The 55,925-nt window shown below is 46.1% G+C and carries 60 protein-coding genes, 2 pseudogenes and 2 riboswitches (1 of these 64 cut by a window edge); of the genes and pseudogenes, 42 read left to right on the top strand and 20 right to left on the bottom strand.

Annotated elements, in window-relative coordinates:
- A pseudogene (locus tag QWY16_RS18725) lies at positions 1-928 on the bottom strand (winged helix DNA-binding domain-containing protein); it reaches 62 nt to the left of the window's first position.
- A gap of 385 nt (positions 929-1,313) precedes the next feature.
- On the opposite strand from QWY16_RS18725, the gene QWY16_RS18720 reads away from it, so the two are divergent.
- The gene (locus QWY16_RS18720; protein ID WP_300990747.1) at positions 1,314-2,183 is read left to right on the top strand and encodes an amidase; all 870 of its coding nucleotides are present in this window, start codon (positions 1,314-1,316) and stop codon (positions 2,181-2,183) included.
- Between the two features lie 98 nt (positions 2,184-2,281).
- On the opposite strand, the gene QWY16_RS18715 is transcribed toward QWY16_RS18720, so the two are convergent.
- Complete coding sequence (locus QWY16_RS18715; RefSeq protein WP_300990746.1) at positions 2,282-2,662, bottom strand: VOC family protein; 381 nt, start codon at positions 2,660-2,662, stop codon at positions 2,282-2,284.
- Between the two features lie 320 nt (positions 2,663-2,982).
- Between QWY16_RS18715 and proB the strand changes: the two genes are divergently transcribed.
- Positions 2,983-4,116 (top strand): glutamate 5-kinase, encoded by a 1,134-nt coding sequence (gene proB, locus QWY16_RS18710; protein WP_300990745.1) that lies wholly within the window; start codon positions 2,983-2,985, stop codon positions 4,114-4,116.
- Positions 4,109-5,377, top strand: coding sequence for a glutamate-5-semialdehyde dehydrogenase (locus QWY16_RS18705; protein WP_300990744.1), 1,269 nt, complete (start codon positions 4,109-4,111; stop codon positions 5,375-5,377). The genes proB and QWY16_RS18705 overlap by 8 nt, the downstream gene beginning before the upstream one ends.
- A 64-nt stretch (positions 5,378-5,441) precedes the next feature.
- On the opposite strand, the gene QWY16_RS18700 is transcribed toward QWY16_RS18705, so the two are convergent.
- The 5 genes from QWY16_RS18700 to mtnW form a co-directional block, all read right to left on the bottom strand.
- Complete coding sequence (locus QWY16_RS18700) at positions 5,442-5,855, bottom strand: DUF4395 domain-containing protein (protein ID WP_300990743.1); 414 nt, start codon at positions 5,853-5,855, stop codon at positions 5,442-5,444.
- A gap of 125 nt (positions 5,856-5,980) precedes the next feature.
- Complete coding sequence (locus QWY16_RS18695; protein ID WP_300990742.1) at positions 5,981-6,517, bottom strand: 1,2-dihydroxy-3-keto-5-methylthiopentene dioxygenase; 537 nt, start codon at positions 6,515-6,517, stop codon at positions 5,981-5,983.
- A gap of 27 nt (positions 6,518-6,544) precedes the next feature.
- On the bottom strand, positions 6,545-7,162 hold the full coding sequence (locus tag QWY16_RS18690) for a methylthioribulose 1-phosphate dehydratase (protein WP_300990741.1): 618 nt from the start codon (positions 7,160-7,162) through the stop codon (positions 6,545-6,547).
- Positions 7,159-7,824: a 2-hydroxy-3-keto-5-methylthiopentenyl-1-phosphate phosphatase gene (locus tag QWY16_RS18685; RefSeq protein ID WP_300990740.1), complete on the bottom strand. Its 666-nt coding sequence runs from the start codon at positions 7,822-7,824 to the stop codon at positions 7,159-7,161. The genes QWY16_RS18690 and QWY16_RS18685 overlap by 4 nt, the downstream gene beginning before the upstream one ends.
- Before the next feature lie 5 nt (positions 7,825-7,829).
- Positions 7,830-9,044, bottom strand: coding sequence for a 2,3-diketo-5-methylthiopentyl-1-phosphate enolase (mtnW, locus tag QWY16_RS18680; RefSeq protein WP_300990739.1), 1,215 nt, complete (start codon positions 9,042-9,044; stop codon positions 7,830-7,832).
- 73 nt (positions 9,045-9,117) lie between these two features.
- Positions 9,118-9,227, bottom strand: a riboswitch (SAM riboswitch).
- Between the two features lie 166 nt (positions 9,228-9,393).
- A riboswitch (SAM riboswitch) is annotated at positions 9,394-9,548 on the top strand.
- Positions 9,549-9,624: 76 nt separating this feature from the next.
- Here mtnW and mtnK point away from each other — a divergent pair.
- The 5 genes from mtnK to QWY16_RS18655 all read left to right on the top strand — a co-directional run bounded on the left by mtnK (position 9,625) and on the right by QWY16_RS18655 (position 15,531).
- Positions 9,625-10,812 carry an S-methyl-5-thioribose kinase gene (mtnK, locus tag QWY16_RS18675; RefSeq protein ID WP_300990738.1) on the top strand — a complete coding sequence of 396 codons (1,188 nt, stop codon included), beginning with the start codon at positions 9,625-9,627 and terminating at the stop codon, positions 10,810-10,812.
- Positions 10,809-11,867 (top strand): S-methyl-5-thioribose-1-phosphate isomerase, encoded by a 1,059-nt coding sequence (mtnA, locus tag QWY16_RS18670; protein WP_300990736.1) that lies wholly within the window; start codon positions 10,809-10,811, stop codon positions 11,865-11,867. Before mtnK ends, mtnA begins: the two co-directional genes overlap by 4 nt.
- Entirely contained in the window at positions 11,867-12,949 is a 1,083-nt protein-coding gene (locus tag QWY16_RS18665; RefSeq protein ID WP_300990735.1) for a sugar ABC transporter substrate-binding protein, read from the top strand. The genes mtnA and QWY16_RS18665 overlap by 1 nt, the downstream gene beginning before the upstream one ends.
- A 64-nt stretch (positions 12,950-13,013) precedes the next feature.
- Positions 13,014-14,570, top strand: coding sequence for a sugar ABC transporter ATP-binding protein (locus QWY16_RS18660; protein WP_300990734.1), 1,557 nt, complete (start codon positions 13,014-13,016; stop codon positions 14,568-14,570).
- Positions 14,494-15,531 carry an ABC transporter permease gene (locus tag QWY16_RS18655; RefSeq protein ID WP_300990733.1) on the top strand — a complete coding sequence of 346 codons (1,038 nt, stop codon included), beginning with the start codon at positions 14,494-14,496 and terminating at the stop codon, positions 15,529-15,531. Before QWY16_RS18660 ends, QWY16_RS18655 begins: the two co-directional genes overlap by 77 nt.
- 563 nt (positions 15,532-16,094) lie before the next feature.
- Here the strand turns inward: QWY16_RS18655 and QWY16_RS18650 are convergent.
- The gene (locus tag QWY16_RS18650; protein WP_300990732.1) at positions 16,095-16,982 is read right to left on the bottom strand and encodes a spermidine synthase family protein; all 888 of its coding nucleotides are present in this window, start codon (positions 16,980-16,982) and stop codon (positions 16,095-16,097) included.
- 208 nt (positions 16,983-17,190) lie between these two features.
- Positions 17,191-17,727 carry a dihydrofolate reductase family protein gene (locus tag QWY16_RS18645; protein WP_300990731.1) on the bottom strand — a complete coding sequence of 179 codons (537 nt, stop codon included), beginning with the start codon at positions 17,725-17,727 and terminating at the stop codon, positions 17,191-17,193.
- Between the two features lie 264 nt (positions 17,728-17,991).
- Here QWY16_RS18645 and QWY16_RS18640 point away from each other — a divergent pair, with 264 nt between their 5' ends.
- The 3 genes from QWY16_RS18640 (at position 17,992) to QWY16_RS18630 (ending at position 20,315) form a co-directional block, all read left to right on the top strand.
- The gene (locus tag QWY16_RS18640; protein ID WP_300990730.1) at positions 17,992-18,480 is read left to right on the top strand and encodes a cbb3-type cytochrome c oxidase subunit I; all 489 of its coding nucleotides are present in this window, start codon (positions 17,992-17,994) and stop codon (positions 18,478-18,480) included.
- A gap of 133 nt (positions 18,481-18,613) precedes the next feature.
- Positions 18,614-19,624 (top strand): EAL domain-containing protein, encoded by a 1,011-nt coding sequence (locus QWY16_RS18635; RefSeq protein WP_300990729.1) that lies wholly within the window; start codon positions 18,614-18,616, stop codon positions 19,622-19,624.
- A gap of 97 nt (positions 19,625-19,721) precedes the next feature.
- Positions 19,722-20,315 (top strand): flavin reductase family protein, encoded by a 594-nt coding sequence (locus QWY16_RS18630; protein ID WP_300990728.1) that lies wholly within the window; start codon positions 19,722-19,724, stop codon positions 20,313-20,315.
- Positions 20,316-20,360: 45 nt separating this feature from the next.
- On the opposite strand, the gene QWY16_RS18625 is transcribed toward QWY16_RS18630, so the two are convergent.
- From QWY16_RS18625 to QWY16_RS18610, 4 genes are all read right to left on the bottom strand, one after another.
- The gene (locus tag QWY16_RS18625; protein WP_300990727.1) at positions 20,361-21,368 is read right to left on the bottom strand and encodes a FecCD family ABC transporter permease; all 1,008 of its coding nucleotides are present in this window, start codon (positions 21,366-21,368) and stop codon (positions 20,361-20,363) included.
- Positions 21,365-22,363, bottom strand: coding sequence for a FecCD family ABC transporter permease (locus tag QWY16_RS18620; RefSeq protein WP_300990726.1), 999 nt, complete (start codon positions 22,361-22,363; stop codon positions 21,365-21,367). Before QWY16_RS18620 ends, QWY16_RS18625 begins: the two co-directional genes overlap by 4 nt.
- 66 nt (positions 22,364-22,429) lie before the next feature.
- The gene (locus QWY16_RS18615; protein ID WP_300993531.1) at positions 22,430-23,350 is read right to left on the bottom strand and encodes an iron-hydroxamate ABC transporter substrate-binding protein; all 921 of its coding nucleotides are present in this window, start codon (positions 23,348-23,350) and stop codon (positions 22,430-22,432) included.
- A 6-nt stretch (positions 23,351-23,356) separates the two neighbouring features.
- Positions 23,357-24,148, bottom strand: a complete 792-nt coding sequence (locus tag QWY16_RS18610; protein WP_300990725.1) for an ABC transporter ATP-binding protein — start codon at positions 24,146-24,148, stop codon at positions 23,357-23,359.
- Between the two features lie 229 nt (positions 24,149-24,377).
- Between QWY16_RS18610 and QWY16_RS18605 the strand changes: the two genes are divergently transcribed.
- Positions 24,378-25,427 carry an NAD(P)/FAD-dependent oxidoreductase gene (locus tag QWY16_RS18605; RefSeq protein WP_300990724.1) on the top strand — a complete coding sequence of 350 codons (1,050 nt, stop codon included), beginning with the start codon at positions 24,378-24,380 and terminating at the stop codon, positions 25,425-25,427.
- A gap of 92 nt (positions 25,428-25,519) precedes the next feature.
- On the opposite strand, the gene QWY16_RS18600 is transcribed toward QWY16_RS18605, so the two are convergent.
- Positions 25,520-26,719: an MFS transporter gene (locus tag QWY16_RS18600; RefSeq protein WP_300990723.1), complete on the bottom strand. Its 1,200-nt coding sequence runs from the start codon at positions 26,717-26,719 to the stop codon at positions 25,520-25,522.
- Positions 26,716-27,114, bottom strand: a complete 399-nt coding sequence (locus tag QWY16_RS18595; protein WP_367281325.1) for a MarR family winged helix-turn-helix transcriptional regulator — start codon at positions 27,112-27,114, stop codon at positions 26,716-26,718. The genes QWY16_RS18600 and QWY16_RS18595 overlap by 4 nt, the downstream gene beginning before the upstream one ends.
- Positions 27,115-27,338: 224 nt before the next feature.
- Between QWY16_RS18595 and QWY16_RS18590 the strand changes: the two genes are divergently transcribed.
- Together QWY16_RS18590 and QWY16_RS18585 are read left to right on the top strand one after the other, a co-directional pair.
- A complete protein-coding gene (locus tag QWY16_RS18590; protein WP_300990722.1) occupies positions 27,339-28,154 on the top strand; it encodes a PP2C family serine/threonine-protein phosphatase in 816 nt (271 codons plus the stop codon).
- 13 nt (positions 28,155-28,167) lie between these two features.
- Positions 28,168-28,737 (top strand): GNAT family N-acetyltransferase, encoded by a 570-nt coding sequence (locus QWY16_RS18585; RefSeq protein WP_300990721.1) that lies wholly within the window; start codon positions 28,168-28,170, stop codon positions 28,735-28,737.
- A gap of 73 nt (positions 28,738-28,810) precedes the next feature.
- Here the strand turns inward: QWY16_RS18585 and bcaP are convergent, their stop codons facing one another.
- On the bottom strand, positions 28,811-30,211 hold the full coding sequence (gene bcaP, locus QWY16_RS18580) for a branched-chain amino acid transporter BcaP (RefSeq protein ID WP_300990720.1): 1,401 nt from the start codon (positions 30,209-30,211) through the stop codon (positions 28,811-28,813).
- A gap of 358 nt (positions 30,212-30,569) precedes the next feature.
- On the opposite strand from bcaP, the gene QWY16_RS18575 reads away from it, so the two are divergent.
- The 16 genes and pseudogenes from QWY16_RS18575 (at position 30,570) to QWY16_RS18500 (ending at position 43,434) form a co-directional block, all read left to right on the top strand.
- Positions 30,570-31,427 (top strand): AraC family transcriptional regulator, encoded by an 858-nt coding sequence (locus QWY16_RS18575; protein WP_300990719.1) that lies wholly within the window; start codon positions 30,570-30,572, stop codon positions 31,425-31,427.
- Positions 31,428-31,583: 156 nt separating this feature from the next.
- Entirely contained in the window at positions 31,584-32,474 is an 891-nt protein-coding gene (gene gnd / locus QWY16_RS18570) for a phosphogluconate dehydrogenase (NAD(+)-dependent, decarboxylating) (protein WP_300990718.1), read from the top strand.
- A 34-nt stretch (positions 32,475-32,508) separates the two neighbouring features.
- Positions 32,509-34,053, top strand: coding sequence for a gluconokinase (gene gntK / locus QWY16_RS18565; protein WP_300990717.1), 1,545 nt, complete (start codon positions 32,509-32,511; stop codon positions 34,051-34,053).
- A 356-nt stretch (positions 34,054-34,409) separates the two neighbouring features.
- A complete protein-coding gene (locus QWY16_RS18560; RefSeq protein WP_300990716.1) occupies positions 34,410-36,068 on the top strand; it encodes an FAD-binding dehydrogenase in 1,659 nt (552 codons plus the stop codon).
- Positions 36,068-36,406 (top strand): hypothetical protein, encoded by a 339-nt coding sequence (locus QWY16_RS18555; protein WP_300990715.1) that lies wholly within the window; start codon positions 36,068-36,070, stop codon positions 36,404-36,406. Before QWY16_RS18560 ends, QWY16_RS18555 begins: the two co-directional genes overlap by 1 nt.
- A 137-nt stretch (positions 36,407-36,543) precedes the next feature.
- The gene (locus tag QWY16_RS18550) at positions 36,544-36,948 is read left to right on the top strand and encodes a GNAT family N-acetyltransferase (RefSeq protein ID WP_300990714.1); all 405 of its coding nucleotides are present in this window, start codon (positions 36,544-36,546) and stop codon (positions 36,946-36,948) included.
- A 194-nt stretch (positions 36,949-37,142) separates the two neighbouring features.
- Positions 37,143-38,057 (top strand): DMT family transporter, encoded by a 915-nt coding sequence (locus QWY16_RS18545; protein ID WP_300990713.1) that lies wholly within the window; start codon positions 37,143-37,145, stop codon positions 38,055-38,057.
- 136 nt (positions 38,058-38,193) lie between these two features.
- Positions 38,194-38,730, top strand: coding sequence for a GNAT family N-acetyltransferase (locus tag QWY16_RS18540; RefSeq protein WP_300990712.1), 537 nt, complete (start codon positions 38,194-38,196; stop codon positions 38,728-38,730).
- A gap of 120 nt (positions 38,731-38,850) precedes the next feature.
- A complete protein-coding gene (locus tag QWY16_RS18535) occupies positions 38,851-39,480 on the top strand; it encodes a nitroreductase family protein (protein WP_300990711.1) in 630 nt (209 codons plus the stop codon).
- A 120-nt stretch (positions 39,481-39,600) separates the two neighbouring features.
- Positions 39,601-40,143: a GNAT family N-acetyltransferase gene (locus QWY16_RS18530; protein WP_300990710.1), complete on the top strand. Its 543-nt coding sequence runs from the start codon at positions 39,601-39,603 to the stop codon at positions 40,141-40,143.
- A 1-nt stretch (position 40,144) separates the two neighbouring features.
- Complete coding sequence (locus QWY16_RS18525) at positions 40,145-40,843, top strand: Type 1 glutamine amidotransferase-like domain-containing protein (RefSeq protein ID WP_300990709.1); 699 nt, start codon at positions 40,145-40,147, stop codon at positions 40,841-40,843.
- Between the two features lie 55 nt (positions 40,844-40,898).
- Positions 40,899-41,459 (top strand): annotated as a pseudogene (locus tag QWY16_RS18520) (nucleotidyltransferase family protein); the annotation flags it as partial.
- A 42-nt stretch (positions 41,460-41,501) separates the two neighbouring features.
- The gene (locus QWY16_RS18515) at positions 41,502-42,023 is read left to right on the top strand and encodes a GNAT family N-acetyltransferase (RefSeq protein ID WP_300993527.1); all 522 of its coding nucleotides are present in this window, start codon (positions 41,502-41,504) and stop codon (positions 42,021-42,023) included.
- A 71-nt stretch (positions 42,024-42,094) separates the two neighbouring features.
- Positions 42,095-42,559, top strand: coding sequence for a nucleoside deaminase (locus tag QWY16_RS18510; RefSeq protein ID WP_300990708.1), 465 nt, complete (start codon positions 42,095-42,097; stop codon positions 42,557-42,559).
- Between the two features lie 43 nt (positions 42,560-42,602).
- Positions 42,603-42,809 carry a hypothetical protein gene (locus tag QWY16_RS18505; RefSeq protein WP_300990707.1) on the top strand — a complete coding sequence of 69 codons (207 nt, stop codon included), beginning with the start codon at positions 42,603-42,605 and terminating at the stop codon, positions 42,807-42,809.
- A 208-nt stretch (positions 42,810-43,017) separates the two neighbouring features.
- Complete coding sequence (locus QWY16_RS18500; protein ID WP_300990706.1) at positions 43,018-43,434, top strand: Na-translocating system protein MpsC family protein; 417 nt, start codon at positions 43,018-43,020, stop codon at positions 43,432-43,434.
- A 354-nt stretch (positions 43,435-43,788) separates the two neighbouring features.
- Here the strand turns inward: QWY16_RS18500 and QWY16_RS18495 are convergent, their stop codons facing one another.
- Positions 43,789-43,983 carry a hypothetical protein gene (locus QWY16_RS18495; protein ID WP_300990705.1) on the bottom strand — a complete coding sequence of 65 codons (195 nt, stop codon included), beginning with the start codon at positions 43,981-43,983 and terminating at the stop codon, positions 43,789-43,791.
- Between the two features lie 482 nt (positions 43,984-44,465).
- On the opposite strand from QWY16_RS18495, the gene panB reads away from it, so the two are divergent.
- A complete protein-coding gene (gene panB / locus QWY16_RS18490) occupies positions 44,466-45,299 on the top strand; it encodes a 3-methyl-2-oxobutanoate hydroxymethyltransferase (RefSeq protein ID WP_300990704.1) in 834 nt (277 codons plus the stop codon).
- A gap of 461 nt (positions 45,300-45,760) precedes the next feature.
- Here the strand turns inward: panB and QWY16_RS18485 are convergent, their stop codons facing one another.
- Both QWY16_RS18485 and QWY16_RS18480 read right to left on the bottom strand, forming a co-directional pair.
- Entirely contained in the window at positions 45,761-47,059 is a 1,299-nt protein-coding gene (locus QWY16_RS18485; RefSeq protein ID WP_436837155.1) for a murein hydrolase activator EnvC family protein, read from the bottom strand.
- A 270-nt stretch (positions 47,060-47,329) separates the two neighbouring features.
- Complete coding sequence (locus QWY16_RS18480) at positions 47,330-47,782, bottom strand: universal stress protein (protein WP_300990703.1); 453 nt, start codon at positions 47,780-47,782, stop codon at positions 47,330-47,332.
- A gap of 268 nt (positions 47,783-48,050) precedes the next feature.
- On the opposite strand from QWY16_RS18480, the gene QWY16_RS18475 reads away from it, so the two are divergent.
- The 11 genes from QWY16_RS18475 (at position 48,051) to QWY16_RS18425 (ending at position 54,936) form a co-directional block, all read left to right on the top strand.
- The gene (locus tag QWY16_RS18475; protein ID WP_436837198.1) at positions 48,051-48,686 is read left to right on the top strand and encodes a Crp/Fnr family transcriptional regulator; all 636 of its coding nucleotides are present in this window, start codon (positions 48,051-48,053) and stop codon (positions 48,684-48,686) included.
- Positions 48,687-48,979: 293 nt separating this feature from the next.
- On the top strand, positions 48,980-49,102 hold the full coding sequence (locus tag QWY16_RS18470) for a cytochrome C oxidase subunit II (RefSeq protein ID WP_300990701.1): 123 nt from the start codon (positions 48,980-48,982) through the stop codon (positions 49,100-49,102).
- A 45-nt stretch (positions 49,103-49,147) separates the two neighbouring features.
- On the top strand, positions 49,148-49,615 hold the full coding sequence (locus QWY16_RS18465; RefSeq protein ID WP_300990700.1) for a cytochrome c oxidase subunit II: 468 nt from the start codon (positions 49,148-49,150) through the stop codon (positions 49,613-49,615).
- A gap of 1 nt (position 49,616) precedes the next feature.
- On the top strand, positions 49,617-51,269 hold the full coding sequence (locus QWY16_RS18460) for a b(o/a)3-type cytochrome-c oxidase subunit 1 (RefSeq protein WP_300990699.1): 1,653 nt from the start codon (positions 49,617-49,619) through the stop codon (positions 51,267-51,269).
- Positions 51,270-51,499: 230 nt separating this feature from the next.
- A complete protein-coding gene (locus QWY16_RS18455; RefSeq protein WP_300990698.1) occupies positions 51,500-51,982 on the top strand; it encodes a GNAT family N-acetyltransferase in 483 nt (160 codons plus the stop codon).
- Entirely contained in the window at positions 51,979-52,497 is a 519-nt protein-coding gene (locus QWY16_RS18450) for a DinB family protein (protein ID WP_300990697.1), read from the top strand. Before QWY16_RS18455 ends, QWY16_RS18450 begins: the two co-directional genes overlap by 4 nt.
- Positions 52,494-53,054 carry a GNAT family N-acetyltransferase gene (locus tag QWY16_RS18445; RefSeq protein ID WP_300990696.1) on the top strand — a complete coding sequence of 187 codons (561 nt, stop codon included), beginning with the start codon at positions 52,494-52,496 and terminating at the stop codon, positions 53,052-53,054. The genes QWY16_RS18450 and QWY16_RS18445 overlap by 4 nt, the downstream gene beginning before the upstream one ends.
- 175 nt (positions 53,055-53,229) lie before the next feature.
- Positions 53,230-53,421, top strand: coding sequence for a DUF3934 domain-containing protein (locus QWY16_RS18440; RefSeq protein ID WP_300990695.1), 192 nt, complete (start codon positions 53,230-53,232; stop codon positions 53,419-53,421).
- 127 nt (positions 53,422-53,548) lie between these two features.
- Complete coding sequence (locus QWY16_RS18435; RefSeq protein WP_300990694.1) at positions 53,549-53,968, top strand: organic hydroperoxide resistance protein; 420 nt, start codon at positions 53,549-53,551, stop codon at positions 53,966-53,968.
- A gap of 22 nt (positions 53,969-53,990) precedes the next feature.
- Positions 53,991-54,428 carry a MarR family winged helix-turn-helix transcriptional regulator gene (locus QWY16_RS18430; protein WP_300990693.1) on the top strand — a complete coding sequence of 146 codons (438 nt, stop codon included), beginning with the start codon at positions 53,991-53,993 and terminating at the stop codon, positions 54,426-54,428.
- Positions 54,429-54,459: 31 nt separating this feature from the next.
- Positions 54,460-54,936 (top strand): glutathione peroxidase, encoded by a 477-nt coding sequence (locus QWY16_RS18425; RefSeq protein WP_300990692.1) that lies wholly within the window; start codon positions 54,460-54,462, stop codon positions 54,934-54,936.
- Positions 54,937-54,991: 55 nt separating this feature from the next.
- Here the strand turns inward: QWY16_RS18425 and QWY16_RS18420 are convergent, their stop codons facing one another.
- Positions 54,992-55,864 carry an alpha/beta fold hydrolase gene (locus tag QWY16_RS18420; RefSeq protein WP_300990691.1) on the bottom strand — a complete coding sequence of 291 codons (873 nt, stop codon included), beginning with the start codon at positions 55,862-55,864 and terminating at the stop codon, positions 54,992-54,994.
- Between the last annotated feature and the right edge of the window lie 61 nt (positions 55,865-55,925).

Raw genomic sequence — 55,925 nt, 5'->3', positions numbered from 1 at the left:
AAGAAGGCGGTAAATCGTACTCCGGAGAAAAAAGGTCGAACTTCAAGACAATGCCGTTTCTTGAGAGTTCTTTTTTCCACGTGCCGACCACTTGTCCATTTTCAACAATTATAGGAAAGAAAACGCCGTTTTTTCCTGGAGCTACTTTGCCGGAGTACTCCATCGGCAAGACGCTGCTGCGGTCTTTATAGCCCAATAGGTATTCATCAAAAGCAGGTAGCAGCTGAATTGCCGGTTCTCTCAAAGAGGAAAAAGAGGAAGCTTCTTCAGAAAACCAGTACTCAGCTTCTAGCCGCTTTTGCGAAACCAAGAAAGGCTTGGCCAATTCCAGTCCAGCTCGTGCTTCTTTCATCGTTAAACCTGACCACCAAGCAAAATCGTGTACCGTTGCAGGGCCATGGCTATTAAAATAGCGTTTCGCGAGTTCAAAGAGGGCTTCTTCTTGTGCCAATTCCTTAGCATGAGGTGCCCATTCTTCAAGCAAGACAAATGTCTGCTGTGTCCCTTCGATTGGACCGAGACAAAGTAAGCCGCATTGGGACCAATGCCATAAGATATGGTAACCACGCTGGCCATGTGTAGGAATTCCCGATGCCTCCAGCAGCTTCAACATGGCAGGACGGGAAAGACGCTTGCCGCCGCTAAGGGAAGCCCGGAAAATTTCCGCTGAACGCTGCAAAATTTCGTCGTCCAACTCCAGTTGCTTCAAGCGTCCTTTGCTCGAAGCCAATATGCGGGGAGCCGTTAAGCTGAGCAGTCATTTGCTGTCTTCAGGAGCGATAAAATGGAGAGTGCCCCGCATTGGCCAGGTACGAATGATTTTCCCTTCTGTGAGAGACTGTTCAACGGCGGCCAGCATACCCGGTTCCATCCGCTGTCCAATTGCCCATAGCGCCTGGGGATAGTTCTGTGCCTGCATGGCGCCCATCCATTTGACCACATCTTCCGCTGCCTGGAATTTCTTTCCCTCAATATACTGGGCAGCCAATCGCCGCCAGCCGATTTCCATATGATCCATAACTTATTGCCTCCACTCTGTTTACTTGCGATAGATAAGGCATGGTGGGATTGAGTTACATTTACCGGCTAAGTCATTTATTCCCTTGGCTTATTAGTTCCAGTATAGCGTTTAAAATTAAAAAGAAAAAACATTAGACAGATTATTTAGATAGTAGTAAACTAGATCGGTTGATGCTAAAATAAGGAAAAAATGTATGAGTAAATATCTGGCCGAATTTTATTTGAAATAAAGGGGATTGAAAAGAGAACGGCAGGTTTTTACAATTTTAATGAATATACTGGGGGTATGGAAAGTGAAGAAAGTATTGATGGGGGTTGCTTTGTTAGTGATGCTGGTATTTTCAAATGGAACGCCGGGTGAAGCTGCAGCAGCAGAAGTCCAGGCAACGTGGCTGTGGAATCCTTGGAACCTTATCAGTGATGAAACGGGAACGCTGGCGTTTCTTGAAAGCAAGAATGTAAACAAAGTCTATGTCCAAATAGACCGGGATATTCCAAAAGCGGTTTATCAAAGCTTTATCGAGAAAGCAGCTGCACAAGGAATGGCAATCTACGCATTGGATGGCGCGCCAAGTTGGGTAGCGAAAAAAGGATTTACTAATCAGGATCAGTTAATGGCATGGATCAAAAACTATCAAGCGGGTGCAAGCGCCGCGCAGAAATTTTCAGGCATCCATCTGGACGTTGAACCTTATTTATACAGTGGCTGGTCAACAAATCAGAGAGCTACCATTCTGGCTTATCAGGATTTGATGAAAAAAGCGAACGTCAGCGCCACGAGCCTTGCGCTACCTTTAGAAGCTGACCTGCCTTTTTGGTTTGATGAAATTTCCTATAAAAATATACATGGAAGCGGAATACTGGCTGAATGGATGATTGCGAATACAAGCAGTGTGACGCTCATGGCCTATCGCGATGCAGCGCCTTTGATCATAGACGTGGTAAAGAATGAAGTGAATTTCGCTGCTAAATACGGGAAAACCATCGTAGTTGGTGTGGAGACCGCTCCAACAGATGAAGGAGACACCATTTCTTTTTATGAAGAAGGAGAAATGTATATGAATGGCCAGCTGGCTGAAGTCCAAGCAAATTATGCAAATGTTCCTGGCTACGGCGGCATTGCGATCCATTACGTGGATAGCTGGAAAACAATGGCCCCTTAATATTTCAAAAGAAAAGGCATCCGTGAATTCACGGATGCCTTTTTTATTGAGCTTTCCCCCTGTGGCAGCAGAGAACTTCCGCTGGGTGAAGTTTCTCTTTACTGTGCTTCAATTTCGCTCATTAACGCGTGTATATTGCCTTGTGTATCGTGAAAGAATGCCATCCATGTTTCAGTGTGGCCCATTTTGGCGACCATATGCGGCTCATCGATAAAAGAAACTCCCTTGCGTTTAAATTCCGCGTAAGCTTCATGGATTTGCTCTACATTAAAATACAGGATTGAACTGGAATGGGCAAACTCCTCTTTTTCAAGAAGGCTTAACAGCAGACGAATGCCGTTGCAGTCGAAAAAAGCCAACGAACCGGTATTGAATAGCAAAGGCAGCTCTAAAACATCTTGATAAAATTGTACAGCTTTCTCCAAATCCTTTACAGGCACCCCAACTTGCCCGATTTGTTGAATAGAATGAACTTCCATCAAAGCTCTCTCCTTTGCCAATTAAATTTTAAATCCTCTACAGAATATTTAAACTATAGCATAATAAATTGACAATTAAAGCACTGAATTGCGGTTTTGCGTTCAAACTTCTAAGCAACTGTAAGCTGTACTTTCCAATAAAGTTTGAAGGCATTTATGAATAACGAATGTTTACAGTTAAGTAGTGAAAGTGACAGCTTTTTTTTATTTTCTTGAATATTTGTGAAAATTGGTTGATTAAAAATTCAATGTATTGCATAATAATGCTATTAAACTTTTTTAAATGGTCTTGGGCGATTAAAAACAGGTGGTGACTGTAAGTGAAGAAGAAAAGGATTGTCGTTAAAATAGGCAGCAGCTCATTAACGAATCTTAACGGTGGGCTCAGCCTTGAGAAATTGCAGGAGCATGTCGCAGCATTGGCCTGCTTAAAAGAAGCGGGGCATGAAGTTATTTTGGTTTCCTCAGGAGCAGTGGCAGCAGGATTCACGGATCTCGGTTATGCCGTCCGTCCAGTCAGCATTGTAGGCAAGCAAGCCGCAGCATCCGTCGGCCAAGGGCAATTACTGCAGGCTTATTCAGAGGAATTCAAGAAACACGGTGTGATATCGGCTCAATTATTGCTGACGCGGCAAAATCTATTGGCAAAAGATTTGTATCAAAATGCCGAGGCTACTTTAAGTGAATTGTTGAAGCGCAATGTCTTGCCTATTATTAACGAAAATGATTCAGTTTCTGTAGAAGGACTGACATTTGGCGACAACGACATGCTGTCAGCATTGGTCAGCGGACTTGTCCAAGCACAGCTTCTCATCATTTTAACGGACATCAATGGAATTTACCGGGAAAACCCGCGCAAAAACCCTAATGCTGAAAAATACGATTTTCTTTCCGAAATCCCGGATGAATTGATCCAGGCAACTTCAAGTGAAGGCTCGGAACTCGGCACCGGCGGGATGAAATCAAAAGTGGAAGCAGCACAAACTGCGTTAGCCCTAGGCGCACAAATATTTATCGGAACGGGTTCCGGCAGTGAAAAACTCCTGGACATTCTTGAAGGAAAAGGAGACGGAACCTATATCGGAGACGATCCTCAGGCAACGGTGAAGAATTCCAAACAATGGCTTGCTTTGCATTCGATACCACTGGGAAAAATCAAAGTCGACGATGGTGCAGCATTGGCTATTTCCGAGCAAGGGAGAAGTTTGCTTCCGGTTGGAGTCATTGATATTGCAGGGAGTTTTACTGCCAATGACGTAGTGGAAGTTATTGACCCATCAGGGGAAGTGGTGGGGCGCGGCCAGGTGAATTATTCTTCTGAAGAGCTTCTGGAGATCAAGGGCCTGTGCAGCGAAGAAGCAAATGTCATCACCAAGACCGGCAAACGGCAAGTAGTCATTCACCGCAATCAATGGTTCAGCCATTCAGGAAAGGGGACAATAACAAATGAGTGAACTTCTTCAAGCAGGGAAAACAAGTGATTTACTTCAAAAAGCCCAACTTGCTAAAACTGCAGCTGCGGTTATGGCTAAGACAACGACTGTCCAAAAAAACGATGCCCTTCGTTTGATTTCCAGCCAGTTGCTGGAAGAGCAGGCGTTTATACTGGCTGAAAACGAAAAAGATATTACCGCAGGAAGAGCGGGCGGAATGAGCGAGTCGCTGGTTGACCGACTCAAATTGGATAAAGAACGGTTAAGCGATATAGCAGCGGCCTTGATTCAATTGACAGAACTGGAGGATCCGGTCGGCGAAGTGCTCGAACAATGGGAACGCCCGAACGGTCTTGCGATGTCCAAAATCCGCGTTCCGCTTGGCGTAATTGGCATGATTTACGAAGCGCGCCCCAATGTGACCGTAGACGCTTCAAGCCTGTGCCTGAAGACAGGCAATGCGGTTGTGCTTCGCGGCAGTTCAACCGCCATCCATTCCAATAAAGCCCTTGTGAAAGTGATTCATCACGCTTTGGAGAAAAGCGAATTGCCGGCAGAAGCGGTTCAGCTGATCGAAGATACAAGCAGAGAAACAGCGGCACAAATGTTCAAGCTGAACTCTCATCTGGATGTGCTGATTCCACGAGGCGGCGCAAAACTGATCCAAACGGTTGTTGAAAATGCCAGCGTACCGGTCCTTGAAACGGGCGCCGGAAATTGCCACGTCTATATCGATGAAACAGCCAATGCTGAAATGGCCATCTCTATTGCTCTCAATGCAAAAATACAGCGTCCGTCCGTCTGCAATGCCTGCGAGACCATCCTGGTACATAAAGAATGGGCAAAGCATCATCTGGCTGAACTCCTTGATGCCTTGCAGCAGCAAGCGGTCCAAATCCACGGTGACGAAGCAACTCAGCAATACGGCGAAGTGATCCCGGCCAGTGAAGAAGACTGGGGCACGGAATACCTGGGGCTGGAAGTAGCCGTCAAAGTAGTGGACTCAGTCGATGAAGTGATTGAACACATCAATTTATACGGCACGAAACATTCGGAAGCGATCATTTCAGAAACTCTCGAAAACGTCGACAAATTCTTTATGGAAGTGGACTCTGCAGCCGTTTACCATAACGCATCTACACGTTTTACCGACGGTTTTGAGTTTGGATTCGGAGCCGAAATCGGCATCAGCACGCAAAAGCTTCACGCGCGCGGTCCAATGGGGCTGCCTGCTTTAACTTCCACAAAGTACTTGATCCAAGGCAATGGGCAAGTGAAATAACCATAAGAAAAGGCCGGAAAGCAATCGCAGTGATTGCTTTCTGGCCTTTTTTGTATGTAAGAGCTTAATTTGCCGCGTTTGCTCTTTTATGCCGCCACATCATATAGCGGTAACGGATCGTGCAGCCGATGCAATAGCCCATCAGCGCAACTCCTGCTGCTGCGACAACCATAATGCTGAAAGCATAACCCACTAGCGTAAAACCGAATAGGAAAGCCAGCAACGATAATCCCAGGCAAATGGTGGCAATCCATTGATTGAAAATCTGCTGGGCGCGGTCTTCCTGAATATAGTGGTTTGCCGGTTTTTTTAAAAATCGTCTCCCGACTAAAATCACCGGGTTCTTGCCGGTTATAAGTGTCAAGACGCCTGCAGCAAATGGCAGGAACAGAATCGCTTTATGGAAAATCAGCGCCAAGATGACGGTAAGGACAATAAATAACTGATTGGATTGAACAAGTGGTTTTGGAATTGTCATGCGGAAGCCTCCTCTGGTCGTTTCCATTATACTAAGTTGCTTACTGTGAATAAAGGAGATGGGCTCCGCTTGCAAAATAAAAAACACCGGCATCAAATAAAATGCCGATGTTTAGTACTGCAAATTCAGTTCTGTACGCTTTCTTCTTCCTGATAAACAGGAACCCATCCTTCAGTCGTAACGAAAATGCGGACTGCGACAACTTTGCGGTCATCTGCCAATGTAAAGTAATGGGTGATGTTTTCAGGCACAGAAATCAAATCTCCAGGAGACAGATGCACTTCAAAAAAGCGCTCGTCTTTTCCTTGGATGATGAAAACGCCGTGCCCGCTGACGATGTAACGCACTTCATCATCTGTGTGAATGTGTTTGCGCTGGAAGTTTTTCAGCAGTTCATCCAATTTCGGATTTGAATCGGACAGCGAGATGATGTCTGCTGCCTGGTAGCCTCGGCGTTCTGAAATGTCGTCGATTTCCGCTTTGAAAGCTGCCAGGATATCCTCTTTTTCTTCATCGCTGAGATTGAATTTCTCGCGCAGGTGCTCCGGCAATTTGTTGATGTCCCAATGCTCGTAAATAACTTCCTGCTGTTCGAGGAATGCTGCTACTTCGTTTTGCGCTTCGATTGTTTCATTTGTTCCTTGAATTTTAATGATTGCCATTATGAATCTTCCTTTCCGTTTTCAGTTTTAATGTGAATGTATTTGATACAAAGCCATCTGATACTGGAAAAGAAACTCACTTGCCTCCAGCAGTTTCTTGGCTTCAAAACCGTTTTTGCCCCACACGGTAATGCCATGGTTGCGGATCAGCACTGCGCCGCTATCGGCAGTCAAGTGTTTTCGGAACTCTTCCGCAAGGTCAGGGATGTGGGCGTGGTTTGGGATGATGGGGATGGTCAACACCGCATCTTCATCCCATAAACCGAATGCTTTGATGAGTTCAAGGCCTTGGAAATCAATTTTTCCACGGTTCCCGTATAGTTCCGAAATGATGTTATTGGCAACGGTATGGATATGGAGGCTGCACCCCGCAGGTGTTTTCGAATAAACTTCACAATGCAGCAAAGTTTCAGCCGACGGCTTCAAATGTGTCTCATCGACTGCCTTGCCGGCTGCATCCACCAGCAAAAAATCTTCTGCCGTGCGTTTGCGCTTATCTTTGCCGCTGGCCGTCACAAGAAATTCAACAGGCGAATCTTGGACTTTAATGGCCAAGTTGCCGCTCGTTCCCATGAACCAGTCCCGGAGCGCCAATTCGTCTTTGACATCTGCAAGTTCCTGCCATCGCTCCTGAAGCGCCGTCATAGCTTCACACCCAGACGAGCGTCGATGATGGAAGTGACATCCCGGAAGTTTTCAAACGGCTCATACGACAAGCCGAGCTCTTCGCATTTCTCGATTAAAAAATCGCGGGCAATGACGAGGTCTGCCCGTTTCGCCGCTTCAAGATCGGTGATGGAGTCTCCGATGACGATGCTTTTCGCGCCGTTTTCAAGCAGCTCGCGGATAATGGACGGCTTGCAGCAGCCGCAGCCTTGGCTCGTGCATTCGTCATCGCATCTGTGCGGAAAATTGATGTTGATCGTTTCTCCTGAAAAATCGGCTTCGTTGCAATAGACGCCGGCGAAAGGGCCGAATGATTCGAGCAGCGGATAGACAAAAAAGTCAATGCCGCCGCTGACGATATAAAGCGCAATATCCTGTTTTTTGGCGTAGGCCACGAATTCAGAAAAGCCGTCACGGATTTGCGCCTGTTCCAGCACATAGCTGATAATGTCGTCTTTTTTCGATGACGGCAACAGCGTGAACATCTTTGCAACGCCATCTTTTATGGAGACCCGTTGGGCCAGGATATCGTCTTTGACCGATTCCCAGCCGGGCGGATTGAATTTTTTCATGATTGCGATGATGTTGTCGTTGTTGGTCACCGTGCCATCAAAATCGCAGAAAATCACTGGTTTGCTCAAAATGCTTACCCCCATATTGCCAATGCTGTTTTTAATTCTTCATGCTGTTCAGAAGCGTCGGCGAGTGTTTTTTTGCTTAAAACGGCATCAACTGCCTGGCGGAAAGCTTTACCGCCTCCGGCTGCACCGTCCGGATGGCCATGTACGCCGCCTCCTGCATTGATGATACTGTCAATTCCGAAATCGTTGATCAATAACGGAACAAGTCCGGGATGGATGCCTGCAGAAGGCACTGGGAAGCTTCGCTTCAACGGACTGTCCTTCACCAATTCCTCACCGAGTGCCCGTGCCTGGGCTTTTTCAAGAGCAACACTGCCGTAAGGGGAGGGGAACAAAGAAAAGTCGGCGCCTGCGTAGCGGACCAGTTTTCCGAGTGCCAGAGAAGTGGCCAGTCCATAAAAGTTGGAAGAAGTGAAAGCGCCGCTGAATGCTGGATGCGCCATGAGCGGCAGCCCGATATCCGGATCTTCTGCTAGTTCCTGCAGCACATCCAGACCATAAGCATGGACATTGAACAGCAAGGCATCCGCTCCAAGTTTGCGTGCTTTTTTTGCCTTGTCACGCAAGCTGGAAGTGCGCCCCGACAAGTTCACCGCATAAAGCGTCCGGTGCCCAGTTTCCTCAAAGACCTGCTGCAGCACGTTTTTCCCTGTCGTGATCCGCTTCTCAAAAGGCGTCAGCGGATTATCAAATAGAATCTCATCATCTTTTACCAAATCCACTCCGCCGAGCGCCTGCTGGCGAAGCTGTGAAGCGAGGAAATCCAAGTCGCGGCCGATGACGCCTTTGAAGATGCTCATGACAAGCGGCCGGCCGGTAACGCCAAGCAATCCCCGGATTCCGTCGATGCCGAATCGTGGTCCCGGAAAATGCGAGAGCAGCTCTTCGTCAAACTCCAAATCAAGCAGCTTAACTTCACCATCCAGCGACAATTTGCCGAAGACGGTGGTTAATATTGCCGGGAAATCCGCTGAGAAGTTGGCACTTGGATACGAAATCTTCACCACAGCCTTGATTTCATCCGGCTTTAACGGATGCGGGGAATCTTCAAATTCCGTTGTCGAAACGACATTTCCTTTATGGTGTTTTAATTGCTGCTGTTCCAATAATGGCAAGTCGGTCCACGATCCGATCGTCAGGCCCAGGGCGATTCCTTCTGCCTTTTTCCCGAATGAACCCGCTTTGCCATACAGCTGGTAAGTCGCTGTTAAACTGCTCATTGCATTCACACTCCTGTTAAAAATCAAAATAAAAAACCTCTTCAAACAAGAAGAGGTTAATAGGCTTAACAACTTCTTATTTCTCAGCCTCATTAAATGGCTGCAAGAATTAGCACCGTGTCCAATAATGGACCGGTTGCCGGGTATCATAGGGCTCGTCCCTCCACCTGCTCTGAATAAGAATGCGTATTCAATTGTTTTAATAAAGAAATTAGTTTTGATTATTTCATGTATGAAACATTCTGTCAATGAATATTCGCAAAATTATTTGTTGTAAAAAAGTTATTGACAGTCAATTCTGAACCGTGATAGGATTCTTTTCAAACAGCATATAGTTACTCAAATAGTACTCTTATCAAGAGCAGGCAGAGGGAAATTGGCCCTATGACGCCCAGCAACCGACCGTAATACCTTCGTGAGAAGGGGCGCTTTCGCGCCGGAATGCAAATTCCGCAAGGCACGGTGCTAATTCCATCAGAAATGACCATTTCTGAAAGATAAGAGGCGTGGAATCTATCATTCTAGGCCTCTTTCTTGCGGAAAGAGGCTTTTTATATTGACCCGGAAAGGTAGATGAATAATGACAATAGCATCCAAACAATACGAAGCATTAACCGAAGAAAAAGCCATTGCACTGGCTCAGAGCCTATACCCATTCCCTGAAGGAGCGGAACTGGTGTGCCGCGAAATCGGAGACGGGAACTTGAATTATGTATTCCAGATCAAAGATCCTAAAAGTGGAAAAGGGTTGATTATCAAACAGGCATTGCCATATGCGAAAGTTGTCGGGGAAAGCTGGCCGCTGACATTGAAACGCGCAACGATTGAAGCGAACGCTCTTCAAAAGCATAGCGAATTTGCACCGGGGCTGGTACCGGCCGTTTATGCCATGGATGAGGAACTGGCGATTACCGTAATGGAAGACTTGTCTCATCTGACGATTGCACGCGAAGGGCTGATCCAAGGGGCAGCTTATCCAAAACTATCGGAAGACATCGGTGAATATTTGGGACGCACGCTGTTCCATACATCTGATTTTGCGCTGCACCCGTTTGAGAAAAAGCGGTTGGTGGCCGACTACTCCAACCCGGAACTGTGCAAAATAACAGAGGACCTTATTTTCACCGACCCGTTTTTCAATAACGACACCAATGATTACGAACCGGAGCTTCAAGCCACGGTCGAAGCTATCTGGAACAACGGTCCATTGAAACTTGAAGCGGCAAAGCTGAAGTTCAGTTTTTTGACGGAAGCGGAAGCGCTATTGCATGGGGACCTTCATACCGGCAGTATTTTTGCCAGTGAATCGGAAACGAAAGTCATCGATCCCGAATTTGCTTTTTACGGTCCTATTGGCTTTGACGTCGGCTTGTTTCTGGCAAACTTAATCGTTCAGTCAATCACCCGGAGCGGCGAAGAACGCCAAGTGATTGTGAATCATATCGAACGTACATGGGAAGTTTTCTCAACCCGCTTTTCAGAACTATGGGACCGGGAAGGCATTGAAGCATACAAAGACACACCAGGCTATAAAGAGTTCATATTGGAAAAGATATTCCGCGACACGCTTGGCTTTGCCGGCTGTGAATTGATTCGACGCACAATCGGACTGGCACATGTTAAAGATTTGGACAGCATTGAAGATAAGAACTTGCGCATTCGTTTAAAGAAACAAGCTTTGCACACCGGCGAAGCGCTGATTTTAAAACGTTCCGGGTTAACAACAATCAGTGCGGTATCTGGTCTGCTTGAGGAGCTGAAGCAATGACCATTCCATTATCAATTGCCTGGACAGACGGGCAGTTGGTCATCTTAGATCAACAGAAATTGCCGCATGAAATTGACTATTTGACACTCGAGACGATTGAAGATGTCTATGAAGCCATCTTTACGCTGAAAGTTCGCGGCGCCCCGGCCATCGGCATCACCGCCGCTTATGGCTTAGCACTGGCAGCCCAGCGGCACGATGCTGAAACAGTGGAAGCGTTCCTGCATGATGTGCGCAAAGATGCGCTTTATCTAGGAGAGTCGCGTCCGACGGCCGTCAACTTAATGTGGGCGCTCGATAGATTGCTTGAAGCCGTTCAAAAAGCTGAATCTGTAGAAAATGGAAAAGTGCTGCTTATCGCAGAAGCGGTGCGCATCCACCAGGAAGATGAAGCTTCCTGCCGGCAGATCGGCGAATATGCCTTGGCGCTTTTGGAAGGGCATAAACGGGTGATGACCATCTGCAATGCCGGATCGATTGCCACTGCGAAATATGGAACAGCCTTGGCGCCATTTCACCTTGGAAGCGAACGCGGCCGGAAATTTGAAGTGTTTGCATGTGAGACCCGCCCGGTATTCCAAGGTGCACGGCTGACCGTCTGGGAGCTTCAGCAGTCAGGAGTGGACGTCACGCTTATCACCGACAGCATGGCGGCCCACACTATTGGGGCGAAAGACATCGAAGCCATTATCGTGGGCGCGGACCGCATCGCGGCGAACGGCGATACCGCCAATAAAATCGGAACACTCAACTTGGCGATTCTCGCTGATGCTTATGGGATTCCATTTTATGTAGCGGCACCCGCATCAACATTTGACGTCACCATTGACAGCGGTGCAGAAATACCAATTGAAGAACGGAAAGCGGAAGAAATTACTCATCTTGGCAGTCAGCCGATAGCGCCTCTGGGCACGAAAGTCTTCAATCCTGCTTTTGATGTGACTCCATCCCGCTTTATTACTGCAATTATCACAGAAAAAGGAATCATCAGACCTGATTACTACCAAAACATTCCCGGAGTTCTTAACCCCTATGCAGAAAAAGGAGAAAAATAATGAAAAAACAATCGCTCTTATTATTAACCATTTTATTGATCATCAGTGCATTTCTGGCTGCCTGCCAGCCAAAAGGCGAAGGCAGTGAAGAAAAGACGCCGGACGCTGCGAAAGCAGAAGCCTCGGATAATCCGTTGGCCGGCAAAAAAGTCGCGCTCATCATGCAGCAAAACTTAGGGACGTTTTCTGCGCAGTATATCGAAGGTGTGGAAGAACAAGTCGGGAAATTCGGCGGCGACGTAACGGTCTTTACATCGGACGGCGATTTGGCAAAAATGGCATCCAACTTGGACGCAGCCATCAACCAAGGATTTGACGGAATTTTGATTGACCACGGCACCAAAGAGGCATTGAACCAAGGCGTTGAAAAAGCAGTGGAAAAAGGAATTCCGGTTGTCGCTTTTGATGCGGGAGTAGATGTTGAAGGCGTGGTTTCTTTAGAACAAGGCGATCAGCAAATGGCTGAAATGACATTGGAAAAATTGGCTAACGACCATGATGGAAAAGCGAATATCGTAAAAATCTGGGTAGCCGGCTTTGCCCCGATGGAACGCCGCCAAGTTGCTTACGAAGAATTCTTGAAAAACAACACAGGCATCAAAGAAGTCACGGCATTCGGTGCAGCGACTCAAAACACGGCTCTTGATACACAGGCGCAAATGGAAGCGGTATTGAAGCAATATCCGAATGAAGGCGAAATCACAGCAGTCTGGGCTGCCTGGGATGAATTTGCAAAAGGTGCAGTACGCGCCATCGAACAATCCGGGCGCACCGACATCAGCGTCTACAGCATCGACATGAGTGATGAAGACTTGCAGATGATCCAGAAAGACGGCAGCCCGTGGGCAGCTTCGGCAGCGGTGGATCCGGTTGATATTGGCCGCATTCAAGTGCGTTACCTGTATCAGCAAATCAATGGTGAAAATCCGGAACAGAAAGTGGTGCTGGAACCGATTTTTGTAGATGCGGAAAAATTACCTGAAGAAGCCATCACGACCGCTGAATTGAGCGAGTACATCGAAGGCTGGGGCGCGAGTGAGCAAGGGTATACAGACGGGCTTAAGAAGTTGGAAAATAAATAAGGAAAAGTGAGCGGAGCTGTCCTGTACAACGGGGCGGCTCTTTTCTGAGAAAGGAGCAAAGCCGATGGGGAATTCTTTGCTGTCAATGACAGGAATCCGGAAAACGTTCGGAAAAGTAACGGCATTGGAAAGGGCAGAGTTCGGTCTCGAACAAGGAGAAGTACATGCCTTGCTTGGCGTCAACGGTGCTGGAAAAAGTACATTGATCAAAATATTATCGGGCGTTTATGGACAAGACGCGGGAGAAATCCGGCTGGAAGGAAACCTTGTTCAGCTGCAATCACCGAAAGCGGCGAAACAGCAAGGCATTTATTGTGTTTACCAGGAAGTGGATACAGCAATCGTGCCGGAATTATCGGTTGCTGAAAATATTCTCCTTGATACTTTCGCAGCTGGCGGCGGACTGTTTGTCTCCAAAGCAAAAATGTACGTACAGGCGCGTGAAGCGTTGGCTCAATTGCAATCGGAAAATCTTAATGTCAAACAAAAAGCGGCCCAGCTGACATTGGCGGAGAAACAATTAGTGCTGATTGCCCGTGCTCTCGTCCATTCAGCGAAAATCATCATTTTTGATGAACCGACAGCCCCGCTGTCAATCCCCGAAGCCGACAAGCTATTTACGGTCATCAATAAATTAAAAAAGCAGGGAGTCGGCTGTATTTTTATCTCTCACCGGCTGCCGGAAGTGTTTAAAATCAGCGACCGCATCACGGTGATGGCAGAAGGTAAGTGGGTGAATACGTTTGAGACAGAAACGGCTGTGCAGGAAGAAGTTGTTGAAGCGATGCTTGGAAAAACGCTCAGCAATGAACTGGTTCACCGCGAACATGAAATCGGTGCTCCATTGCTGGCTGTGAAAGATTTATCTGACGGACGAAAAGTGAAAAACCTGTCCTTCACTATGGCATCCGGGGAAATCGTTGGCGTCGTCGGGCTTGTCGGGGCAGGAAAGACTGAATTAGCAAAAGCCTTATTCGGCGGAACTCCGTTAACTTCAGGTACGATCGAACTGTCAGGAAGGCAGCTGAAACTCAGGAATCCTGGAGATGCCATTAAAGCAGGGATAGCGCTGGTGCCCGAAGAAAGGCGGAAAGAAGGATTATTCGTCCAAGAATCCTTACAGGCAAACGCATCGTTTCCTAATCTGAAAAAATTCTCGCCGCAGCTGTTCATGGATAAAAAATCAGAAAAAAGATTTGCCGAAGAAATCATCAGCCGGCTCAAAATTAAAACGGACAGCACGGATACACCACTTGTCCATCTAAGTGGTGGCAATCAGCAAAAAGTGGCAATCGGCAAATGGACTTCCCTTGATTCTGCGGTTTATCTCTTTGATGAGCCAACAAAAGGAGTCGATATCGGAGCCAAAGTGGATATTTTCAAGCTGATTCGCCAACTGGCGGAAAGCGGCAAAGGCTGTCTTTATTTTTCCAGCGAAATTCATGAAGCCATCGGAATTTCAGACCGGATTTTGGTTATGTACAATGGTCAGATCGTGAAAGAGTTTTCACGGCAAGAAGCGACCCAGGAAAGGATTTTGTTATATGCAAGCGGTGGAAAAGAAGAGTACGGCAAAAACCCAAAACTCAGCACAAGAGAAAGCAATCCAGTTTCTATTTAAATACGGCGCCATCTTCTTATTGGTATTCATCATTCTTTATTTCAGTACGATCAGCGATACTTTTTTCACGTATGGAAATTTTACGGACATTCTTCGTTCCATTTCAATCGTGACTTTGCTGGCGCTGGGAGTAACATTTACGCTAGTAGTGGATGGTTTTGATTTATCGGTCGGTTCGACGATGTCGTTATCGACGGTAGTATCCGCTTCACTGATGGTCTGGTATGAGATGCCTTTATGGCTGGTCCTGCTGCTGCCAATCCTGGTGGGGGTTTTGGTTGGAGTGGTCAATAGTCTATTGATTGTCGTCATTGGCATTCCGGATCTGCTCGCGACATTGAGCATGATGTACATCGTGGCAGGGCTGCACCGGACCTATACAGAAGGCTATTCCATTTATAATAATATGCCGCTGACCTCAGGCGGGACAGCGCCTGGGCAGTTTTCGGAAGCGTTTCTGTGGATTGGACAGGGGCAGATGCTCGGCTTGCCAGTCCCGGTATGGATTATGCTGATTTTGGTGCTGGCTTCTTATGTGGTGCTAAATCATACCCGATGGGGCAGAATCCTCTATATGACCGGCGGAAATGCGGAAGCGGCCAGTTTATCAGGAGTGAATGTCAAAAAAGTGAAGTTCACGGCATATGTGGTTTCCGGTGTTTTTGCTTCGATGGCAGGAATCTTGTTTACAGCACGTGTCGGATCCGGCCAGATTGATGCAGGTGCTCCGTTGTTGATGGAAGCAGTAGCGGCTGTATTCGTCGGCTACTCGGTGCTTGGCGCCGGCAAGCCGAATGCACTCGGCACTTTTTTCGGGGCAGCGGTCATCGGCATCCTGCTGAACGGCCTGACGATCCTCAATCTTCCGTATTATGCATTCGATATCATCAAAGGCGGCGTTTTGGTCGCCGCCCTTGCAGTCACTTACATTTATGCGAAAAATAAATTCGCGAAAACTTGAATAAGGTTAACAAGAAAGGATCGGTTCATTGAACCGTCCTTGAGCTTGTAGACAAAAGAATATACTGTCAATCAAGTGAATAACTAGCAAAAACAAGCTTCTCCCCTCGGTTCCTGCGCTTCAACCGGACGCTTTCCGCGGGCTCGCGCCCGAGTGGATTTCGGCACTTCGTCGCTACGCTGCCCCGCAGGAAAGGCATTGGCCGAAGGTAGTAAGGCCAAGCCTTTGCGACGAAGCTAGCGCAGCGATGCAGGAGCACATCTTTGCCCTCGCCGGTTTCCGCTGCGGAACCTGAAATGAAATAAAAACCGGATGCCGCTTCTCCTCACATATCTGAAAAGCGACATCCCCAACCGGACCGGCCACGAGACTCCTGTGGAATCAGCTCGAGCTGAAGACCCCGCAGGAACGCCAGTGACGAGGAGGCTGAAGCCGAGCCCACGGAAAGCGAAGTGGCCGGTCCGGTTGGGGTTTATACCGTCTTATTCATTTCAAGCACACTTTGTCTACAGTCTGAAGGATCGGTTCAATGAACCGATCCTTTTATTATATCCAACGGCTTCTCACAAATAACACAAAATGGATTTCTCTATCCAATAGGTAAAGACTGTTTCAGGACTTAATTTTTCGTACTCCTTCAGTTTCAAGTACATGTCCAGCCCGTCCGAAACATCATGCCATAGGTCCATAAAGGCAAAATCGAAATGGCCTTCAGCCATGCGGGTTTGTGCAAACTCAAAAGCATCCGCATTAATGATGTTAATCTTGTGGGCATTTTTGAATTGCGGCAGGATATGGCGCTTGAATAAACGGATAACGTTTTCATTGCTGTCGACGATGGTGACGCTGTCCACATTGTCTTTTTCAGAAACCATATAGGCGTAATAGCCAAGCCCAAGGCCGAATGTGAGCACCTTGCCAAAAGCCTGCTCAATGGGTTCTTTCATCGTTTCGATTTCATTTGGTGTGATGGTCATCCAGATCCGGCCATTTTCCAAAACGGCCGGAAACTGGAATTCCGTTTCAAAAAAGCCGACTTGCGGAATTTGTCTGCCTTCCATTGTCCGGATGATGTCGTTGCTGACAAAGCCTTCGAAAGGCTTATATTTTTCATACTTTAATTCACTGTTGCCGATTTGTATCCGCGGTATTTTGATGTTCTGGTAATAAGGGGTGTTGGCATACTCAGAAGCCTCTAACTTATGGAACATCTTGTTGAAATAATTATGAAATAATGCTTTATCTATAGGATTATCGACAATATCAAGTCCAAAAGCAGCAGCAAGTATCACTGCGAAGGCATATTCAGAAGATACTCCGGCGCCGACAATTTCATCAATTTCTTCCTTGCCGATAAAGTCAGGTGCATTGTTCAAATAATTGCTGAGCCAAGCAAATACTTTGTAATTGTTTCGTTTTATTTTTTCATTGATTTCATGATCATGTTCCATTTTTTCACCTGATTTAAAATTATTTGTTGTTGTCTTCAGGTCAGCTTCTATAAAGGCACTGAGATTTCATTTAACCAGAATAAAAAATTTTTCTCTAATGATTTGCCGAAAATGCTGGGTTCTGCAGATTCCTAAGCGTACTTGTCCATACAAAAAGACTGCCGATAAACGAAACAACCAGCAGCCTTTCACTATTCTTTTCAAATGTTTACTTATCAGGTACATAACTTGAAATGACCACTCCGGAATCCGTGGTCCGGCTGTCTGTCAGCATGAATTTTTTCTGGTCTATACCTTCTTTGAACAAGCGCTTCCCTTCACCAAGTACAAGGGGAAACGTCAAAAGATGCAATTCATCAATCAAGTCATGCTCCAGCAGCTTTTCTACCAAGGTTCCACTTCCATAGACCAGCAGTTTCTTTTTGGCTTTCTTTAAATTTGCAATCTCTTCTGCAGCATTTTCTTTAATGAACGCCGCATTCCATTCTGCTTTCGTTAAAGTTGTCGTTGCGACATATTTGGGCATCTCATTTATCCGGCGGGCAAAACCTTCTTCATCATCTCTCTCGGGCCAGCGTGCTGCAAATTCTTCATAGGTGATCCGCCCAAGCAATAAAGAATCGCTTGCGGACAGCAAATCCAGTTCAAACTTAGCAATTTCATCGTTCCAGTAAGGGGCGGTCCAGGAAGGCAATTCCATGACACCGTCCAGCGTCACATACATTGATACGACAATTTTCCCCATACGAACAGCTCCTTTTTGTCGGCTTTGAAGAAACAACAGACGATAAAGTATACATTCTCCGTTGGCAAAAAAATTCCTTCATTTTGAGAGATGCAATTGGATAGAAAAGGAACCAATATACTGTTAAAATTAATGAAGAAAACAATTTAGAATTTTCAGAATAAAAAGTGGCGAACTTTGATTTTCAAGAATAGATAAGTGGCAAAAAACTCGGACTAAGCCGCCTGTAAGAATCATTTTATTGAAAGGAGGTATGACTCTCCCTTGCTCAGCCAAAAAATAGTGAACCGCGGCGTGACTCCAAGAACAACGTTGATTTTCGTAGAAGCTACGATTAATACGAAAGGAGTTTGGAGTAAGATGGGCACTGCTTTTATTAAAGTAGCGGCTGTTTATCTATTGATCGGCCTTACCTTAGGGATTTATATGGGGATAGTTGAAAGATTTGAATTTACCCCTGTACACGCCCATATCAATTTGGTTGGCTGGGCCACAATGGGGATATTCGGGCTAATCTATAGTGCTTTTCCGAGAGCAGGAAACAGCGTGTTAGGAAAAACTCATTTTTGGCTCTATAATATCGGAGCATTGCTTTTATTGGGGGGCATGGTTTTGTTTTCCATTGGAGAAGAAGGGACGGCTTTTCCGATTGCCGTTACCGGAGCACTGACCGTTGTAGCTGCCACTTTAGTATTTATCGTAAATCTGTTTCGGAATGTCAAAGCGCATGAAGCTTTTAGAAGAAACGAATAAAACAGCAAGTTAATTGAAGACACTTTATTTCCTGGGAAATAAAGTGTCTTTTTCTGTTTTTAGAAGTGATTCCCTTTTCTATTTTTTGCCAATCAAGTAAACTTTATTTAACAGGAAAAGGGAGGACTACTGAATGCAATGCAATAATTGCTCCGTAGCGGAGTTGAAATTCGAGATAAAAGTGGAAGGCGAATCCAATCTGTCGGCATTGCCGCAAATAGTGGACCATATGGAAAGGCGGGGCATCTCCGTAAAAGCGAAAGAGCAAGGGCTTCTCGTTCCGGAATCCGGCGCAAAAGAATTCATGGATTTCTGCCGTCACTTTATGGAATTTGAACAAGTCACATTCAGGGTGAATACGGGAGCTTGGAAGCCATTTGCCGAAATTGAAACCGTGATGGAAATGCAATGGATCGATGAAGTGATCCAAAAAGAATTGATCACGTGCCATTATCAGCCGATTGTTGATGCCGCCGGGAAAATTTTTGCCTATGAAATGCTGGCACGTTTCCAAAACGAGGATGGTTCCGTCATCTATCCGAATGAAATCTTTCCGGCTGCCAAAAACCGTGGACGCCTGTATGCGCTCGACCGGGTATGCCGTATGACGGCAGTCAAGTACGCCGCAGCTTTAAAAGATGTAAAAACATTCATCAACTTTATTCCGACTTCGATTTATTCGCCGGAATTTTGTTTGCGTTCTACTACGCTTCTGGCAAATCAATTGGGCGTAAACCCGGAGCAGCTCGTATTTGAAGTGGTCGAAACTGAAAAGGTGGAGGACTTGGAGCATTTAAAAACCATTTTGGCGTATTATAAAGAAAAAGGCTTCGAATATGCGCTTGATGATGTCGGGGAAGGGTACAGCACGATCGAAATGCTGGCCGATTTAAAGCCGAATTACATGAAACTGGATATGCAGTATGTCCAGGGAGTCTCAAGTGACTCGGATAAGCAGAAGATAGCGCTGCAGTTTCTTGGAAAAGCACTCGAAGTCGGTTCGGTGCCACTTGCTGAAGGGATTGAAGAACGGGCCGACTTTGACTGGTTGAAACAGCAAGGCTATCAGCTTTTTCAAGGCTATTATTTCGGGAAACCTGCTGCCAGCCCGCTGGAAGTGAATTTCGCCTCTTCAGCCAGATAAAAAACATGTTTTAAAGCAAGGCATTCTAAATATAATACTTAAAATATTTTTACATCAACAACATCTATAGAGAAACCAAAAACCGGGAGGAATCGTCATGCTTTCGTTTGATCCAAACCAACAAACAGAACGCGGGAATTATAAATTGCTGGTCGGAAGCGTCATTCCTCGTCCGATTGCTTTTGTCACCAGCATGTCCGCAGACGGCATCGTTAACGCAGCGCCGTTCAGTTACTTTAATATTGTTTCATCCGATCCGCCGCTGCTGTCGGTTTCTGTCCAGAGCCGGGCAGGAACGCCGAAAGACACAGCACGCAACGCCATGGCAACAAAGGAGTTTGTCATCCATGTCGTCGATGAAACGAACGTCGGGGAAGTCAATAAAACAGCGGCATCACTGCCGCCGGAGCAAAGTGAAATCGATTTGACGGAACTGACGCTTATCAACAGTGAAATAGTAAAAGTTCCTTCAGTCGAGCAGACAAAAGTCCGCTTTGAATGCCGGCTGGAGCAGGCAGTTGAACTTGGAGGGACCCGCCTCCTGATTGGCAGAGTCGTCCGCTTCCATATTGACGAGTCCATTTATGACAACGGGCGCATCAATCCGGAAATTCTGCAGCCTGTCAGCCGTTTGGCGGGAACCAATTATGCCAAGCTTGGCGAAATTTTTTCAATGAAACGGCCTGATTAAACCTAAAATACCCTTTGAGAACAATAAAGTTCTCAAAGGGTATTTTTATTTCTTTAACAGCAAGTACATGAAATAAGGGGCGCCAATCAAAGCAGCCATTATGCCGGCAGGAATGCCATTCGGCTCCAGCAAATTGCGGCCGACAGTATCGGCCAGCAGCAGGAGCCAGCCGCCAATCAAGATGGCAAGCGGCAGAAACAATTGATTGCGCGGACCGACAAGTGCCTTGGCGATATGAGGAGCCATCAGTCCGATAAAAGCAATGCCGCCGGTGACAGAAACAGCAGAAGCGGCAAGCGCCACGGCCGCCAATAACAGAACGATGCGTTCTTTTTCAAGTGAAATGCCGATTCCGACTGCAATAGGTTCACTGAGGCTCAGTATATTCAACCGGTTCGCTTTGTATAAAGTGAACGGCAGCAATACCAATAGCCAAGGCAAAAGCGCCCAGATGAATGGCCAGTCCGTCCCCCAAATATTGCCGGCCAGCCAGTTGGCGATAAAATCGACTTTTTCCCGTTCCGCAGAGGACACCAGAATGATCATAACGCCGGATAACGCCGTTGAAAAGCCGATCCCTACCAAAACGAGCCGGACTGGCTGGAGACCGGTTTTCCGGTTATAAGAACAAGCATAAATCAGCAGCGCCGTCCCTAAAGCCCCCACCAAAGCAACGAGCGGCAAGAGATAAACGAACGAATCCACTTCAATCGGCATAAAAAGGAAAAATACCGCAATGGCGACGCCGGCGCCTGAATTGATGCCGATGATGCCAGGGTCTGCCAAGTCGTTGCGTGTCACTCCTTGCAGGATCGCACCGGACAATGCAAGCGCCATGCCGGCAAGCAGCGTGATCAAGATACGCGGAAGCCGAATTGAAAATAAGATAAAGTCCTCTTTGAATGTACCTTGCCCTAAAATGGCCGGCAGCAGCCGGTCAAAAGAAAGGGAAGAATAACCCGTTGCCATGCCGAGGATGGCTGTCATTACAATCAACGCGAGCAACAGTACAAAATAAAGGCGCTGTTTTCTTAACAAAGCTGGATGAATCATGCGAAAGCACGCCCTCCTTTCCGGACGATCAATAAGAAGAACGGCAAGCCGAACAGCGCAACAAGCGCTGCCACCGGTGTTTCAAATGGGGCATTGATTGTCCGTCCAAGCAAATCTGCGAAAAGCATGAAGATTGCACCTGAAACAGCAGACATCGGGATGATGAACCGATAATCAGTGCCGACGATCGCCCGGACCACATGCGGCACCATCAAACCGATAAAAGCCAAATTTCCAGCGAGCGCAACAGCGGCTCCTGCGAGAATAGTGATGGCGATAAAAAGGAACGCTTTAATATGGATTGTCTTTTGGCCAAGTCCGACCGCTGTTTCTTCGCTCAAACTGAGGATGGTCAGCTGCCTTGATAGAAAGATGGCAATAACCAGTCCACATGCGATAAATGGGACCACTATTTGAAGCTGGCTCCAGGAGGTGCCGATCAGTCCGCCGGCAGTCCACATCGACACGTCTTTGGAAATCTTGAAATACAAGCCGATTCCTTCTGCAAAAGCTGAAAGAAACGCCGATACAGCTGCACCTGCCAAGACAATGCGGAAAGGGGAGAACCCGCCGCGCTTTGTTGCCCCAAGTCCGAATACGATAGCGGCACCGATAGCAGCGCCGATGAAACAAGCCACCGTAATCCAGAAATAGTTGGCTGCTGGAAGAAAAGCGAGCGTTACGGCTAATGCTGCATTTGCGCCGGAAGTAAGGCCAAGAAGGCTCGGGTCTGCCAAGGGATTGCGGGTCATTCCCTGCATCATTGCCCCGGAAACGGCGAGCGCAGCGCCAACGAACACTGCAGCGGCTTCCCGTGGCAGCCGGATTTCCCTGATGACGTTGATGTCGTCACTTGATGCCCCGGAAAATAAGGCGAGCCAAACATCTTTCAAGCCGATGTCTGCAGCGCCGGACACAATGGCTGTTACAAACATAGCTGCAAACACGAGCAGGCTTGTGATTAATTTTAATAAAAATGGCATTTTGCCGTACATGCATCATCATCTTTTCTGTAAGAGAGTAAAAGAGGGATTCCGTGTCCAGAATCCCTCTTTGATGTATTACTTGCCTAGAAACTTCTCGATAAAGAACTCGAGTTGATATTCCAATGTAAGAGGGTCATTAAAGTAAAATTCCTTAGAAGGGACTTCAAAAACCTTGCCGCCTTTAACAGCTGGTGTGTTTTTATACAAATCCGTTTCCTGGAATGAATTATCCTGTTCGCTGTCTTTGCTGAAGATCACATAGTCTCCCATGTATTCAGGAAGCACTTCTTGGGACAAAGCGTAGTAACCGTCCTTCAATGCCATTTCCTTCACTTTTTCAGGCATTTTGAGATTCATTTCCTGGTAAAGAATTTCTGTGCCGCGCCCCCAGTTATCCCCGAAGACATAAAGCTGTTTATCAAAGTTTTCAATAACGGATACGGTTGCCTCTTCTCCGATTTCAGCACGAATTTCTTCTCCGGCTTGTTTGGCGCGGTTTTGGAAATCTTCAATCCAAGCTTGGGCTTCTTTTTCTTTGTTCAGCACTTTCCCGATTTCCAAATGCTGTGACAGATAATCCAGTTTGCCGTATGTAAATGTCACGGTCGGAGCAATTTCCTTCAACTTATCGATATTTTTAATCGTCGACATGCCAATGATTAAATCCGGCTCAAGTTCGATGATCTTTTCCAGATTATCTTCAGTCACTTCTTCTACATTTGCTAACTCCTTATCAAAGCGGGGGTTATTTTTTGACCATGAATCCACTCCGACAAGCGGAACATCAAGCGCCATCGCATCACCCGCGTAAGTGGATAATACAATCACTCGCTGTGGATCAGCGGGTACTTCAACAGGGCCATTTTCGGATTCATATGTAATCGTGCCGGATTTGCCTGCAGTACTTTCGGCTTCCGCTTCGTTCGCTGTTTCTTTGCCGCAAGCTGCAAGCAGCAGAATGGTTAATAAGAGAAGAGGCAATGCTAATTTTTTCATCATGGGTTAAACTCCTTTGATTAAGTTATAGGTGATGCACATCGGTTTTTGCGTTCTCGGGTCAAGTCCGATTTCCGCGTCAATCCGGAATACTTTTTTTAAGACAGGCTGCGTAATGACTTCATGGCATGTGCCGGCTTTGACTACCTGTCCGTCTTTCATGGCAATGATATGGTCGGCGAAACGGGCAGCCTGATTCAAATCATGGAGCACCATGACAATGGTCCGGCCTTGTTCCTTATTGAGTTTTTCCAGCAGTTCCAGAATTTCAAGCTGGTGGGCCATATCCAGATACGTGGTCGGCTCATCCAGAAAAATCATTTCGGTTTCTTGGGCAAGCGCCATGGCAATCCAGACACGCTGCCGTTGCCCGCCTGATAAAGCATCAACCGGATGAAATTTGAAAAACTGAGTGCCGGTGACATCCAAAGCCCAATTGATCACGTCATAATCCTTTTTCGACAAGCGGCCGAATCCTTTTTGGTATGGAAAACGGCCATATGAAACCAGTTCTCCGACAGTCAGCCCATTGGCGCTTTCAGGGGTTTGGGGCAGAATCGCCATTTTTTGTGCCAACGCTTTTGTGCTTTCTTTTGCAATATTGCCGCCATCCAATACAACCGACCCGGACTGCTGCGAAATGATGCGGGTAATCGTTTTCAATAAAGTCGACTTGCCGCAGCCATTTGACCCGATGATGGTGGTGATTTGTTTGTCTGGAATTTCAATGCTTAAATCTTTGACGATCAGCCTTTCCCCATAGCTAACATTCAAATCCTCTGTAAAAAGACGGACCATCCTGCAAAACCTCCTTTTCTAAAATTATAATCCGCTTGATCGGCCGGTCAGCTTCCTGCTTCTGAGAAATAAAGGGCTGATTGAGAGCAGCTGGTCAATCAATCTGGATGAAAGCTTTTTCTTTATTGATAAATTAATTGATAATGATTATCATTTTCAGTACAATCAATACTATAAGTCGTAAATTTTTTAGTGTCAACTGAAATTTAAAATGAGGAGTGGATCAATTGTGGGAGAACTAGAAGTGTTCGACGTCACCATCATCGGTGGAGGGCCGGCCGGATTGTACTCGGCTTTTTACAGCGGGTTGAGGGAAATGAAGACCAAACTGATCGAATACCAGCCGCAGCTTGGCGGGAAAATCCACGTTTACCCTGAAAAGATGATTTGGGACATAGGCGGACAGACTCCCATTCAAGGAGGAAAACTCATTGAGCAATTGGTGGCGCAAGGCCTGACTTTTGATCCGGAAGTGGTGCTGAATGAGAAAATTGAGGCAATGGACAGAAACAAAGACGGGCTTTTTGAACTGGCCGGATCTTCTGGCAAGCGGCATCTTTCCAAGACGGTGATTGTCGCAGTGGGAGGAGGGATATTAAATCCTCAGAAACTGGAAATCCAAGGCGCAGAACGTTTTGAAGTATCGAACTTGAATTACACGGTGAAGTCGCTGGAGCGCTTTAAAGGGAAAATCGTCTTGATTTCCGGCGGCGGCAATTCCGCCATCGATTGGGCCAACGAACTGGAACCGATTGCGAAGCAAGTTTATGTCACGTACCGGAAAAGTGAACTTGCCGGGCACGAAGCCCAAGTAAAACAGCTGATGAACAGTTCGGCTCAATGCTTATTGAATACCACGATTACGAAATTGATTGCTTCTGACGGAAGAGATGCCATTGAACGGGTCGAACTGACAAATCAGGAAAATGGGGACACCACTTTGCTGCCGATCGATGAAGTCATTATCAACCATGGCTATGAACGGGATGCCACACTGCTTGAACAAAGCGGCTTGGACATTGAAATCGCCGATGGCTATTATATTGCCGGCACTGTCAATAGCGAATCTTCCATTCCAGGATTGTATGCGGCGGGTGACATCCTTCAGCATCCCGGCAAACTGAATTTAATAGCAGGGACTTTCCAGGATGCGGCAAACGCCGTCAACAAAGCCAAGCAGTTTATCCAGCCGGATGCGAATGGCATTGCCATGGTGTCATCGCATAATGAAATTTTTAAGCAGCGCAATAAAGAACTGGTCAAGCAATTGATGTCCTGAATAGTTGGGCCTGCAGGCAGGAAAAGTGAATGAAGAGGAATAAGTTGAATCGAAAAAAAGGCATCCTTCAAGCAAGGATGCCTTTCAATGTTTTAATGCATATAAATCGATTCTTTTTGCGCATGCTCTTTTTTTCCATGCAGGAAATAATAAAGAAAAGCGGCAGCCAGTGCCGCAAAAGCCACAATGACATACATGGTGCTGTAGCCGGTCAGTGGGATGATAAAGCCCAAGATATACGGGCCAAATCCGAGTCCGGCATCCATAAAGATAAAGAAAGTGGAAGTGGCAAGGCCCATCCGGTGCGGCGGTGTCAATTTTACAGCGACTGCTTGCGTAGTGGACTGCATATTGCCGAAACCGAAGCCAATTAAAGCGCCGGACAACAATAACGTTACGCTACTGTCTGCGGTGCTAAGCAAAAACAAGCCAAGGGCAAAAACAAGGAAAGCTGGATACATAACATAGTTGGCGCCTTTCAAGTCCATCAGCCGGCCAGTGAACGGGCGAGAAATCAGGACAGCAGCAGCGTAAACGACGAAGAACACACTGGCAGTGTCGACCAGGTCGATTTCAATGGCGTAGAAGTTGATGAACGATAACACACTGGCATAGCAGAAGCTGACAGCCAACGTGATTAAAGCAATCGGAACCGCTTTCGGTTCAAGGAAGTTGGAAAGTTTAAATCCTTTTGTCTCTGCTGAGGCTGGGATTTCTTTAATTGGCGGGACTTCAACAAACAGGGAAATGATCAAGCTGATGACCCCTAAAGCGAGGCATAGCCCGAAAATGACTTCATAACTGGTGCGCTGGCTCATGAACAAGCCGATAAACGGCCCAAAAGCAGTAGCCATGGTGGCACTCATGCTGAAATAACCGATTCCTTCGCCTTTTCGGGTCATGGGAATGATTTGAGCGACAATAGTTCCGGCGGCGGTACTCGCCATCCCGAGCGTCATCCCGTGAAGAAGGCGGTTAATCAATAAGAATGAAAGTCCTAGATTTACAAAATAGAATAATGTGGTCAATGTGAATAGGGAGAGCCCGATGACGAGTGTCCGTTTACGCCCGATGCGATTGATGGTGCGGCCGATCACTAACCGGCCAATCAACGTACCGATGATGAATATGCCGGTGACGAGTCCTGCTTCACTTGTAGTGGCATCGTATTCTTCTACGGCATATGCAGCAATGGTGACCATTAATAAATAAAAGATAAGAATAAGGAAGAAATTGACTATTGAAGATACGATAAAATCTTTCGTCCACAATTTGGGTTTGTTAGGATTCACTTTAATGGCTCCTTGCTGATCAGGTTATTGCGTATTTCTTTCATTACGCCAATCGCTTCTTTTTGCCGCGCTTCTGACACACCTTCAAGGATATCTTGCTCAAAGCGATCGACGCTGATCCGGACATCCGCATAAACTTTTCTGCCGAGCCCGGTCAGTTGCATGGGCTTTTCGCGCCGGTCTTTGCTTTGGATAGGCTCGATGTAACGCAGTTCTTCCAAGCGGCTGACAATCCGTGTTACCGTCGGTTTTTCGACTTGCTGGTATTGGGCAAGTTCAACAAGTGTAGCCGAGCCATTGTTGGCGAGATAATACAAAGTGGACCACTGAGCTCTGTAGAGGTCATGTTTGCCGAGTTCTATATTAAGATGATGCTCAAAAGGGCGATATAACAATAAAAATTGCTGAAAAAATTCCTGGTACGTTTTAATAAGAAGAGCTCCTTTATAAATAGTTAGTGAAGATAATGGTTAGTCAGGGTAACTAATATACAATAACAAAATTCCCTCTGCCTGTCGAACTTTTTCTGAAAACTTTACAAAGAAAAAATCAGGGAATTTGTTCCATTATTTAGGCGTCTCACTTATAATTTTAGAAATATCGAAAAGAGGTATGCCATTTGAGGACAATAGCAGGAGAATTCAATTGGGTCGGCAGCCGGGAAAATTTTGTAGACTGTCCTAATGTTTTGGCGTTGGAGCACGTTGTTGTCGGGCGATTCGGCGGCAATTCATCGGCGGGACAGGTTAAAAATGAAGATGGTTGCCTGGTATGGATCAACGAACAGGAAGACTGGGAATTTGTCGTGATGCTGGATGCTCATAATACGGCGGAAAGTGCTGAAAAAGTATTGGAACAAGTGGAAGCCAATAAAGGTTCAATAGAAAATTTGTTAAATCGGCAACTTACTGCTGAATTTTTTAAATCACTTGAGAAAACGATCCTGGCTCTTTTTCAAAACGAAGAGTTCCGCTCAGTTTGCCGAACGACCCAAGGAGAAACAGCTTGCCTCATTGCAGCAAGAAAAGGAAAGTACATCTGGTGGTTTTCAGTCGGCGATTGCCTATTGTATTTATTCCATCCGGAGTTGGTTGAATTCGGACAGTATCAGCTGAACCAGCGCCAATTTTACGAATGGATTGGTCAAGTCAATACGTTTGAAGGACCGGTGCCTTGCTATTCAAGCGGCACGAAAGAGTTAAGGCAAGGTGATAATCATTTATTCATCACGACTGACGGGCTGGTTGAATGCCCGAATGAGCCGTTTGCACAACCGGAAGCGATATTGGAACAGTTTGCTGGCAATTCAAATGAACAAGGCGTTAAACACCTATTGAAAACAATCCAGGAAAACGGAGTGCGCGACAGCACGACGATTGTTTCCTGGAAAGTCTGGATTGCCGAAAAAGCGGCTATAGCAAGCAATCAAACATAAAGGAGAGATGGCAATGAGTCAGACGGAAAAAATTTACGCCAATTTGCCGGTTTTAGAAACAAAGCGCCTGATTCTCAGAAAACTGACAATCGAAGATGCTCAGGATATGTTTGCTTATGCATCCGAACCGATTGTTTCCCGGTTCATGCCGTGGGAAGTGCATAATTCAGTGGAAGACACGAAGGGATTTATTCGGGGTGTCCTGCAGGGCTACGAACAGAAAAACAAGCTGACGTGGGCGATAGAATTGAAAAGTGAAGACAAAATGATCGGCACCATCGATTTTGTAAAATGGCTCCCGAAATATGCACGGGCAGAAATCGCTTATGCATTGTCCCATCTTTATTGGGGCAATGGCTTTACCCAAGAAGCAGCCAAAGCATTGATCGCTTTCGGTTTTGAAAAGATGCAGTTGAACAAAGTCGAAGCACCGATTGTGCCGGACAATTTCCAGTCACAGCGTGTGCTGGAAAAAGTGGGAATGGTGTGTGAGGGAGTTGCACGCCAGCATTTTGTCATAAAAGGAGAGTTTGTTGACTTAGCCATGTATGCAGTGTTAAAAGAAGAATTTGCAAGAGCATAGAAAAACCCGGCTGCCTTTAAAGGAAGCCGGGTTTTTGCAGGTGAGCCACTGCCTGTTGTTTAAGAGCAGCTAATTATTTATTTAAATGTGAACGCTTCCGGGAATAGCCAAAGTAAACGACCATTCCGATTGCAAGCCAGATGACGAAACGGATAATCGTCTCACTTCCCAGCTGGAAAATCAAAAAGCCGCAGAACAAGATAGCTAAACCTGGAATTAATGGGACAGCCGGGCAGCGGAAAGCCCTTGGCAGGTCCGGTTGTTTCTTTCGAAGAATAATAACAGCAATGGATACGAGGATAAATGCTGACAAAGTTCCAATGTTCACCAACTTGGCAAGTTCATCCAATCGCATCAATCCACCGAGCAAAGCAGCAACAATACCGAAAAACCAAGTAGCTAAGTATGGAGTATGGGTTTTCATGCTGACTTTAGAGAAGAATTTAGGCATCAAGCCATCTCGCGACATGGCAAACATGACCCGCGTTTGGCCGTAAAGCATAACCAGCATGACTGTCGTCATACCAAGGATAGCACCTAAATCGACAATTCCGGCAACCCAGTTCTGTCCGGATAATTGCAGGACAAGAGAGACAGGGTGGTCAATGGCTTGTGAAAATTGTGCAAAAGGAACGACTCCGGTCATGATGGCGGAGACGACTACATAAAGAAGTGTACAGATCATCAATGAGAAAATAATGCCGCGCGGCAAATCCCTTTTCGGATTTCGTGTTTCTTCAGCAGCCGAAGCAACGGCATCAAAGCCGATAAAAGCAAAGAAAACCAGTGCCGCAGCTGCGAAAACGCCGTCAAAGCCAAAAGGTGTGAATGGCTGCCAGTTGGCAGGTTTAACATAGAAAACAGCAACTGCGATAAAGATTAGAACTACGGTTACTTTGATGACAACCATGACGTTATTTACCCGTTTCGATTCCCTGACGCCGATTGACAGCAAAGTTGTAATAAGCATAACAATGATGAAGGCCGGAAGGTTAAAGATCGTTGTCGTTCCTTCTACTGCTCCGGGAGCTGCTGTAAGGGCGGTTGGCAAGTTGATGCCAACGCCGCTAAGCAGGGATTGGAAATAGCCGGACCAGCCCACGGAAACAGCACTGACCGCGAGCAGATATTCCAGAACTAAATCCCATCCGATGATAAAAGCAAGCAGTTCTCCCATCGTCACATACGTATAGGTATAGACTGAACCAGAAATCGGAACAGTGGATGCAAATTCCGCATAGGACAAGGCGGCGAAAAAGCAGGCAAGCCCTGCAATGATAAACGAAATGGTAAGGGCTGGCCCCGCTGTCAAAGCCCCGGTTCCTGTCAAAACGAATATTCCCGTTCCGATAATGGCCCCGATTCCCAGCATGGTTAAATCGAATGCCCCTAATTCTTTGGAAAGCCCGCTTCTTTTTTCAGCGGTAAATTTTAAATCTGAAATGGTGGTTTTTCTGAAAAGATCATTGGCCATCGTTTTTATTCTCCTTCTTTTCTCGTTTTATTTTTGATAGCATATAACAGAACATTTGCTTTGTACACAAAATAATTCAATTATTTTTTACTTTCTAAAAATTGTATTTCTGATAACTTTTATAGGAATTATGACTATTGAACTTGCTGCTTGCCTCTCGAATCAGATAAATGATAGGGATATTTTCCCCGAGAGGTTTTACACGAAGATTTAATGGAAGTTGAGGCAGAAATCAAAAAGGAAAAAAGGGTTTTCAAAGATGATTCAAAATACCTGCTGAAAATCTGTCCGATTAAAGCATAAAATGACAGGAAAGAGCGCTATAAAGGGAATAAGATACAAGTAAGGAGTGAGCGATATGGGGTGGGTGGAATCGCTGCAGCAGGCAATCGACTATATGGAAGATCATTTGGATGAGCCTATAGCTATTGAGCAAATAGCGAAACGGGCGAATGCTTCGGTGTTTCATTTTCAGCGGACATTTACGATTTTGACCGATATGACGGTCGGCGAATATCTGCGGGGAAGGCGTTTGACTCTAGCGGCCCATGAGTTATCGAATACGGACAACAAGATCATCGATATCGCCTATAAATATGGTTATGACACTCCGGAAGCGTTCTCCAAAGCTTTTCGGCGGCAGCATGGCATCACGCCAAGCGAAGCCCGAAGAAATCTGGGAGGACTGAAATCCTATAACCGCCTGGTACTCCAGGTGAAACTGAGAGGGGCAGAACCGATGAAGTACAAAATTGTGGAGCGGGACGGTTTTAAAGTGGTGGGCTTCAAGCGAACATTTTCAACGGCCAATGATGAAAACATGAGAGGCATTCCGCAAATGTGGCGGGAAACCAACGCTAACGGCTTGGACGAAAAATTGTTTAGAGTGAACAGCGGAGAGATTGAAGGTGTTTTGGGCGTTTGCGTGGCCGGAGAAGGGGCCAGCATGGATTACTGGATTGCGGCTGAGACAGACCGCGAGGCCACGGAAGAATTTGAGGAGATGGAGATTCCCGCATCCAAATGGGGCGTTTTTGAAGTCCATGGCCCGATGCCTGATGCCATGCAGAACGCCTGGAAGAAAATTTTCACAGAATGGTTCCCGTCCAACCCATACGAATATGCCGGCACTCCGGAACTGGAAGTGTATCCGCATGCAGACCCGTACCAGCCGGATTCCTATTCGGAGATCTGGATACCGTTGAAAAACAAATAAAGTTGAATGGAAAAGAGCGGCTGCAGCGACTTGCAGCCGTTTTTTTGATGTCTGTAAATTGCAGGAGCCTGGCACCGCAATAAAGGATTCTGCAGTCATATAGAGAAAAGTAACGTAACGGGATTGATTCTTGAAAAATCAATTGGAGGGGTAAACATGCAAATCGGAATGATCGGCCTTGGAAAAATGGGCTTGAATTTGGCGCTTAACCTGAAAGAGCATGGACACACAGTAATTGGCTACGATAGTCAGAAGGTAAGAGGAGCTAACGGTTTCGAGCAGGAATTGTCTGTAGCGGAACTTGTGGAAAAGCTGGAAATGCCAAGGATTGTATGGCTGATGGTGCCTGCTGGAAATGTGACTGAATCTGTCATCGAAGGATTGGTTCCGATTTTAAATGAAGGAGATTCCATCATTGACGGCGGCAACTCGAATTATAAAGACAGCAAGCGAAGGGGACAAGCGCTGAAGGAAAAGGGGCTTTACTTTTTCGATTGCGGCACGAGTGGCGGCACAGAAGGAGCACGCAACGGCATCTCGGCAATGATTGGCGGCGACGCACAAAAGTTTACGGAAATTGAACCGCTGTTTCGGGACATTTCTGTGGAAAACGGTTATTTATATGCCGGCGAATCCGGAAGTGGGCACTTTCTGAAGATGATCCATAACGGCATTGAATACGGCATGATGCAGTCGATTGCTGAAGGATTCGAGATTCTCCATAAAAGCGATTTCGATTTTGACTATGAGAAAGTAGCGGGGGTATGGAACAACGGCTCCATCATCCGCTCTTATCTGATGGCGCTGACACAAAACGCTTTCTCCAAAGACAAGAAGCTGGAAGGCATCCGGGGAATCATGAATTCTTCAGGGGAAGGCAAATGGACCATCGAAACCGCGCTCGACTTGAATGTCCCGGCACCGGTCATCACATTGTCGCTGATGATGCGCTACCGTTCACTCGAAGACGAAACCTTCACTGGAAAAGTCGTCGCGGCATTGCGCAATGAATTCGGCGGGCATGCAGTAGAGAAGAAGAATCATTGAAATGGCGGCACCTTAATTAGAGAGGAGGATTCCTATGCCGGAGCCATCGTATTATCTCGGCGTCGATATTGGGACAACTTCAACAAAAGCGGTACTGTTCAATAAACAAGGAAAAGTGATTGAAAGTGACACGATTTTGTATCCTCTCCATACACCAAACCAGCTCATTGCTGAACAGGATCCGGAAGAAATTTTCCAAGCTGTGCTGGGCACTGTGCGTGAAACAATCCGCAAAAGCGGTATTCGATCCGAATTCCTAAAGCTGGTGTCGTTCAGCTCGGCGATGCACAGCTTTATGGCAGTGGATGAAAACGGCGGACTCTTGACCCGCAGCATTACATGGGCGGATGCGAGAAGTGCGCCTTACGCCAAAAAGATCATGGAAGAAATGGAAGGCCATCAAATTTACCTGCGTACGGGAACGCCTATCCATGCCATGTCGCCGCTGGCAAAGCTGGTTTGGCTAAAAGCGGAACAGCCCGAAGTATGGAAGACAGCTGCTAAATTTATTGGAATCAAGGAATATATTTTTCATCAATTATTCGGGGAGTATGTCATTGATCATTCTATCGCCTCGGCTACCGGATTATTCAATCTGGTACAGCTCGACTGGGATAAAGGAGCTTTGGAAATTGCGGGAGTGGATGCCAGCCGATTAGCGAAACCTGTTCCGACCACTTATCAAATGAAGGGATTGGCGGCGGAATACGTCGCTGCCATGGGGATTCCTGAAGAAGTGCCTTTTATCGTCGGAGCGAGCGACGGAGTGTTGGCGAATCTTGGAGTGAATGCCATCAGACCAGGCGTCATTGCTGTGACCATTGGAACAAGCGGCGCCATTCGTACCGTTTCTCCGGTGCTGAAACTCGATCCGAAAGGGCGCACATTTTGTTATATATTGACTGAAAACAATTGGGTGATTGGCGGGCCGGTCAATAATGGCGGCATCGCCCTGCGCTGGCTGCGGGATGAATTTGCTTTTTCTGAAGTGGAGATGGCTAAACGGCTTGGCATCGACCCTTATGACGTTATGACCAATGTGGCATCAGCGGTTCCTGCCGGTTCCGAAGGCTTGCTGTTCCATCCTTTTTTGACAGGTGAGCGGGCACCGCTGTGGAATGCTGATGCACGCGGCTCATTTTTCGGGCTGAACCTCCATCATCAAAAGCCGCATATGATCCGGGCGGTTCTTGAGGGCATTGTCTTCAATTTATATACGGTGCTGCTGGCGGTTGAAGAATTGGTGGGGGAACCGGTGCGCATTCAGGCATCCGGAGGGTTTGCCCGTTCTGAAATGTGGTGCCAGCTGCTGGCGGACGTCTTCGAGAAACCGGTGACCGTTCCGGAAGCTTTTGAAAGTTCCTGCCTGGGTGCTGTGGTCCTTGGGAGATATGCAATTTCAGAGATTGACGATTTTAACATCGTTTCGAAGATGATCGGTGAAGAGCGCACGTACTACCCGGATAAAGCGGCAAGCGGAATCTACAAAGAGTTGCTGCCGATCTACATCCGGTTATCGCGGCTTCTGGCAGAAGAATACGAAAGCATCTCTGAGTTTCAGCGCAAGCATTTGAAATGAAAAAAGTGGTTCTGAAATTGTCTGCAGACAATTTCAGAACCACTTTTTCTATTGATTTTGGCTAGTTGGGCATAACACGGACAAGGTTGGGCATAAATACGGAAAACTTGGGCATAAAATAGTAGGAGTCGGGCATAAAAAGCCTGAACTTGGGCATAATTAAAATTCAGTCAGGGCGTAGTTATTAAAATTCCACGCTTAAAATGAATTCCATCCTATTTCTTTCCTTTCTAGCTGTATAAAAAAATTTTAAGATTATATTATCAGAAAATACTAAAAAATATCTATAATCTTCCAAACGCTTCTGCTACGATGGAAATAGAGACGAAGATTCAAGGCGCAAAGGGGATGTCGGGATGGATTACGATGCAATCGTAGTAGGAGCAGGGCTGGCAGGGCTGGTGGCGACAACCGAAATTGCGGACAGCGGAAAGAAAGTCCTGTTGCTTGACCAGGAACCGGAAGTGTCACTCAGAGGGCAGGCGTGGTGGTCATTTGGCGGATTGTTTTTGGTTGATTCACCGGAACAGCGGCGTTTAGGAATAAAAGATTCAAAAGAGCTTGCCTGGCAGGACTGGCTCGGTGCAGCAGGTTTTGACCGGCAAGAAGATGAAGACTATTGGGGCAGAAAATGGGCAGAAGCTTATGTTGATTTTGCTGCAGGCGAAAAGCGGGCTTGGCTTGCCGTAAAGGGTATTAAATTTTTTCCGGTGGTTGGCTGGGCAGAACGCGGCGGTTATTTGGCGGAAGGGCATGGCAACTCGGTTCCCCGTTTTCACATCGTCTGGGGGACAGGACCCGGAATTGTCGAACCGTTTGAGCGCCGCCTGCGGCAACATATAGAAAACGGCTTGGTAAAGTATCGCCCGCGCCATCAAGTGGATGGCTTGCAGTCAAGCGGTTCTTCCGTAACGGGAGTGTTTGGTTCAGTTCTCGCTCCAAGCGAAGCGCAGCGCGGAGAAGACAGTTCCCGGGAAGCGATTGGTGAATTTACATATCAGGCAAAAGCAGTCGTTGTGACAAGCGGCGGCATTGGCGGAAACCATGAACTGATCCGGAAAAACTGGCCGGAGCGGCTTGGAACCCCTCCTGAAAAAATGCTGTCGGGTGTGCCGGCGCATGTAGATGGCCGGATGCTTGCCATCACAGAAAAATTTGGAGGGCGCATCGTCAACCGGGACCGCATGTGGCATTACACGGAAGGCATCAAAAACTGGAATCCGGTCTGGAGCCGACACGGCATTCGCATCCTGCCCGGTCCTTCTTCGATTTGGCTCGATGCCAAAGGCGAACGGTTTCCAGCCCCGAACTTTCCAGGCTTCGATACGCTAGGCACGCTGGAAACAATCCAGAAAACCGGCTACAGCTATTCCTGGTTTATCTTGACACAAAAAATCATAGAAAAAGAATTTGCCCTGTCCGGTTCCGAGCAGAATCCGGACCTCACAGGCAAAAGCATACGCCAGGTGCTGGCGCGTGTCCGTTCAGGTGCGACCGCACCGGTCCAGGCGTTCATGGATAAAGGAGAAGACTTTGTCATTGCCGATACATTGGAAGAACTGGTCGACGGGATGAACCGATTGACCGGTGACACACTGCTCGATGCCCATCACATTCGGCGTCAGATTAAAGCGCGCGACAATCAGCTCACCAATAAATTTGGAAAAGATCTGCAAGTGACGGCATTACGGGGTGCCCGAAAATACATTGGGGATAAATTGATCCGTGTAGCAAAGCCGCATGAAATATTGGATTTGGCAAACGGTCCATTGATAGCCGTGCGTTTGAATATCGTCAGCCGCAAAACGCTGGGCGGCTTGCAGACAGACTTGTCTGCCCGTGTTTTGAACAATGCCGGACAGCCAATTCCAGGGTTATATGCTGCCGGTGAAGTCTGCGGATTCGGCGGTGGGGGAGTCCACGGTTACCGGTCTCTTGAAGGGACGTTTCTCGGGGGCTGTCTGTTTTCAGGAAGAGTGGCAGGAAGAGCAGTAGCAGAAAGGGGAGAAGAGTAATGGCGAAGCACGTTAAAGGATTGAGTTGGATTTCTTTTTTATTGGTATTGGGAGGATTGATACTGACTTTTTCAAGTGCCCGCTTCGGAGTAGCAAGAGGGAATTCTTGGTTGGCGCAGCAAGTTGAAGGAAGTGATACTGAAATTTATTACCGAGTCGTCGAAACGTACATGACCGGCTTTATGATGCTAGGCAGTATTCTGTTCGGAATGGGTTTATTGATCGGAATACTGACTTTCTTTACTTCGGTGTTATTCGATGAAACGGAGGAAAGCAGCAACACGGAAGGGCAATTAACGAAAAGCGGGAGGCGGAATCCTGGCAATCGATTTTCATAATCCGTTAAACCACTCTTCTTATTCAACGAGAACAGCAGGTCCGGAAAAATAAAGGGACCTTTGCTTTACTGAAAAGATTAAGGAACCTGCATTAATCTGAAATATAAACCTAAATACTCGAAAGGGCTGATCCGATAATGGAATCAGTAAATGCTTTTATCATTCGCCGCTATGAAGAACGTGATTTTCCTGCCATCCACGAACTGAATAAAGCAGAAGGCTGGAACAATCTGGTGGAAAAGCACGAAGACACGAAAGAAGCATGGAAGCATTCCAATGCGGCTTTTGTAGCAGAAATGGAAGGGGCAGTGGCAGGCTGCCTTCGCGGACTGACGGATGGCCATATCACGTTTTATATCGCTGAATTGCTGATCCATCCGGAATGGAGAGGACAAGGGATCGGAAAACAGCTGCTCAGCCATGTCCATTCCCTTTATCCTAAAACCCGATTTGAACTCCTTGCTAGCCAGACATCCCGGTCGTTTTATGAAGCTCTCGGCTATCGGGCTTTTTATGGCTTCCGGAAAACCATTGAAGAATAAAGCAGAAAATTCGACCGGTATATTTTAACCTGCTGCTTTTTTGAATATCCGGATAGCTGTTTGTGTCGAAAAAGCGTTTATAGAGCAGACAAAAGAGGGAACTTAAAAGAACATCAATCTTACTTCAATGCTACTTGTACTTAGGAGGAAAACAAAACAAGGGCTTGAAAAAGCCGATAAAAAGAGGGATTGTGATGAGCCATCTAAGATTGTATATCATCCTTGTTATCGTCATGTTTGTTTGGGGCATTAATTTGCCGGCAGTAAAATACTTAACGACTCAAATGGAACCGGTCACGATGACGTCTTTCCGTCTATTTCTGGCAGCCATTACTGTCTTCGCTGTATTGTCATTTACGGGGCTGATCCGAAAACTGACAAAAACGGAATGGCGCTATGTCATTGCAGGATCTGCATTGAACGTCGTTATCCACCACTATTTTATATCCGTCGGTTTATCGCTGACTTCGGGAACAAATGCCGGTCTGATTATCGGGACTGGACCAATCATGACGGCGATCTTCAGTTTGTTTCTTTTGCGTTCAAAACCGTCGAAACTGCAATGGCTTGGATTCATTCTCGGATTGATTGGCGTTACAGCAACGGTATTGGCGGGAAATGGCGCAGCAAGCAGTATTTCTACAGGGGATTTTTACATATTCCTGGCGATACTTGGCCAGGTTTTAAGCTATATGGTCATCAGCAAAGCGTCTAAAACACTTGATCCGCGCCTGCTGACGGCTTACATGTTCCTACTCGGATCAGCCGGTTTGTTCTTGATCAGCCTTTTTCGGGAGCCGGGGGAATGGCGTATGTTCGGGGAGATGGATAGTCTGTTTTGGCTGCTTGTCATCGCTTCTGGCATCTTTGGAACAGCGATTGGCCATATGCTCTACAATTATTCAGTAGGTGAGATCGGTCCTACAAAGGCGGCGATTTTCATCAATTTGAATACGTTGTTCGCTTTATTGGGTTCCGCTTTTTTCCTTGGAGAAGTTCTCACCCAAGCCCACTTAATCGGCTTTGTGCTGGTGGCGTTTGGAGTACTGTTCGGCTCTGGGGCTGCAGAAGAACTGTGGCGGATGCGGGTACAATCAGTGAAGCAATGAAAAACCACTCCTTTTAAAAGGGGCGGTTTTTATGCCAGTTATCATACGGTTGACTAGTTTCACATGGAACTTTAACTAAAAGGAGAATGGGTAATTGTTAAAGCCGAATAATTTATAGACAGGGAAGTGGAAAAGGATGAAAGGCAAGAAAATATATTTACGCAGATTAACTTTTGACGATCTGGAGGATTTAGTGGATTTGGAAATAAGGAATAAGGAATTGTTCGAGCAGTTTTCCGTCACTCGCCGGCCAGATTTCTATTCGATTGAAGGGCAGGCGCTCCGCCTGCAGATGCAGGAAGAAAATTGGCAGAAAGATGAGCAGTACAATTTCGGAATATTTTTGAATGGCGAAGATATATTGGTTGGATCAATCAATCTGGTTCAAGTAGTCCGCGGTCCGGTGCAGAGTGCCATCATGGGCTATACCATTGATCAGCTTCATAACGGACAAGGTTATGCAACAGAAGCGGTCAACCTGCTGGTGGATTTTGCGTTCCAGGAGCTTCAGCTGCATCGCATTGAAGCGGGTGTCATGCCACATCACGTAGCTTCGATCCGCGTGCTTGAAAAAGCGGGTTTCCATAAAGAAGGCATCGCCATAAAGAATGTCCAGATTAATGGCGTCTGGCAGGACCACCAAATATTAGCCATCATCAATCTGGAAGATTAAAAACTTGCCTCAGCCATTGTACGTTCTCCGATGGAGCAACTTCTTTGACACTTAATGTCAGTGGTGATAAGTTATTTTCAGTGACTTACTAAAAGTAAGCTGAGTCTAAGGAGGATCATCATGACAGTACACGTAGAATCGCCTTTAGTTAAAGTAATGAAAGAAAGAAAATCGGTCAGAGCATATGACTCTGACTTTAAAATTTCAAAAGAAGAACTGGAGGAAATGTTGACGCTTGCGACTTCAGCTCCTTCTTCAAGCAATTTGCAGGCTTGGAATTTCATCGTCATCCAAGACCAGGAAGTGAATAAAGAGCTGCGCGCCATTGCCAATAACCAGGCGCAAGTAGAGACATCTTCAGCTATCATCGCCGTTCTTGGAAATATCGATGCTTATAAGAATGTGGAAAAAATTTATACGCAAAACGTGGAAGAAGGCCATATGGACGAAGCCATCAAAGAACGTTCTGTAGCCAATACGTACAAAGTATATCCAAATGCCCCGGTGGAAGCACGCATGAACATTGCTGCATACGACGCAGGGCTTGTGTCGATGCAATTGATGCTGATTGCCAAAGACCGCGGCTATGACACCATCCCGATGGGCGGATTTGATAAAGCGAAGTTTGCAGAGCGTTTTGATTTGCCGGAACATCTTTTCCCAATCGTCCTGATTGCGGTAGGAAAAGCAGCTGCTCCAGCTTTTGGAACATCCCGCTTGCCGCTGGGGGAAGTTGCCCGTTTTATCTGAAAATTTTTAAGGCCCGAAATGCTTAAAAGCATTTCGGGTCTTTTTTTATTCCCAAAAAACGCAGGAGAGTCAGCAGGAGACGGCGAAAAGGTGTTACATGGATTTAAAGGAGGAGACTTCATGGAATTTCCAATACTTGAAACCAGCCGGCTGCAGCTGGTCCAAATCGGCCAGCAATACGCCGGAAGGTTTTATGAAATCATGTCGCGGGAAGACGTGACTGAATATTATGGAATGGACAAATTGATCAACCAGCAGGAAGCGGAAGCAATCATCAAGTCTTTTCAAAGTGCTTTTGACAGCAAGCGAGGGATGCGCTGGGGAATCGTTTTGAAGGAAAACGGAGACTTTATCGGCACAATAGGGCTTAATAATTTGAATGTACAGGCAAAGAAGTCTGAAATCGGCTATGAACTTCATCCCGATTACTGGCGGCAAGGCTTTATGAAAGAAGCCATTAAAGCTGTACTGCAGTACGCGTTTGAAAATTTGGACCTGGTGCGTATGGGTGCCGTGACGTTCCCGGATAACGAAGCTTCGAGCCGGCTGTTGAGAAAGATGGGTTTTACAGAAGAGGGAAGGCTGCGGAGTTATTTGTATCAGGGTGGACAGTCGCACGATGCCTTGATTTTTTCATTATTAAAACCGGAGTGGGAGAAGTAAGGTGAAGCAAATCATTGCGCTTGGCGGCGGCGGATTCTCTATGGAACCGGAGAACCCTCTGCTTGACCGATACATAATGGACCAAGCAGGAAAGACAGAGCCGAAGATCTGCTTTGTGCCTACTGCGAGCGGAGATTCCGATCAATACATTTCCAACTTTTATGATTTTTTCAATGGACAGAATTGCGTTCCTTCACATTTATCGCTATTTAAACCACCGGCAAAAGACTTGGAAGCATTTGTTTTGGAAAAAGACATCATTTACGTCGGCGGGGGAAATACCAAAAACCTCCTGGTTCTCTGGAAAGAATGGGGGCTGGACAGTATTTTGCGGAAAGCCTGGGAGCAGGGCATCGTGCTGGCTGGAATCAGTGCGGGTTCCCTTTGCTGGTTTGAAGACGGCGTAACGGATTCATTCGGAGATCAGCTTGAGCCGATCCGAAGCCTCGGTTTTCTTAAAGGCAGCAATTGTCCGCATTATGATGGAGAAGCAGAAAGACGCCCAACGTATCAGAAACTGATTGCTTCTGGAACCATTCAGAGCGGAGTGGCAGCGGATGATGGAGCGGCCATCCATTATATCGGCCAAGAAATTCACCGTATCGTGAGTTCAAGGCCAGATGCCAAAGCTTACCGGGTGTCTTTTGACGGGCAAGTGCTTGAAGAAGAACTTCCGACTGAGTTTTTGGGCTCGAAATAGCGGAGGTGCAGGGCAGACTTGGTTTCCCATCAATAAAAACGAATAAAAGGAGTGCATTATGATTAAAAACGAACGGGAAATCATTTCGGCTATCCAGAAAGATGCTTGGATGATGGAAATCCTCTCAGCGGTAAAAACATTGGAATTGCCGGATTGGTGGATATGTGCGGGTTTTGTGCGCTCTAAAATATGGGACGTCCTTCATGAGTATGGCGAACGGACAGCTTTAGCAGATATTGATGTCATCTATTTTGACAGATCCAATACAGAAGAATCTGTGGAAAAGAAATTCGAGCAGCAATTACACGCGCTCCTTCCAGATTTGCCGTGGTCCGTCAAAAACCAGGCACGCATGCACCGGATCAATGGCTTAGCGCCGTATACTTCCGCTGTTGATGCTATTTCAAAATTCCCAGAAACAGCGACGGCTTTAGGCGTGAAATTAAGTGAAGAAAATCGGCTGGAGTTGGCGGCTCCTTGCGGTATCAATGACGCTCTGGGTTTAAAAGTGAAACCAACTCCACATTTCAAGGCGAACAAAGAGCTGGCAGCCATTTATGAAAGCCGCTTGCGTAAAAAAGAGTGGAAAGCCAAATGGCCAAAAGCGACCATTTATCCGCTAGTTCGTTCAAAGGCTGATGGGAAAGGAAAGCCGGTCATGAAATTTGAAACCGCAAGGCTTGAATTCCGCCAGTACCGGGATGAGGATTTCAATTTCCTTTATTCCCTTTTAGCCGATCCGGAAGTGGTCCGCTTTATCGGAAATGGGCAGACCCGCAACCGGGAAGGGGCTATAGAGTTTTTGTATTGGATTTACCGCTCCTATAAGGAAAACCCTGAACTGGGCCTCCGGGTGCTTATCCGCAAGGAAGATAATATACCAATAGGCCATGCCGGGCTTGTGAAACAAACGATTGAAGGGATAGAGGAACTGGAAATTGGCTATTGGATTGCCAAGGACTATTGGAGGCAAGGCTATGCTGCAGAAGCCGCGAAAGCACTCCGGGATTACGGAATCAGGCAACTGGGCAAGAAGCGCTTTATTTCTTTGATTCAGCCGGAAAACATAGGGTCCATGAAAGTAGCGGAACATATTGGAATGGCGTTGGAAAAGGACATTCAATTGGCTGGCAAGGATGTGTATTTGTATTCATTGGAAGAGCAGGAGAATAAAGAATAGGCAGATTCAGCTTGGAATATCGCGTGAGCTTAAAAGCTGCTGCACATTCGAGAAGTATTGGAGGAGTTAAAGTGGATCAATTTATGGAAAGAGCGGTAGAGCTGTCACTCGCTAATGTGCGCGAAGGCGGCCAGCCATTTGGAGCGGTATTGGTGAAAGACAACCAAATCCTGGCGGAAGGCGTCAATGAATTGCATAAAATCCAAGACGTCAGCGGGCATGCTGAAATGCTGGCAATCCGGCGTGCTCAGCAAGCGCTGAAGGCGGACAGCCTGGCAGGGAGTATTATGTATGCCAGCGGTGAGCCGTGCCCGATGTGTTTGGCAGCGATGTATATGGCCGGGATAGAGGAAGCTTATTATTGTGCTTCAGTCGAAGAAGCAGTGCAGGCCGGCCTTGGAAAATCTCAAATCATCTACGAAGATTTGAGAAAACCAAAAGCGGAGCGACGCTTGTCCATGACCCAGATGCCGCTGGCAGAGGACCAGGAAAATCCGCTGGAGCTATGGGTGAAGGGCAGCAGCGAAAAGATATAAAAAAGGGAACTATGCAGATAACGAGTTCAGGAGGGGTTTCAAGATGGCCAATAATCAGTCCAACTCCGGCAGCAAGTCTTTTGACAAAGCGGTGCCTAATAAAGGCAGGTTCCAACTAATAATTCATGAAAAAGAAAAGCGTGAGGGATGGAATGTAAAAGCGGCCAAACATCCTGTACTTACGGCAGCAGCCATAGCAGGCTTGGGCTCATTGATTTGGAACGCTGCCAGTAAGTTTAAAAGAGAGTAGAATCAGTTTGAAGAAAGCATTGTCCTGTAAGCGGACAGTGCTTTTCTTACTGAAGTTAATTTTTGAAAAGGAAAATAGATCCTTTAAAAAGAAAGGGTTTGCTTTTTTTTTTGCAAAGGGAAAAATATGAACAATACAGGAGCCGCTAAAAATTCTTGAAGCCTTTTACGAGGAAATGCAGACTTATTAAAATGGGAGATGCTGTCATATGCCGAAAGAAAAAACACTGCAAAGTGAAATCGGAGGCGACCTTTCTACATTGCTGCGCACTCATTTCGGCAAAGTGCCAACATCGACGTATGTGACGGTTGCCGGGCCATTTATCGCTATTCATCTCCGCGGTTTTTTAGCGCCGGCAGAAAGAATTCTGGTCGAGCAAAAAGAATGGAAACGGGTGCTGGAAACAAGGGATTTGCTGATGAATGAACTGAAGCAGGAAATCAAACTGAACTTATGGAAAATTGCAGAACTGAATGTCAAAGAAATCTATGCAGACTGGCATCTTGAGCAAAAAACAGGATTGATTGTAGTGGTCCTTGATGATGAACAGGGGCAGGAAAATTGGCTATGGGCGCCGGATGTAAACGAAGAAGAATTTTACAAGCAAATAATTATTGGCAGCTAGGAAGCACAAAAAGAACCGGTCGAGACATATATTTATTGGTTGAATGACCGAACGGTTTTAATCAGACGATTGGGCATTCTACTGCAGCTCGAAAAAGAACTAATAAAAAATGGTTTTGAGGAAGAACGGAAGATAGCCAAACGGCCACTGGAATATAAAATAATAGCAGAAGCTAATTTGCAGCCCCTATTAAAACGAAATATCATTGAGACATTTGTAGACTGGAATTTTGAACTGGACATCGGCTATTTGGTTCTTATTTTGGAACCGTTGGAATAGCAGTTCCATAAAAAATACAAGGAGGAATATCAACGTCGATATTCCTCTTTGTTATTCCTTCTTTAACTTGCATCATTAATCGATGAGAAGAGGAACTTCATGGCAATACGGGCATCTTACATAGAACTTTTCGTTTTCAAGACTTCTGATATAATCGTGTGAGTTGGTATACTCTATAGATTCGAAAGGCACGTTTTCAACTGAGCACCGGCCGAGTGCATATTGCTGTTCATGGACATGTTTTTTATTGTGGTCAACAATATACTTCATTGTAATCACCATCCTTTCTTTTTCAAATGCCAAAAAAGCCGAAAAGAATCGCTAAATTCTTTTCGACGTTGTTTACAACACTAATATCTGCCACATCCAACCAAAAGGTGAATGCCTCTATTTAAATCATGAACAGCTTACCTTGATACTAACCCCAAGTTCCAAATCAGAAACGCTATAGTTCTCTGATTATTCAAATTTTACTCTCTCTTTCTGTAGAAGTAAAGCTAGGAAACTTAGCCTTGCTTTTTGTTAAAAACTGAAGATTGTAACTCCAGCATGACATCTGATATAGTGATGGTGAGGGCAGTATCTTAACCGAACTGCACCGGTAAAACCCCTAATATCAGCAATCGCATAGTTCTGCCTTGATCTGAAATTGACAGGGACGGAGAAACCTACTTTTTAAATTTCTGCCCGTCTGTCCAGTTTGGGACCGACGGGCTTTTTGGCTGGTTTTCCTCCCGGAAGGAGAGAAAAAAATGAAAAACACAGCATCATTTATCAAAATGAAGACACAAGGCGAGAAAATCGCCATGCTCACGGCCTATGATTATCCATCAGCAAAACTTGCGGAAGAATCGGGAGTGGATGTTATTCTGGTTGGCGATTCACTGGGCATGGTCGTTCTTGGCTATGATTCAACCGTGAAAGTGACGGTTGAAGACATGATTCACCACGGAAAAGCAACACGGAGAGGCGCACGGGATACGTTTCTACTGGTCGATATGCCGTTCGGCTCGTACCATGGAAGCCTTGACCGGACACTTGAGCAGGCGATGCGGATTTTCCAGGAAACCGGCGCGGAAGCGTTGAAACTTGAAGGTGCCGATGAAGTGATTGATGTGATCAAACTGCTGACACGCACCGGCATTCCGGTAGTGGGGCATCTCGGCTTGACGCCGCAGACGGCAGGCGTGTTGGGAGGCTATAAAGTGCAAGGAAAAACAGCACATGCGGCCCAAAAACTTATCGAAGATGCGAAAGCATGCGAAGCGGCGGGGGCCTGTATGCTGGTCCTCGAATGCATCCCTTATCAGCTGGCACGCGAAGTAACTGCAGCCTTATCGATTCCGGTAATCGGCATCGGAGCAGGTGCCGAAACAGATGGCCAGGTGCTGGTGTACCATGACACATTGAAATACGGATCGCATCATCTGCCGAAATTTGTCCGTTCCTATGCAGAGACGGGTGAAATTATGAAAAACGGCCTCAGTGCTTACGTTGAAGAAGTAAAATCAGGCGCTTTCCCGGCAGAAGAGCACCGCTTCACGATGAAAGAAGAAGAACTGCAGCAATTGTACGGCGGTAAATGACAAGAGAAAATAAAACCAGTAGGCATCCATAAGATGTCTGCTGGTTTTAGCTTGTTAAAAAAGTTAAAATTCGTTTTTAATTTCCATCACTTAATCGACATTCCACCAATAGCTTAGCGACGAGCTTGCGCAGCGATGCAGGTGCAATGCAGAGACAGTAAGGTTTTCTCCGCTGCTTAGCTTCATATCTGGAGAGCAGGAAACAATTAAAGAGAACTTACTCATACATTATGTTTTTAGAGAATCTCTAAAGATGACAATAGAAGTTGAATGTAGCGGAAGACGGCGACTCCTGCGGGAATAGTGCGAGTCCTGAGACCCCGCAGGGAGCGCCAGCGACTGAGGAGGCTTAGGGCCGCACCCCGCGGAAAGCGTCCGTCTGGAGCGAAATGTAAAAGCTTATGATAGTTTCTTTATATATTAAAACCAGCAGGCATCTAAGAGATATCTGCTGGTTTTTATTATCGGATATATGGTGCCGGGTTGACTGCGTTAGAACGTGCACCGTTCCAAGAACCGATATGCACTTCAAAGTGAAGGTGAGGACCGGTAGAGCGTCCTGTGCTTCCCATTTCGCCGATTTTCTGACCTTGAGAAACCGCTTGTCCAACAGAAGTGCCGAGGCGGTTCATGTGGCCATACACAGTTGAATATGTCCGCCCATTAATCGAGTGGGTCAAGATGACAACATTTCCGTAACCGCCCATATAGCCAGCGTATGAAACATACCCGCTTGCAGAAGCGACAATTGTTGTTCCAGTAGGATTTGCGATATCAAGTCCTAAATGGTTTTCTGCTCCTGCACCGATGTTGCGTCCACCGAAACCGGATGTATAGCGGCCAGCTGCCGGTTTGATGAATGTCGAGCTGCCGACTCTCGCCATCGAAGCTTGTGAAACAGATGAGCTGCGTGCCGCCTGTGCTTTTCTGGCAGCTGCTGCTTCGCGCTGGCGTTTCAATTCCGCTTGTCTTGCCACTTCGGCAAGGCGGGCTTGTTCTTTAGCAATCTGGCTTTCCAAGCCAGCGCTGATGTTCATTTGTTTTTGGTGTTCTTTTTCCAAAGCCGCTTTTTCATTAGCCAAGCGTTCTTGCTCGGCTTTCAATTCTTTTTCAAGCTGTGCCTGTTCTTTTTTCTGGCCATCAAGGGAAGTTTTCAGATTCACAAGCTCGGCTTTCCGGACTTCCTGTTCAGCCAGCTTCGCTTCCACTTGTGCTTTTTGTTCAGCGAGCAATTTTTTATCTTCCGCTTGTTCACGCATGATTTCACGGTCGGCTTCAATTAACGTGTTTACTGCCGAAAAACGGTCGATAAAATCGATAAAGCTGTTCGCGCCAAGCAATACATCTATGTAATCTACAGATCCGCCGCTCAATTGAATCGCGCGTGCACGTTCTTGCAGCAAGACAGTTCTTTCATCAATTTTGCGCTGCAGCTCTGTAATGGAAGCTTGCAATGCTTCTATTTCTGTTTTTGTTTGATCAATCTGAGCTTGGACCTCATCAATTTTTGTTTGGGTTTCTTGAATTTTATTGTCCAATTCAAAAATTTTGCCGGCAATCTCTTCAAGCTTTGACTGGTTTTGTGAAATTTGCCCTGCTTTTTTTTGGATGCCTGAGTTCAATTCGTTTTGTTTCTGTTCAACTTGCTGCTTTTTGCTTTCCAAATCGCTTAGCTTATCTGCATTCGCTTCAGGAATCGAAATCGACAAAGCCATGATGGCTGCAATTACAGCGGTTGTGCATTTGGTTAATAAATTCACTTTTCTTTTCCCCTTCCAACTATGTGACTCTATAATAAATCCGTATGTAGATTGAAAATCTCGATATAGTAACGGGTAAAGCCGCCTAAAAAAAACCGACAATAGTATTGTAACATCATAAAAATCTATTTTTTGTTACAGTTATGTATCATTTTTTAAAAAAGAGCAAGCCTTAAGTAACGCCATTCGCTTTGAAATTCGAATAATCGCCACAAAAAAAGCCTTTCCTTATTTAAAAGGAAAAGCTTTTTTTAGATTATTTTAAAAGGTTTAAGCTTCTTTTTCTTCTGTCCGAACAATTAAAACGTCACATTTTGCGGCGCGAACAATGCGTTCAGAGACACTTCCCATAAAAATACGTTCAGCGGAATTGGTACCTGTCGCTCCGCAAATGATCAGGTCAATATTGAAGCGGCGAACTAAATCCACTGGAATCAGCGTTTTAGGAGAACCCATTTCAATTACAATATGGACCTCCGTTGCTCCAGCTTCGACTGCTTTGTTTTTATATTCTGACAGCAAACTTTCCGCTTGTCTTTTAGATTCTTCAGCGAATTCACGGCCATAAGATTCGATTGTCCCAAATGAGCGGTTATCAATGATACTGGTTAAGTATAAGTCCGCCTGGTTGCGTGCTGCGATTCCTACCGACTTTCTAAAAGCCAGTTCGGCTTCCTTAGAACCATCTACAGCGACTAGTATCTTTTTATATAGCATAGTCATGTTAAATTCCTCCTTCTCTATACTGATATACTTCGACAGTTAAACCTGCGTTCCCTCTTTTTAATAAATTTAAAGGAAAATTTGTCCAAAAAATAAACAGGCATAAAGCTCCCAGGAAATTGTAAAGCTATTAAATACAGATTATGTTACTCTTTATTCAATAGAAAGACGTGAAAATTCAAAGTAGCAGCGAGGTGATCGCATGAAAGGGAAAACGATAAGTTCAAACATATCCGATGAACTAAAAGAATTGCTGTCTATACGCCATATGATTAAAGAATACAAAAAAGGCGCCTATTTATTCCGCGAAGGGGATACCGTCAAAGGCATTTACCTTATTCGTTCAGGAAAAGTGCAAATTGGAAAAATCACACCTGATGGAAGAGAGCTGACTTTACGCATTTGTGGACCCGGCCAATTAGTGGGAGAAGTGACTATCTTTTCGGATCACCCGCTTTATATGCTGGATGCTAAAGCAATTGAAGACGTCGTCTGCATAAAAATTGCTATAGAAGACCTGGAAGATGCATTGCTCGAAAATTCCAGGCTGGCTGTGGCGTTTATGAAATGGATGGGGATTGACCAGCAAAAGACCCAGACAAAATTCCGCGACCTTATGCTGCACGGCAAAAAAGGGGCGCTGTATTCGACATTGATCCGTTTATGCAATAGTTATGGGGTGGAAAAAGACGGCGGTATTCTGATTGATATGGCTTTGACTAATCAGGAGCTGGCCAATTTCTGCGGGATGACACGTGAAGTGGTAAACCGTCTGTTGAGTGATTTGAAAAAACAAGGAAAAGTTTCAATAGTAGAAGGAAAACTGCTGATTCGTGATCTTCGCCATTTAAAAGACGAAATCAATTGCGAAAACTGCCCGATTTCTTTTTGCAGAATTGATTGAGAAATGAAGGAAACAGTCAGTTGGGCATAAACCGCTCCGAGTTGGGCATAAACCCTTCAGAGTTCGGCATAAACTAGCGAAAGTCGGGCATAAACTCTCCGAAGTTGGGCATAAGCAAAAAAATAAGGCGAAAAAAGAAGCTGCACCGGAAGAAAATCCGGTGCAGCTTCTTTTTTTGTCTAAAATTTGACAGCTGCTGTAAAAAATAATGAAGGTGTGATATATATCACAATGCTTTAGTGACTAAAGGATTACTCTGGACACAAGAGAAGGATAATAAGAGGTGAGGGAAAATGAGCAAAAAAATCCAGGAGCCGGAAGCCGATTTGAGAGGAACGCTAATCAGTGTGTTTTTCGTGGGCATCGTTATTATTGCCATGTGGGTTGCGGTTTATTTAATGTATGTAGCAAGATGAGCCGGGCGGTTTATCTATGCAGGAAGAGAAAAGGAGTAGATTAAGATGCATCTTCATAAATATGAAAAAATCTGGCTGGCTTTCGGGGTTGCCGCCTTGGTGGTGTTTTTGAGTGTAGTGGGAGTCAGCGCATTTTCCCATGATCACACACCAGCGGGAGGGATGGAAACCATCGATCCCAAAAAAGTAAATGAAACGGCTCCTTTTGACAAACCGGGAGTAACACAGCTTGATGACGATACGTACCAAGTGGCGGTCATATCCATGGCGTTCGGTTATAATGCACCGGAACTGAAAGTGCCCGCCGGAAAAGAAATCATTTTTAAAGTGACCAGCACGGATGTCGTCCACAGTTTTACCATTGATAACACGAAAGTCAATTTAATGGTGGTTCCCGGACAGATTACCACTAAATCCTACACATTCGAGAAACCTGGAAAGTATTTGATTCTTTGCAACGAATATTGCGGTACGGGCCACCATATGATGTTCAACGAAATAGAGGTGTATTGAGATGATTGCTGCACAAGATCGGAAAATCGCAATATGGAATATCGGTGTCGCGTATATAGCATTTCTAATAGGTACGTTATGCGGCTTGCTTCAGGTTTTTATCCGGAATGATGCCTTGCAGTTGCCTGCCTGGCTCGATTACTATCAAATTTTAACGGCACATGGTGTGCTGCTTGCCCTTATTTATACAGCGTTTTTCATTTTTGGATTTTTTGTTACCGGCATGAGCAAAACCCTAGGAACTTTCGGCCCGAAAGTCTGGTTGTTTTCCTGGATTGGTTTCTGGGTGACATTGATCGGTACAGTGATGGCAACAGTCATGATTGTTATCGGAGAAGCTTCCGTGCTTTATACATTTTATGCGCCATTGAAAGCAAGCGGCTGGTACTATGTCGGACTGGCCCTCTATGTGGTCGGAACGTTGATCAGCAGCTTTGCCTTGATCGGGCATTACCTGGTATGGCGCAAGAAGCATAAAGGTGAAATGAGCCCGTTGTTCGCTTTCATGACCATCGCGACACTCGTTTTATGGATTATTGCTTGTCTCGGAGTTGTGGCAACCGTCCTGTTCCAGTACATTCCTTGGGCGTTCGGCTGGACAGATACCATCAACGTTGAACTGAGCCGCTCACTGTTCTGGTATTTTGGGCATCCGCTTGTGTACTTCTGGCTGCTGCCGGCTTATATGGCCTGGTATTTGATCGTGCCGAAACTTCTCGGCGTGAAAGTATTCAGTGATTCACTGGCGCGTTTGTCATTTGTCTTGTTCATTCTGTTCTCGATTCCGGTCGGTTTCCACCACCAATTGACTGAACCCGGCATTTCGAACTTCTGGAAGTTTCTGCAGGTTGTGCTGACATTCATGGTTATTGTTCCGTCACTCATGACTGCGTTCTCAATGTTTGCGACGTTTGAAACATCTGGACGCAAAAAAGGCGCAAAAGGTCTGTTTGGCTGGTTCAAAATGCTGCCATGGAAAGATGTCCGCTTTACATCGATTTTCATCGCAATGGCGTTCTTCATTCCCGGCGGCGCCGGCGGTATTATTAATGCAAGTTTCCAATTGAACGAAGTCGTCCACAACACACTCTGGATTGTCGGCCACTTCCACATCACAGTCGGCACACCCGTGGCGATGACGTTCATGGGAATGACGTTCTGGCTGATTCCCTATCTGACAGGACGCCAATTCACGAAGTCGATGCAGACACTTGGTTTTGTCCAGATCATCACTTGGACGATCGGCATGCTGCTGATGTCGACTGCCCAGCACATACTCGGGCTTCTGGGTGCACCGCGCCGGACAGCTTATTCAGCTTACAACAACCATCCTTCCGCATTGGAATGGTTTGACGGCATAGTGACAAGCCATGTCACCATGGCAATTGGGGGCAGTATCCTGTTCCTGTCGGCGATGATATTAATATATATTGTCGTCATGACAATGTTCCTTTCACCGAAAGCTGTAAAACCGGAAGACATCGTCGAGTTTCCGTTGGCTGAAAGTGACAGAGAAAGCTCACCGAAGTTTTTGGAAAACTGGAAGATTTGGATCGGCATTGCGTTTGCGCTGATTTTCATCGCTTATGCGATTCCGCTTAGCAGTATGATCCAGCACGCACCGCCTGGCTCTGAAGGATTTAAAACATGGTAGGAGATGAGGGAAATGTTCGTAACATTGCTGTCGTTGATGGTAATCTTTATCGTATTTACTGCAATGCTCGTTGAAACCAGCACGGAAGAATATTAATAGCAAAGCACGACTGTTTGCCTGGAGAAGTTCCGGGCAGGCAGTTTTTTAATTTACGAAAATTAATGATGGAATTTTCAAAATTATAGTATCCTACAATTCATTAGCATGGCTAAAAGAAGCGAGGGAATCCGATGGAAATAAAACTGGTAAAAGCAAAGGAATCGGATGCAAAATCCATTTTCAATCTGCAAGTGGCAGCTTTCCAGCCGCTGCTGGAGAAATATCAGGATTATGACACCAGTCCGGCAAATGAATCTATAGAAAAAGTGGCTTCTCGCATCATCCGTCCCGATAGCGAGTTTTTCAAAATTTTTGTAGATGGCGAGTTCTGCGGAGCAATACGCGTCCATTGGAAAGAAGAAAGCCAATTCTGGATCAGCCCCTTGTTTATTCATCCGGATTTTCAAGGACAGGGAATTGCGCAGGAAGCGATGAAGCTGGCCGAAGATTCATTTCCGCAAGCCGACACATGGGAGCTTGCGACCTTGCTTGAAGAAGAAGGCAATTGTTATTTATATGAAAAGGCGGGGTATGTCCGGACAGGCGTCAGCCGTAAATTGAACAGCAAGGCGACGCTCGTCTATTTTAAAAAGATGCAGAAGGAAGTGGAATGATGGAGTACACGATAAAGCCGCTGGAAGGATTTGCGGATAAAATTGGGGAACTTGCGTTTACATTGGAACATACGCGGGCTGCAACATTGAATGATATTGCAGGACTAAAGCAAAACGAATTGGATTATTTGGATAGAGCGGATGACAACTCCATCGGTGCGCTTCTCGCCCATATCGGTGCCATCGAGAAAGTCCATCAGCTGATTTCGTTTGAAGGCCGGGATTTTACAGGGAAGGAATGGGAACAATGGGGGACGGCGGTGGAACTCGGAGACAAAGCCCGCGCAGCAATTCAAGGCTACCCTTTGGATTATTATCTGAAGGGGTTGGAGCAGATCAGACAATCGACGCTGCGCAGTCTCCGTTCCAAGGACGACAGCTGGCTTTATCAGGAGCGCTGCTGGCCGAACGGCATTCCATACAATAACTATTACCTATGGTTTCATGTGATGGAAGATGAAATCAAACACCGGGGGCAAATCCGGATCATCAAGCGGAGGTTACAGAAAGGATGAGCGGCATAAACAGCAGATTCTGGACTGATCGGTTTTACCTTCGAGAGTTTGAAGAAAGGGACTGGCCAGCTGTACATCGTTATGCCGGGCAGGAACTGGTAAGCCGTTACCAGCCTTGGGGACCAAATACAGAAGAAGAAAGCCGAAACTATGTCCAGCAAATACTTGAAGGAGCGGCTAAAGCTGATAGAACGCAATTTGCTTTTGCGGTGATATGGAGAGAAAGCGGCCAGCTGATCGGGGCAGGGGAGTTGTCTCTTCAGAATGCAGCCAACCGAGTGGGAGAAATCGGTTATATCCTCCATCCGGATTATTGGGGGCAAGGAATTGCAACCGGCGTGGCGGAGCTTTTGATCAGTTTCGGCTTTGATGATTTAAACCTTCACCGCATTTTCGCTACGTGCGATCCGAACAACTCAAGTTCCAAGAAAGTATTGGAAAAAGCGGGCATGGTCTGGGAGGGAACGCTGCGGGAAAACATGCGCATGAAAAATGGCTGGCGGGATTCAATGGTCTACTCTATGCTGGAGCAGGAATGGCGAATCAGGAAACAATGAAGAAAACTGCACTTTTCGAGTTTGCCGAGTTTGCCAATTGGACTTTTACTATTTCTTAAAGGGGCTAACAAACTGCGCCGATTCCGAGGCGGAGAAAAAAGTTCACTCTTAGTGCCGGATGTGATAAGCTTTATGTCATCGCGCTAGAATAGTGCAACAGTACGGGAGTGATAACATGACTAAAAAAGACAAAGCAAAAAGCGGCATCGGAAGAGGGACCGGCAAAAAAGGCTGGACTCGCTGGCAAGCGGGCGCCAACAAAGCGAAAAGCGCTAAGCCATATAACAGCAAAAATAAAAAAGCGAACGAGCCAAAAACCGACAGCCAGCCTAAAGAAGAAGGATCAGGCTGGGTTGATATGGATTGATTAAGAGCTGCCTCTGATGGCAGCTTTTTTTATGGCAAAATTAAAAGCCAAGCACATCATTTTACATCGCCTGCGATTTAATTTAATGTAAATCGTGTACGATACAAATGTGTGGGAGGAATGAAAAATGAAATCACTTTACGAAACAACCATCATCAACACGGGCGGCAGACAAGGCGAGGTCTATTCGGAGGATAATATCTTCTACATGGACGTCGCAAAACCGCAGGCACTTGGAGGAGAAGCTACAACAGCCACTAATCCTGAACAGCTGTTTGCGGCAGGTTATAGCGCTTGCTTTAATAGCGCGCTGGAATTGGTATTGGAACAAGACAAGGTGAAAGTGGAAAAAAGCGAAGTTAAAGCAACGATTTCCCTCATTGGAGACAAAGAAAACGGCGGCGTCAAATTGGCAGCTAAACTCGAAGTGGACATTACAGGCATAGACGATGAATTGAAACACAAATACGTGGAAAAAGCTCATCAATATTGCCCGTATTCCAAAGCGATTAAAGATTCCGTCGATGTGGAGATTGTTGTTATCTAAATAGATGGTGGGTGAGATCAAAATGGACAAGCCTTCAAAGCTTGAACAGCAATTATGTTTTGAAGTCTATAAAGCATCAAGCAATTTCACGAAAATGTATGCCAGGGTGCTCGAACCGTTCAAATTGACGTTCCCCCAATACCTCGTGCTGCTCGTTTTATGGGATGAAGACCAGTTGCTGATGAAAGACATCGGAGACAGGCTCGGCCTTGGAACGGGGACGCTGAATCCGATCATCAACCGGATGATTGAACGGGGGCGGCTGGTGAAGGAACAGTCGCCTGACGATAAACGGGCATCCATTATTTCACTGACGGAGAAAGCGAAAAGCGAGCAGCAGCCGATTGAGCAAGCTATTGTGGAAAAACTCACGAGCTGCAACTTCCTGGATGTCAACGCGATTACTTTGATGAAAAACCTCAAGGAATTAAATACGTTTTTCGGCGAAATGGACTTGTAGGACGGCAGTGCCAAGAAAAGGAGCGATTGCAATGAGCATATTTGATTTAACTGTAACGGATTCAAACGGAAAAACTTATCTAATGAGCGAATACAAAGGAAAAACAATGCTGATTGTCAATACAGCGACCAAATGCGGTCTCAGTAATCAATTCGAAAGTCTCGAGAATCTATATACGACTTATAAAGATCAAGGGCTTGTCGTTCTTGGTTTTCCATCCGATCAATTTGCCCAGGAACTGGCAAACGCGAAAGAAGCGGAACAAGCATGCCGAATGAGCTATGGCGTGACTTTTCCGATGCATGAAATCATCAAAGTCAATGGCAAAGAAGCCCATCCCCTGTTCAAATACTTAACAGAGCACAGCAAAGGGTTTCTGGGCAGCAGCATCAAATGGAACTTCACAAAATTCCTGGTGGACCCAGAAGGGCATGTCGCTGGAAGATATTCGCCAAAAGACAAACCGGAATCATTTGAAAGCGATATTCAAAATATGCTGGCAAAATAAAGAACGGCAAGTTGAAACTCCGGAGCAACGGTTGCTCCGGAGTTTTTTTGTCTCATTATGCTTTGGCAGTGGAAATAAGCTTTTGAGCAAGCCACTTGGAAACAGCTGCTGCAACTTCAGCCGGCTCATCCCATTGCAGCATATGGCCGGCGCCTTCGATTTTTTGCACCGTCAAATCTTTCACAGCGGCCTTTAATTGGGAAATTCCCAGAGTCCTTGCCGCCTTTAACTCCTGAGGCGAATCACCGTACACCAACAGCAACGGCATGCTGATTAAAGGGTACACTTCTGTAAAAGGCTCTTGAAAAAATGCCTTGATAATCGACAATACCGTAAATTTGGAAGCCAGCAACTCGAATTCACCTTTCTCATTTTGATGAAAAATCGTTTTGACGCCGTTTTCCTTAACAGCGTTCCATTTCTTGGTGTAGTGCTTGTACTCCTCACTCACTTCCGCCCAAGTCCGAAAAGAAGAATGGTCCATATAATTGTTCCAGCCGGAAAGCGTGTAATCGAACGTCATTTCAGGCTGGTTCTGTGGAAACGTAAAACCGCCATCAAGCAAAATAATTCCGAGTACTTTCTTCGGGTAATGCCTCGCAAAATGCAAAGCAGCGTCTGCTCCCCAGGAATGCCCCATCACGAAAAACGGTTTATCCGAGAGCTGCTGCAGCACGCGGTCAAACCAAACCGCCAAATTCGAAAAAAAATAAGCTTCTTCCTTTTCAAATGGTCCTGTTTTTCCGTGTCCCGGACTATCCAGTACAATCAGGTAGAACTGTTTTTCCAATAGGGGAATCAGCCCACTGAAACTGTACAGTCCGCTGCCTGCCAATCCGTGGAAACAGACCAAAACCGGATTGCTTTTGTCGCCGTATTGCCAACAGTTCACTTCTTGTTGATCAATCAGTAACTTTAGGTTTTCCATTGCCCAGCCCTCCGTTGATTAAGCTTCTTCTCTCTATTTTATTTCGTGTACTATTCAAGGA

The sequence above is a fragment of the Planococcus shenhongbingii genome, assembly GCF_030413635.1.
In the GTDB taxonomy this organism is placed as follows: domain Bacteria; phylum Bacillota; class Bacilli; order Bacillales_A; family Planococcaceae; genus Planococcus; species Planococcus shenhongbingii.
The sequence above is the reverse complement of the archived record's forward strand: the minus strand, read 5'-3'. Positions and strand labels throughout refer to the sequence as shown.

Bases quoted from the DNA above. Each gene is read 5' to 3' on its own strand.
- QWY16_RS18715 (WP_300990746.1), bottom strand. From the start codon at position 2,662: ATGGAAGTTCATTCTATTCAACAAATCGGGCAAGTTGGGGTGCCTGTA.
- QWY16_RS18705 (WP_300990744.1), top strand. From the start codon at position 4,109: ATGAGTGAACTTCTTCAAGCAGGGAAAACAAGTGATTTACTTCAAAAA.
- QWY16_RS18700 (WP_300990743.1), bottom strand. From the start codon at position 5,855: ATGACAATTCCAAAACCACTTGTTCAATCCAATCAGTTATTTATTGTC.
- QWY16_RS18695 (WP_300990742.1), bottom strand. From the start codon at position 6,517: ATGGCAATCATTAAAATTCAAGGAACAAATGAAACAATCGAAGCGCAA.
- QWY16_RS18690 (WP_300990741.1), bottom strand. From the start codon at position 7,162: ATGACGGCGCTTCAGGAGCGATGGCAGGAACTTGCAGATGTCAAAGAC.
- mtnW (WP_300990739.1), bottom strand. From the start codon at position 9,044: ATGAGCAGTTTAACAGCGACTTACCAGCTGTATGGCAAAGCGGGTTCA.
- mtnK (WP_300990738.1), top strand. From the start codon at position 9,625: ATGACAATAGCATCCAAACAATACGAAGCATTAACCGAAGAAAAAGCC.
- mtnA (WP_300990736.1), top strand. From the start codon at position 10,809: ATGACCATTCCATTATCAATTGCCTGGACAGACGGGCAGTTGGTCATC.
- QWY16_RS18665 (WP_300990735.1), top strand. From the start codon at position 11,867: ATGAAAAAACAATCGCTCTTATTATTAACCATTTTATTGATCATCAGT.
- QWY16_RS18660 (WP_300990734.1), top strand. From the start codon at position 13,014: ATGGGGAATTCTTTGCTGTCAATGACAGGAATCCGGAAAACGTTCGGA.
- QWY16_RS18655 (WP_300990733.1), top strand. From the start codon at position 14,494: ATGCAAGCGGTGGAAAAGAAGAGTACGGCAAAAACCCAAAACTCAGCA.
- QWY16_RS18650 (WP_300990732.1), bottom strand. From the start codon at position 16,982: ATGGAACATGATCATGAAATCAATGAAAAAATAAAACGAAACAATTAC.
- QWY16_RS18645 (WP_300990731.1), bottom strand. From the start codon at position 17,727: ATGGGGAAAATTGTCGTATCAATGTATGTGACGCTGGACGGTGTCATG.
- QWY16_RS18635 (WP_300990729.1), top strand. From the start codon at position 18,614: ATGCAATGCAATAATTGCTCCGTAGCGGAGTTGAAATTCGAGATAAAA.
- QWY16_RS18630 (WP_300990728.1), top strand. From the start codon at position 19,722: ATGCTTTCGTTTGATCCAAACCAACAAACAGAACGCGGGAATTATAAA.
- QWY16_RS18625 (WP_300990727.1), bottom strand. From the start codon at position 21,368: ATGATTCATCCAGCTTTGTTAAGAAAACAGCGCCTTTATTTTGTACTG.
- QWY16_RS18620 (WP_300990726.1), bottom strand. From the start codon at position 22,363: ATGTACGGCAAAATGCCATTTTTATTAAAATTAATCACAAGCCTGCTC.
- QWY16_RS18615 (WP_300993531.1), bottom strand. From the start codon at position 23,350: ATGAAAAAATTAGCATTGCCTCTTCTCTTATTAACCATTCTGCTGCTT.
- QWY16_RS18610 (WP_300990725.1), bottom strand. From the start codon at position 24,148: ATGGTCCGTCTTTTTACAGAGGATTTGAATGTTAGCTATGGGGAAAGG.
- QWY16_RS18585 (WP_300990721.1), top strand. From the start codon at position 28,168: ATGAGTCAGACGGAAAAAATTTACGCCAATTTGCCGGTTTTAGAAACA.
- bcaP (WP_300990720.1), bottom strand. From the start codon at position 30,211: ATGGCCAATGATCTTTTCAGAAAAACCACCATTTCAGATTTAAAATTT.
- QWY16_RS18575 (WP_300990719.1), top strand. From the start codon at position 30,570: ATGGGGTGGGTGGAATCGCTGCAGCAGGCAATCGACTATATGGAAGAT.
- gnd (WP_300990718.1), top strand. From the start codon at position 31,584: ATGCAAATCGGAATGATCGGCCTTGGAAAAATGGGCTTGAATTTGGCG.
- gntK (WP_300990717.1), top strand. From the start codon at position 32,509: ATGCCGGAGCCATCGTATTATCTCGGCGTCGATATTGGGACAACTTCA.
- QWY16_RS18560 (WP_300990716.1), top strand. From the start codon at position 34,410: ATGGATTACGATGCAATCGTAGTAGGAGCAGGGCTGGCAGGGCTGGTG.
- QWY16_RS18555 (WP_300990715.1), top strand. From the start codon at position 36,068: ATGGCGAAGCACGTTAAAGGATTGAGTTGGATTTCTTTTTTATTGGTA.
- QWY16_RS18550 (WP_300990714.1), top strand. From the start codon at position 36,544: ATGGAATCAGTAAATGCTTTTATCATTCGCCGCTATGAAGAACGTGAT.
- QWY16_RS18545 (WP_300990713.1), top strand. From the start codon at position 37,143: ATGAGCCATCTAAGATTGTATATCATCCTTGTTATCGTCATGTTTGTT.
- QWY16_RS18540 (WP_300990712.1), top strand. From the start codon at position 38,194: ATGAAAGGCAAGAAAATATATTTACGCAGATTAACTTTTGACGATCTG.
- QWY16_RS18535 (WP_300990711.1), top strand. From the start codon at position 38,851: ATGACAGTACACGTAGAATCGCCTTTAGTTAAAGTAATGAAAGAAAGA.
- QWY16_RS18530 (WP_300990710.1), top strand. From the start codon at position 39,601: ATGGAATTTCCAATACTTGAAACCAGCCGGCTGCAGCTGGTCCAAATC.
- QWY16_RS18515 (WP_300993527.1), top strand. From the start codon at position 41,502: ATGAAATTTGAAACCGCAAGGCTTGAATTCCGCCAGTACCGGGATGAG.
- QWY16_RS18505 (WP_300990707.1), top strand. From the start codon at position 42,603: ATGGCCAATAATCAGTCCAACTCCGGCAGCAAGTCTTTTGACAAAGCG.
- QWY16_RS18500 (WP_300990706.1), top strand. From the start codon at position 43,018: ATGCCGAAAGAAAAAACACTGCAAAGTGAAATCGGAGGCGACCTTTCT.
- QWY16_RS18495 (WP_300990705.1), bottom strand. From the start codon at position 43,983: ATGAAGTATATTGTTGACCACAATAAAAAACATGTCCATGAACAGCAA.
- panB (WP_300990704.1), top strand. From the start codon at position 44,466: ATGAAAAACACAGCATCATTTATCAAAATGAAGACACAAGGCGAGAAA.
- QWY16_RS18480 (WP_300990703.1), bottom strand. From the start codon at position 47,782: ATGACTATGCTATATAAAAAGATACTAGTCGCTGTAGATGGTTCTAAG.
- QWY16_RS18475 (WP_436837198.1), top strand. From the start codon at position 48,051: ATGATTAAAGAATACAAAAAAGGCGCCTATTTATTCCGCGAAGGGGAT.
- QWY16_RS18470 (WP_300990701.1), top strand. From the start codon at position 48,980: ATGAGCAAAAAAATCCAGGAGCCGGAAGCCGATTTGAGAGGAACGCTA.
- QWY16_RS18465 (WP_300990700.1), top strand. From the start codon at position 49,148: ATGCATCTTCATAAATATGAAAAAATCTGGCTGGCTTTCGGGGTTGCC.
- QWY16_RS18460 (WP_300990699.1), top strand. From the start codon at position 49,617: ATGATTGCTGCACAAGATCGGAAAATCGCAATATGGAATATCGGTGTC.
- QWY16_RS18455 (WP_300990698.1), top strand. From the start codon at position 51,500: ATGGAAATAAAACTGGTAAAAGCAAAGGAATCGGATGCAAAATCCATT.
- QWY16_RS18450 (WP_300990697.1), top strand. From the start codon at position 51,979: ATGATGGAGTACACGATAAAGCCGCTGGAAGGATTTGCGGATAAAATT.
- QWY16_RS18445 (WP_300990696.1), top strand. From the start codon at position 52,494: ATGAGCGGCATAAACAGCAGATTCTGGACTGATCGGTTTTACCTTCGA.
- QWY16_RS18440 (WP_300990695.1), top strand. From the start codon at position 53,230: ATGACTAAAAAAGACAAAGCAAAAAGCGGCATCGGAAGAGGGACCGGC.
- QWY16_RS18435 (WP_300990694.1), top strand. From the start codon at position 53,549: ATGAAATCACTTTACGAAACAACCATCATCAACACGGGCGGCAGACAA.
- QWY16_RS18430 (WP_300990693.1), top strand. From the start codon at position 53,991: ATGGACAAGCCTTCAAAGCTTGAACAGCAATTATGTTTTGAAGTCTAT.
- QWY16_RS18425 (WP_300990692.1), top strand. From the start codon at position 54,460: ATGAGCATATTTGATTTAACTGTAACGGATTCAAACGGAAAAACTTAT.
- QWY16_RS18420 (WP_300990691.1), bottom strand. From the start codon at position 55,864: ATGGAAAACCTAAAGTTACTGATTGATCAACAAGAAGTGAACTGTTGG.